Source organism: Bacillus sp. FSL P4-0290 (assembly GCF_037975435.1).
In the GTDB taxonomy this organism is placed as follows: domain Bacteria; phylum Bacillota; class Bacilli; order Bacillales; family Bacillaceae; genus Bacillus; species Bacillus subtilis.
The window spans coordinates 3035449-3093119 of the sequence record NZ_CP150253.1; the positions used below are offsets into that span (position 1 = coordinate 3035449).

Annotated in this window: 60 protein-coding genes, 1 pseudogene, 1 riboswitch and 1 other annotated feature (2 of these 63 only partly in view); of the genes and pseudogenes, 19 read left to right on the plus strand and 42 right to left on the minus strand. The window is 44.2% G+C overall.

Annotated elements, in window-relative coordinates; translation table 11 throughout:
• The 6 genes from bioB to MKY10_RS15955 form a co-directional block, all read right to left on the minus strand.
• A protein-coding gene (gene bioB / locus MKY10_RS15930) for a biotin synthase BioB (protein ID WP_015251417.1) crosses the window boundary here: on the minus strand, positions 1–709 show its 5' portion. The gene continues 299 nt to the left of window position 1, outside the view; only the first 709 of its 1008 coding nucleotides appear in the window; its start codon is at positions 707–709; the stop codon falls past the left edge of the window.
• Positions 710–723: 14 nt separating this feature from the next.
• A complete protein-coding gene (bioD, locus tag MKY10_RS15935; RefSeq protein WP_041351157.1) occupies positions 724–1407 on the minus strand; it encodes a dethiobiotin synthase in 684 nt (227 codons plus the stop codon).
• Entirely contained in the window at positions 1404–2573 is a 1170-nt protein-coding gene (gene bioF / locus MKY10_RS15940) for an 8-amino-7-oxononanoate synthase (protein ID WP_048655242.1), read from the minus strand. The genes bioD and bioF overlap by 4 nt, the downstream gene beginning before the upstream one ends.
• The gene (bioA, locus tag MKY10_RS15945; protein WP_015251414.1) at positions 2563–3909 is read right to left on the minus strand and encodes an adenosylmethionine--8-amino-7-oxononanoate transaminase; all 1347 of its coding nucleotides are present in this window, start codon (positions 3907–3909) and stop codon (positions 2563–2565) included. Before bioA ends, bioF begins: the two co-directional genes overlap by 11 nt.
• Positions 3899–4675 (minus strand): 6-carboxyhexanoate--CoA ligase, encoded by a 777-nt coding sequence (gene bioW, locus MKY10_RS15950; RefSeq protein ID WP_044052475.1) that lies wholly within the window; start codon positions 4673–4675, stop codon positions 3899–3901. The genes bioA and bioW overlap by 11 nt, the downstream gene beginning before the upstream one ends.
• 209 nt (positions 4676–4884) lie before the next feature.
• The gene (locus tag MKY10_RS15955; protein ID WP_048655241.1) at positions 4885–5784 is read right to left on the minus strand and encodes a dienelactone hydrolase family protein; all 900 of its coding nucleotides are present in this window, start codon (positions 5782–5784) and stop codon (positions 4885–4887) included.
• Positions 5785–6001: 217 nt separating this feature from the next.
• On the opposite strand from MKY10_RS15955, the gene MKY10_RS15960 reads away from it, so the two are divergent.
• From MKY10_RS15960 to melA, 5 genes are read left to right on the plus strand one after another with little or no spacing between them, the layout of a single operon-like run.
• Positions 6002–7036, plus strand: a complete 1035-nt coding sequence (locus MKY10_RS15960; protein WP_033884841.1) for a LacI family DNA-binding transcriptional regulator — start codon at positions 6002–6004, stop codon at positions 7034–7036.
• Between the two features lie 33 nt (positions 7037–7069).
• Positions 7070–8350 (plus strand): ABC transporter substrate-binding protein, encoded by a 1281-nt coding sequence (locus MKY10_RS15965; protein WP_048655240.1) that lies wholly within the window; start codon positions 7070–7072, stop codon positions 8348–8350.
• Positions 8343–9254, plus strand: a complete 912-nt coding sequence (locus MKY10_RS15970) for a sugar ABC transporter permease (protein WP_015251409.1) — start codon at positions 8343–8345, stop codon at positions 9252–9254. Before MKY10_RS15965 ends, MKY10_RS15970 begins: the two co-directional genes overlap by 8 nt.
• Positions 9251–10081 (plus strand): carbohydrate ABC transporter permease, encoded by an 831-nt coding sequence (locus MKY10_RS15975; protein WP_014480612.1) that lies wholly within the window; start codon positions 9251–9253, stop codon positions 10079–10081. Before MKY10_RS15970 ends, MKY10_RS15975 begins: the two co-directional genes overlap by 4 nt.
• A 19-nt stretch (positions 10082–10100) precedes the next feature.
• Positions 10101–11399: an alpha-galactosidase MelA gene (melA, locus tag MKY10_RS15980; protein WP_024572927.1), complete on the plus strand. Its 1299-nt coding sequence runs from the start codon at positions 10101–10103 to the stop codon at positions 11397–11399.
• A 21-nt stretch (positions 11400–11420) separates the two neighbouring features.
• On the opposite strand, the gene MKY10_RS15985 is transcribed toward melA, so the two are convergent.
• From MKY10_RS15985 to MKY10_RS15995, 3 genes are all read right to left on the minus strand, one after another.
• Positions 11421–11732, minus strand: a complete 312-nt coding sequence (locus tag MKY10_RS15985) for a rhodanese-like domain-containing protein (protein ID WP_004398993.1) — start codon at positions 11730–11732, stop codon at positions 11421–11423.
• Between the two features lie 115 nt (positions 11733–11847).
• The gene (gene leuS / locus MKY10_RS15990; RefSeq protein WP_015251406.1) at positions 11848–14262 is read right to left on the minus strand and encodes a leucine--tRNA ligase; all 2415 of its coding nucleotides are present in this window, start codon (positions 14260–14262) and stop codon (positions 11848–11850) included.
• Positions 14263–14369: 107 nt separating this feature from the next.
• Positions 14370–14584 (minus strand) — a binding site (T-box leader).
• Between the two features lie 102 nt (positions 14585–14686).
• On the minus strand, positions 14687–15022 hold the full coding sequence (locus MKY10_RS15995) for a DUF4257 domain-containing protein (protein ID WP_003246114.1): 336 nt from the start codon (positions 15020–15022) through the stop codon (positions 14687–14689).
• A gap of 404 nt (positions 15023–15426) precedes the next feature.
• Between MKY10_RS15995 and MKY10_RS16000 the strand changes: the two genes are divergently transcribed.
• Positions 15427–16212: a blue-light photoreceptor gene (locus tag MKY10_RS16000; protein ID WP_015251405.1), complete on the plus strand. Its 786-nt coding sequence runs from the start codon at positions 15427–15429 to the stop codon at positions 16210–16212.
• Positions 16213–16448: 236 nt separating this feature from the next.
• Here MKY10_RS16000 and MKY10_RS16005 read toward each other — a convergent pair whose 3' ends face one another.
• Positions 16449–17642 (minus strand): MFS transporter, encoded by a 1194-nt coding sequence (locus tag MKY10_RS16005; protein ID WP_024572130.1) that lies wholly within the window; start codon positions 17640–17642, stop codon positions 16449–16451.
• A gap of 188 nt (positions 17643–17830) precedes the next feature.
• Between MKY10_RS16005 and MKY10_RS16010 the strand changes: the two are divergent.
• A pseudogene (locus tag MKY10_RS16010) lies at positions 17831–18576 on the plus strand (LMBR1 domain-containing protein).
• A 36-nt stretch (positions 18577–18612) separates the two neighbouring features.
• On the opposite strand, the gene bceB reads toward MKY10_RS16010, so the two are convergent.
• The 12 genes from bceB to MKY10_RS16070 all read right to left on the minus strand — a co-directional run bounded on the left by bceB (position 18613) and on the right by MKY10_RS16070 (position 29053).
• Complete coding sequence (gene bceB, locus MKY10_RS16015) at positions 18613–20553, minus strand: bacitracin ABC transporter permease BceB (RefSeq protein ID WP_015251402.1); 1941 nt, start codon at positions 20551–20553, stop codon at positions 18613–18615.
• Positions 20543–21304 (minus strand): bacitracin ABC transporter ATP-binding protein BceA, encoded by a 762-nt coding sequence (gene bceA / locus MKY10_RS16020; RefSeq protein WP_003229137.1) that lies wholly within the window; start codon positions 21302–21304, stop codon positions 20543–20545. Before bceA ends, bceB begins: the two co-directional genes overlap by 11 nt.
• A gap of 101 nt (positions 21305–21405) precedes the next feature.
• Positions 21406–22410, minus strand: a complete 1005-nt coding sequence (bceS, locus tag MKY10_RS16025; RefSeq protein WP_015251401.1) for a two-component sensor histidine kinase BceS — start codon at positions 22408–22410, stop codon at positions 21406–21408.
• On the minus strand, positions 22403–23098 hold the full coding sequence (bceR, locus tag MKY10_RS16030) for a two-component response regulator BceR (protein ID WP_048655237.1): 696 nt from the start codon (positions 23096–23098) through the stop codon (positions 22403–22405). The genes bceS and bceR overlap by 8 nt, the downstream gene beginning before the upstream one ends.
• Before the next feature lie 96 nt (positions 23099–23194).
• Positions 23195–24505 carry an ABC transporter permease YtrF gene (gene ytrF, locus MKY10_RS16035; protein WP_015251399.1) on the minus strand — a complete coding sequence of 437 codons (1311 nt, stop codon included), beginning with the start codon at positions 24503–24505 and terminating at the stop codon, positions 23195–23197.
• A complete protein-coding gene (gene ytrE, locus MKY10_RS16040) occupies positions 24495–25190 on the minus strand; it encodes an ABC transporter ATP-binding protein YtrE (protein WP_003229129.1) in 696 nt (231 codons plus the stop codon). Before ytrE ends, ytrF begins: the two co-directional genes overlap by 11 nt.
• A gap of 14 nt (positions 25191–25204) precedes the next feature.
• Positions 25205–26182 (minus strand): ABC transporter permease YtrD, encoded by a 978-nt coding sequence (gene ytrD / locus MKY10_RS16045; RefSeq protein WP_048655236.1) that lies wholly within the window; start codon positions 26180–26182, stop codon positions 25205–25207.
• Between the two features lie 29 nt (positions 26183–26211).
• A complete protein-coding gene (gene ytrC / locus MKY10_RS16050; RefSeq protein ID WP_015251397.1) occupies positions 26212–27198 on the minus strand; it encodes an ABC transporter permease YtrC in 987 nt (328 codons plus the stop codon).
• Positions 27192–28070 carry an ABC transporter ATP-binding protein YtrB gene (gene ytrB / locus MKY10_RS16055; RefSeq protein ID WP_003229123.1) on the minus strand — a complete coding sequence of 293 codons (879 nt, stop codon included), beginning with the start codon at positions 28068–28070 and terminating at the stop codon, positions 27192–27194. The genes ytrC and ytrB overlap by 7 nt, the downstream gene beginning before the upstream one ends.
• Complete coding sequence (ytrA, locus tag MKY10_RS16060) at positions 28063–28455, minus strand: GntR family transcriptional regulator YtrA (RefSeq protein ID WP_003229121.1); 393 nt, start codon at positions 28453–28455, stop codon at positions 28063–28065. The genes ytrB and ytrA overlap by 8 nt, the downstream gene beginning before the upstream one ends.
• Before the next feature lie 33 nt (positions 28456–28488).
• Positions 28489–28626, minus strand: a complete 138-nt coding sequence (locus MKY10_RS16065; protein WP_003229119.1) for a hypothetical protein — start codon at positions 28624–28626, stop codon at positions 28489–28491.
• Between the two features lie 154 nt (positions 28627–28780).
• The gene (locus MKY10_RS16070) at positions 28781–29053 is read right to left on the minus strand and encodes a YtzC family protein (protein ID WP_003229117.1); all 273 of its coding nucleotides are present in this window, start codon (positions 29051–29053) and stop codon (positions 28781–28783) included.
• A 161-nt stretch (positions 29054–29214) separates the two neighbouring features.
• Between MKY10_RS16070 and MKY10_RS16075 the strand changes: the two genes are divergently transcribed.
• On the plus strand, positions 29215–30183 hold the full coding sequence (locus tag MKY10_RS16075; RefSeq protein ID WP_024572829.1) for a TIGR01212 family radical SAM protein: 969 nt from the start codon (positions 29215–29217) through the stop codon (positions 30181–30183).
• Positions 30180–30764 (plus strand): class I SAM-dependent methyltransferase, encoded by a 585-nt coding sequence (locus MKY10_RS16080; RefSeq protein WP_015251395.1) that lies wholly within the window; start codon positions 30180–30182, stop codon positions 30762–30764. Before MKY10_RS16075 ends, MKY10_RS16080 begins: the two co-directional genes overlap by 4 nt.
• On the opposite strand, the gene tbcS is transcribed toward MKY10_RS16080, so the two are convergent.
• Together tbcS and ytpA are read right to left on the minus strand one after the other, a co-directional pair.
• The gene (gene tbcS, locus MKY10_RS16085; RefSeq protein WP_015251394.1) at positions 30754–31857 is read right to left on the minus strand and encodes a tetraprenyl-beta-curcumene synthase; all 1104 of its coding nucleotides are present in this window, start codon (positions 31855–31857) and stop codon (positions 30754–30756) included. The genes MKY10_RS16080 and tbcS overlap by 11 nt on opposite strands.
• Positions 31858–31877: 20 nt before the next feature.
• On the minus strand, positions 31878–32657 hold the full coding sequence (gene ytpA / locus MKY10_RS16090) for a phospholipase YtpA (protein WP_004398545.1): 780 nt from the start codon (positions 32655–32657) through the stop codon (positions 31878–31880).
• Positions 32658–32705: 48 nt separating this feature from the next.
• Here ytpA and MKY10_RS16095 point away from each other — a divergent pair, with 48 nt between their 5' ends.
• Entirely contained in the window at positions 32706–33221 is a 516-nt protein-coding gene (locus MKY10_RS16095; protein WP_003229106.1) for a gamma carbonic anhydrase family protein, read from the plus strand.
• 245 nt (positions 33222–33466) lie between these two features.
• On the opposite strand, the gene alaP is transcribed toward MKY10_RS16095, so the two are convergent.
• The 3 genes from alaP to metK all read right to left on the minus strand — a co-directional run bounded on the left by alaP (position 33467) and on the right by metK (position 38244).
• Positions 33467–34858, minus strand: coding sequence for an alanine permease AlaP (alaP, locus tag MKY10_RS16100; RefSeq protein WP_003229105.1), 1392 nt, complete (start codon positions 34856–34858; stop codon positions 33467–33469).
• Positions 34859–34993: 135 nt separating this feature from the next.
• Positions 34994–36892, minus strand: a complete 1899-nt coding sequence (asnB, locus tag MKY10_RS16105; protein ID WP_004398625.1) for an asparagine synthase (glutamine-hydrolyzing) — start codon at positions 36890–36892, stop codon at positions 34994–34996.
• A 149-nt stretch (positions 36893–37041) separates the two neighbouring features.
• Positions 37042–38244: a methionine adenosyltransferase gene (gene metK / locus MKY10_RS16110; protein ID WP_003229102.1), complete on the minus strand. Its 1203-nt coding sequence runs from the start codon at positions 38242–38244 to the stop codon at positions 37042–37044.
• Between the two features lie 167 nt (positions 38245–38411).
• Positions 38412–38550, minus strand: a riboswitch (SAM riboswitch).
• A gap of 196 nt (positions 38551–38746) precedes the next feature.
• Here metK and pckA point away from each other — a divergent pair.
• Positions 38747–40330, plus strand: coding sequence for a phosphoenolpyruvate carboxykinase (ATP) (pckA, locus tag MKY10_RS16115; protein ID WP_014480627.1), 1584 nt, complete (start codon positions 38747–38749; stop codon positions 40328–40330).
• Between the two features lie 38 nt (positions 40331–40368).
• Here the strand turns inward: pckA and MKY10_RS16120 are convergent, their stop codons facing one another.
• Together MKY10_RS16120 and MKY10_RS16125 are read right to left on the minus strand one after the other, a co-directional pair.
• Entirely contained in the window at positions 40369–40611 is a 243-nt protein-coding gene (locus tag MKY10_RS16120) for a DUF2584 domain-containing protein (RefSeq protein WP_015251393.1), read from the minus strand.
• Between the two features lie 51 nt (positions 40612–40662).
• Positions 40663–41436, minus strand: a complete 774-nt coding sequence (locus MKY10_RS16125; protein WP_015251392.1) for a prolyl oligopeptidase family serine peptidase — start codon at positions 41434–41436, stop codon at positions 40663–40665.
• A gap of 152 nt (positions 41437–41588) precedes the next feature.
• Here MKY10_RS16125 and MKY10_RS16130 point away from each other — a divergent pair, with 152 nt between their 5' ends.
• From MKY10_RS16130 to MKY10_RS16140, 3 genes are read left to right on the plus strand one after another with little or no spacing between them, the layout of a single operon-like run.
• Complete coding sequence (locus MKY10_RS16130; RefSeq protein WP_061891030.1) at positions 41589–42593, plus strand: ABC transporter substrate-binding protein; 1005 nt, start codon at positions 41589–41591, stop codon at positions 42591–42593.
• A gap of 12 nt (positions 42594–42605) precedes the next feature.
• Positions 42606–43388 (plus strand): ABC transporter ATP-binding protein, encoded by a 783-nt coding sequence (locus tag MKY10_RS16135; RefSeq protein WP_003229092.1) that lies wholly within the window; start codon positions 42606–42608, stop codon positions 43386–43388.
• Positions 43363–44175 (plus strand): ABC transporter permease, encoded by an 813-nt coding sequence (locus MKY10_RS16140; RefSeq protein ID WP_014477740.1) that lies wholly within the window; start codon positions 43363–43365, stop codon positions 44173–44175. The genes MKY10_RS16135 and MKY10_RS16140 overlap by 26 nt, the downstream gene beginning before the upstream one ends.
• Before the next feature lie 27 nt (positions 44176–44202).
• Here the strand turns inward: MKY10_RS16140 and ytkD are convergent, their stop codons facing one another.
• The 3 genes from ytkD to MKY10_RS16155 all read right to left on the minus strand — a co-directional run bounded on the left by ytkD (position 44203) and on the right by MKY10_RS16155 (position 45893).
• Complete coding sequence (gene ytkD, locus MKY10_RS16145; protein WP_003229087.1) at positions 44203–44679, minus strand: RNA deprotection pyrophosphohydrolase; 477 nt, start codon at positions 44677–44679, stop codon at positions 44203–44205.
• 206 nt (positions 44680–44885) lie between these two features.
• The gene (locus MKY10_RS16150; RefSeq protein WP_003229085.1) at positions 44886–45290 is read right to left on the minus strand and encodes a holin family protein; all 405 of its coding nucleotides are present in this window, start codon (positions 45288–45290) and stop codon (positions 44886–44888) included.
• A gap of 165 nt (positions 45291–45455) precedes the next feature.
• A complete protein-coding gene (locus MKY10_RS16155) occupies positions 45456–45893 on the minus strand; it encodes a Dps family protein (protein WP_003229083.1) in 438 nt (145 codons plus the stop codon).
• Positions 45894–46021: 128 nt separating this feature from the next.
• Here MKY10_RS16155 and ytzI point away from each other — a divergent pair, with 128 nt between their 5' ends.
• Positions 46022–46162 (plus strand): YtzI protein, encoded by a 141-nt coding sequence (ytzI, locus tag MKY10_RS16160; RefSeq protein ID WP_003229081.1) that lies wholly within the window; start codon positions 46022–46024, stop codon positions 46160–46162.
• Here ytzI and MKY10_RS16165 read toward each other — a convergent pair.
• A complete protein-coding gene (locus MKY10_RS16165; protein ID WP_014480629.1) occupies positions 46156–46593 on the minus strand; it encodes a FixH family protein in 438 nt (145 codons plus the stop codon). The genes ytzI and MKY10_RS16165 overlap by 7 nt on opposite strands.
• A gap of 119 nt (positions 46594–46712) precedes the next feature.
• A complete protein-coding gene (locus MKY10_RS16170) occupies positions 46713–47186 on the minus strand; it encodes an S-ribosylhomocysteine lyase (RefSeq protein WP_003219361.1) in 474 nt (157 codons plus the stop codon).
• A gap of 128 nt (positions 47187–47314) precedes the next feature.
• On the opposite strand from MKY10_RS16170, the gene yidD reads away from it, so the two are divergent.
• Positions 47315–47542 carry a membrane protein insertion efficiency factor YidD gene (gene yidD / locus MKY10_RS16175; RefSeq protein ID WP_003229076.1) on the plus strand — a complete coding sequence of 76 codons (228 nt, stop codon included), beginning with the start codon at positions 47315–47317 and terminating at the stop codon, positions 47540–47542.
• Here the strand turns inward: yidD and MKY10_RS16180 are convergent.
• Both MKY10_RS16180 and MKY10_RS16185 read right to left on the minus strand, forming a co-directional pair.
• Complete coding sequence (locus MKY10_RS16180) at positions 47539–48102, minus strand: carbonic anhydrase (RefSeq protein WP_003229074.1); 564 nt, start codon at positions 48100–48102, stop codon at positions 47539–47541. The two genes, yidD and MKY10_RS16180, sit on opposite strands and share 4 nt — an antisense overlap.
• A 93-nt stretch (positions 48103–48195) precedes the next feature.
• The gene (locus MKY10_RS16185) at positions 48196–48444 is read right to left on the minus strand and encodes a type B 50S ribosomal protein L31 (RefSeq protein ID WP_003219346.1); all 249 of its coding nucleotides are present in this window, start codon (positions 48442–48444) and stop codon (positions 48196–48198) included.
• A gap of 205 nt (positions 48445–48649) precedes the next feature.
• Between MKY10_RS16185 and MKY10_RS16190 the strand changes: the two genes are divergently transcribed.
• From MKY10_RS16190 to MKY10_RS16200, 3 genes are read left to right on the plus strand one after another with little or no spacing between them, the layout of a single operon-like run.
• Positions 48650–49981: a cytochrome ubiquinol oxidase subunit I gene (locus MKY10_RS16190; protein WP_029318296.1), complete on the plus strand. Its 1332-nt coding sequence runs from the start codon at positions 48650–48652 to the stop codon at positions 49979–49981.
• Between the two features lie 42 nt (positions 49982–50023).
• Positions 50024–51064 (plus strand): cytochrome d ubiquinol oxidase subunit II, encoded by a 1041-nt coding sequence (locus tag MKY10_RS16195; RefSeq protein ID WP_015251386.1) that lies wholly within the window; start codon positions 50024–50026, stop codon positions 51062–51064.
• A gap of 53 nt (positions 51065–51117) precedes the next feature.
• Positions 51118–51276 (plus strand): DUF1540 domain-containing protein, encoded by a 159-nt coding sequence (locus MKY10_RS16200; protein WP_003229069.1) that lies wholly within the window; start codon positions 51118–51120, stop codon positions 51274–51276.
• Positions 51277–51294: 18 nt separating this feature from the next.
• Here MKY10_RS16200 and mntD read toward each other — a convergent pair whose 3' ends face one another.
• From mntD to MKY10_RS16230, 6 genes are all read right to left on the minus strand, one after another.
• On the minus strand, positions 51295–52182 hold the full coding sequence (gene mntD, locus MKY10_RS16205) for a manganese ABC transporter permease MntD (RefSeq protein WP_003229067.1): 888 nt from the start codon (positions 52180–52182) through the stop codon (positions 51295–51297).
• On the minus strand, positions 52172–53479 hold the full coding sequence (gene mntC / locus MKY10_RS16210) for a manganese ABC transporter permease MntC (RefSeq protein ID WP_015251384.1): 1308 nt from the start codon (positions 53477–53479) through the stop codon (positions 52172–52174). Before mntC ends, mntD begins: the two co-directional genes overlap by 11 nt.
• A gap of 5 nt (positions 53480–53484) precedes the next feature.
• Positions 53485–54237: a manganese ABC transporter ATP-binding protein MntB gene (gene mntB / locus MKY10_RS16215; protein WP_033884535.1), complete on the minus strand. Its 753-nt coding sequence runs from the start codon at positions 54235–54237 to the stop codon at positions 53485–53487.
• Between the two features lie 18 nt (positions 54238–54255).
• Positions 54256–55176: a manganese ABC transporter substrate-binding protein/adhesin MntA gene (gene mntA / locus MKY10_RS16220; protein WP_113712811.1), complete on the minus strand. Its 921-nt coding sequence runs from the start codon at positions 55174–55176 to the stop codon at positions 54256–54258.
• 279 nt (positions 55177–55455) lie between these two features.
• Complete coding sequence (menC, locus tag MKY10_RS16225) at positions 55456–56571, minus strand: o-succinylbenzoate synthase (RefSeq protein WP_003229057.1); 1116 nt, start codon at positions 56569–56571, stop codon at positions 55456–55458.
• A protein-coding gene (locus MKY10_RS16230) for an o-succinylbenzoate--CoA ligase (protein ID WP_015251381.1) crosses the window boundary here: on the minus strand, positions 56568–57671 show its 3' portion. Its footprint extends 357 nt past the window's final position; only the last 1104 of its 1461 coding nucleotides appear in the window; its start codon lies off the right edge, out of view — the gene reads right to left on this strand; the stop codon is at positions 56568–56570. The genes menC and MKY10_RS16230 overlap by 4 nt, the downstream gene beginning before the upstream one ends.

The following is a 57671-nucleotide window of genomic DNA, read 5'->3' on the forward strand; positions in this document are numbered from 1 at the left end:
CATGCAAAAAATTCACAGGAATGGAATCGGCGTCAAGAGCCTTCAAGCTTTTGGCGATGTCAATGACATCCTGTTTCGTCTCCTTCATCCCGATAATGGCGCCTGAACACGGAGACAGCCCCGATTCTTTTGCGATTTCAACCGTATTGACTCTGTCATCGTATGTATGTGAGGTCGTGATGTTTGAATGGTTTCTCTGTGACGTATTCAAATTATGATTATAGCGGTCTACTCCGGCATCTTTGAGACGCTTCGCCTGCTCTGGCTTCAACAGTCCGAGACACGCACAAACCTTCAGTCCATACGTCTCTTTAATTTCCTGAACCGCATCTACGACCTGATCCACTTCTCTGTTAGACGGCCCTCTGCCGCTTGCCACGATACAATATGTGCCGATATTCAGATCGTGCGCCCGCTTCGCGCCTTCAAGCAGCGTTTCCTTATTCACCATCCGGTAAGACTCAATCGGCGCTTTCGAAATCGCAGACTGTGAACAATAGCCGCAGTTTTCCGGGCAGAGCCCGGATTTCGCATTCATTATCATATTGAGCTTTACTTTTTTTCCATAAAAGTGTTTTCTGATATGAAAAGCTCCATGCATTAATAGCAAAATATCTTCATCAGGACAATGTAATATTGAAAGCGCCTCTTCGTCAGTCACTTCTGCTCCAGCCAGCACCCGGTCTGCGAGTTCCATCCATTGATTCATTCTCATACCCCCACTTAATTCATCAGTAATGATAGATTGATATGGTCTTTTACCATATGTAGAACCGTTTCTTTCGTCACGTTGGCAAGCTTTGGCGTAACCCCTAAAATCGGCACACCGCATAAGCGCTCAATCATCTCAGGATTGGTTTTTTCATCTTCATCAGGAGAGTCACTGATTCCATTGATAATAATTCCGGCAATTGGAAGCCCCAAGCTTTCTGCATATTTGACTGTTAAAAAGGTATGATTAATGGTTCCAAGGTGAGGACGTGCCACAATAATCATGGGAAGCTGCAACGCTTTTATGACATGACTGACCAAATAGTCCTCTCCCAATGGCACAGAAATACCACCTGCACCTTCTACGATGAAGCATTCATGTTTTTCTCTAATCCGCCCCCAATGGCTTAAAACCTCTTCCATGGTGACAGTCTTTCCCTCAAGTTTCCCTGCAACGTATGGTGCAAGCGGCGCCTTGAAGGCAAAAGGCGTAATGTCTTCATGAGAAAGACTGGTCTGCGACATATCTTTCAGCAAACTTGTATCACTATCTGGATGATGGCGCGATATCCCGCTTAAAAATGGTTTATACACCCCGACATCTCTATTATGTTCTCGTAATAAAGCTGCGATTCCGCTGGATATAACCGTTTTCCCCACTTCTGTATCTGTTCCTGTCACAAAAAAACCCCTCAAATGATGTTCAGCTCCTTTCCGATTGAATGAAATGTTTGCAGCAAATGATCAATATCACCCATACTGTGGTCAGACGTGATTGTAATTCGAATACGGCTTTCACCCGGCGCAACGGTCGGCGGCCGAATGGCAGGAGCATAAATTCCCTTGCCCTGCAGTTTTTCAGCAAATAGGACCGTTTTATGGGCATCGCCAATGACTACAGGAATAATCGGTGTGTGATCTCCTTTCATCACATAACCCATATTCTTCAGACTGGTTCTGATCATGCTGATATAAGAAAATAAAAGCTGTCGTTTTTCCCTGCTGGCTTCAATGATGTTGAAAGCCTCGTGAGCAGCCGCACAGCTGGCTGGCGGAATAGCGGTTTGAAAGATAAATGTTCTGGCATGGTTCAGCAAAAAGTCGATGAAGACCGCTGATCCAGCCGCAAAACCTCCTTCCGTACCAACAGCTTTGCTTAAGGTGCCGATCACAATGTCAGGATAAACACCAAAGTATTCACTCGTTCCTCGTCCCGAATCACCCAAAACTCCTGTTGCGTGGGCATCATCAACGACCACGAAGGCATGATAGCGTTTCGCAAGTGAGATGATCTGATCAAGAGGGGCGATTGTGCCATCCATGCTGAATACCCCGTCTGTTACGATAAAACGGCGCTGATAACGCTGTGTTTCATTCAGCTTGTTTTCAAGATCATTCATATCAATATGCCGATAAACAACTTTATCAGCCTTAGAAAGTCGGCAGCCGTCGATAATACTTGCATGATTGAGCTGGTCACTTAAAATGACATCTTCCTTTTCTGGCAAGGATGAAAGGACACCGACATTGGCCAAGTAACCGCTCGAAAACAGCAGGGCCGCTTCTGTCCGTTTAAAGCTGGCAATCTTCTTTTCTAGCTCTTCATGCCAGACCGAATTGCCTGTCGTTAAACGTGAACCGCTGCTTCCTGTCCCGAATTGCTGCAATGCTGTTTGGGCTGCATCGATCAAACGTCTATCGCTTGCGAGCCCTAAATAATTGTTTGAGGACCAGACCGTTTGATTTTCGCCATCAATGTTCCTCTCTGGAACCGGTGCCCCATTCATTGACCGCAGATTACGGTGTACGCCGGCTTCCTTTACTATGTCTAACCGCTCGTTTAACCAGGAATCAATCTTCAAGGCTCGTAACCTCGTGGATCGCTTGTTTCATAATGGCAACCATTTCCGAGAGCTCTTCAGCTGTGCTGGCAAGAGGAGGAAGAAATGCAATCACGTCCCCAAGCGGCCTTGTCAGCATTCCTAACTCTCTCATTTTTAAGGAAACTTTGTATCCAATCCGCCGATCAGCCGGGTAAGGTTCTTTAGTTTCCTTTGATCGTACAAGCTCTGCACCGCACATAAAGCCAAGCTGCCGAATATCCCCAACATGAGGAAGAGCGTGCAGATCTTGAAGAAGAAAATGGAGCTTTTTACTTTTTTCCGCTACTTGTTCCACAATGTTTTCAGATTCAAATAATGCCAGATTTTCAAGCGCAACCGCACAGCCAAGCTGATTGCCTGTATAGGAATGGCCATGGAAAAAGGTTTTTAGGTTTTCATAATCATCATAGAATGCCTTATAGATGTCTTCAGTGGCAAACGTAACGGCAATTGGCAAATAGCCTCCTGTAATGCCTTTACCGGCAGCCATCAGATCAGGCTGGACATTCTCGTGCTCGCACGCAAACATTTTTCCTGTACGGCCAAAGCCTGTAGCGACTTCATCAACGATCATTAAGACATCGTATGTTGTACATAGCTCGCGCACCCCTGCCAAATATCCTTCCGGCATCACAATCATACCGGAAGCCCCTTGTACCATTGATTCAATGGAAAGCGCGGCAATTTCCTCGTGATGTTCCTTAAGCAGCTGTTCAAGCTCTCGGAGGCACTGATCACGGCACTCATCAGGATCACCGCTTTCAGAGCGATACACATAAGGAATCGGAGCCTTGTAACTCTCGAACATCAACGGGCCGTATACGTGGTGAAAAAGCTCAATTGAACCGACACTGACGGCGCCAATCGTATCACCGTGATACCCGTTTTTCATTGCGATGAATTTTTGTTTCTCGGGCTTCCCGATGTTCTTCCAATACTGAAACGCCATTTTTAGGGCTATTTCCATCGCTTCTGCGCCGCTGTCTGAATAAAAGACCCGCGTGAGCTTTTTTGGGCTGATGTCGATTAACGTCTCGGCAAGCTGGGTTGCTGGAACATTGGTCATGCCCAATAACGTGGAGTGCGCAATTTTTCCGAGCTGTTTTTTTATGGCGTCATCTAGTTCTTTTTTGCGGTGTCCGTGGACATTAAGCCAAACCGATGAAAAACCGTCATAGTATTCCTTGCCGTTTATGTCTTTGACTTTGATTCCAGTCCCGCTTTCGATGATTAAGGGGTTTTCATCATAATCTTTCATTTGGGTAAATGGCAGCCAGAGGTGCTTTTTACTTTTTTCTATCAAATCATGAGTCATGATCTTCCTCCCACTCTATTAAAATAGGCTGCTTCTCCAGATCATGTATGTACGTGTTTATATCAATTGATCCATCAATAAAAAAGACTCGGCAGCCCTCTTCAGTCCCGTATTCTTTCATTGCTGTAATACGCTGATAGCCCATTTTCTTACCCGCAACATAGCCTGTTATGTAATCCGGATCGTCCGACCAGCATAATTCTGCAATGGCTGCCGGGTGCCGGCTTACCTTTGAAGCGAGCGCAAGGGCCTCTTTTATTCTTGAATGAGCCGGCACGTGACTGTGAAGCGCCCATTTTTCAAAATTAGCGTCCGGCCAATCCATTCTGGAGACCCGCACCCCTTTTTCTTTTGTTTGATCCATTCGCTTTCCTGTATGAATATCAAACAACACCGCACCCCTGACATCTGACCATTCAGGGATTTGTTCATATGCTTTTTCAATCACGTCTCGTGAAACGCCTTCTTTTTCCAATAACAATCGGGCCAGCTTTTGTCCTTCTTCCGGGCAGCTCACTTCATTCGTATGCACAGGCAATGGCTGAATGGTTTTTATCGATTCATATACCTCTTCAAATTGAATTTGCATAAAATCAGGTTTTCCTCTTGAATGGGATAACCCTTTTTCTAATAAAGCATTGACTGTATGCTTCATCTCATGGAAAGGTATAAGCCGTTCTCCGCCGGATATATGCTTTCCGCCGTCTTCATGAGATCCATTCATAGAAGCCCTCATTCTGACACTATAAAAAGTTTCTTCTTGCATCATTTCTCGCCCTTTCACTGATAACTGAAGAACGTGTAGTGCTTCTCACCTTAATTGTTAACCAATTATATTTTAAGGTTAACAATTAGAATATATTATTCTCTCCTGTTTCTGTCAATAGAAGAAAGCATCGATTTATGGCAGTTGGTTAAAAGGAAACAAAAAGACCGTTTTCACATAAAACGGTCTTTTTCGATTTCTTTTAACAGTCACAGCCACTTTTGCAAAAACCGGACAGCTTCATGCCTCATAACTGCTGTTTCGAAATGTCCCGAAGCAGAACGGACCACTCGGTAGCAATCAGAAGCTCCCTGTCCAGCATAGACAGCTGTCAATTCTTTTTCGATTTTGTCCACGCCCTCGGCCGGCGTTAACCGATCGTGTACACCAACAAGACTAAGGTGCGGGCGCGGCGCGATCAGGCCTTGGATCTCCGATGCGGAAAAATGCTTTGCAAGCGATGGGACGTAATAATAAAAGCCGTGCCTGTCAAGATTCTGTGTTTTGATCAGCACGTGATGATCCACCTGGCTGCACAAATCCACACACACCTTAATCCGGTCATCGAGCGCCGCTGTCCACCACGCCATCAAACCTCCCATAGACATGCCGATGGTTCCGATCCTGTCAGGCTGAACATCAGAGCGTAACTGCATATAGTCCAACGCACTTAAACTGTCATAAATCATCATCCCCCACATCACTTTTCCGGTGAGAAGCATTTCTTTAAATATCTCGCTTTCCGCTTTTCCCCGCCGATCTCCAAATCCCCAATGATCAATCGCAAGAACGCCGTATCCGAGTGAAGTAAGCTCATCAAAAAAAGAAGGCGTTTTCAAATAATCCGCTCCCTCAATCAGCTCACTTTTTCCCCTATCATACTGGCCCCCATGCGAATGCTGAAACAATACGGCTGGGCACGGTCCTTCTGTTTTCTTCGGCTTCACAAAATAAGCGGGCACCTTTTCATGTCCATTTAAATCGAGCAGGAGCGTTTCAACAATATTTTCTTCTCTTTCTTCAATACGTAATGTCTCAACACTGATTGGCCTCCGATCAGGCAAATCTCCAAGCAATCGAAACAGTTGCTTTCTTCTTTCGGCTCTCATCCCATCACCCTTCCTTATTCGCTTACTTCACATTTACGAGACAGATCTGGGTTCCCCTTTATTTTTCCAACATAAATCACATCATTTACTAAATATTTAGTAAATATCATGAAATATTTCGAAAACAATTATTGTAACCGCTTACTTTTATATGATAGTATCAATTTATCAAAAACAGATGAGTTAATATTTTACTAAATAGATGAGAGGGATACCCATGGTTCGTATTAAAGATATCGCCTTGAAAGCTAAAGTTTCCAGCGCAACTGTGTCCAGAATTTTAAATGAAGATGAGTCGCTTTCTGTTGCGGGCGAAACGAGACAAAGAGTCATCAACATCGCTGAAGAGCTTGGTTATCAAACCGTTGCCAAACGCCGAAAAGCCCGCGGGCAAAAACAGCGGGCCCAGCCGCTGATCGGTGTGCTGAGCTGTCTGTCCCCTGATCAGGAAAGGCAGGACCCTTATTTTTCTTCCATTCGGAAAGGGATTGAAAAGGAATGCTTTGAACAGGAAATTTTCATTACAAATTCAATTCATCTCGGCTCCTTTCAGGAACATATCTTTCGGGAATTGGATGGTGTCATTGTCATCGGCCGTGTTCATGATGAAGCGGTTAAGCATATCAGCGGAAGGCTGGAGCATGCCGTATTTATCAATCATTCACCAGATCCGCAAGCATACGATTCGATTGGAATCGATTTTGAATCGGCTTCACGCCAGGCGATTGATCACCTTTTCGACTTAGGCTACAAACGGTTAGGCTACATTGGCGGACAAGAAAAAGAGCATACGCTGAAGGACGGCCAAAGCATTCGCAGAACGATTGAAGATAAACGCCTGACCGCTTTTTTGGAGTCAGCCGCCCCCCAGCCTGAGCATGTGCTGATCGGAGAATACAGCATGCGTGAGGGCTATCGCCTGATGAAGAAAGCAATCGATCAAGGCCATCTGCCGGAAGCATTCTTTATTGCCAGCGATTCTATGGCGATCGGCGCATTAAAAGCGCTGCAGGAAGCCGGACTGCAAGTGCCGCGGGATACCGCAATCGTCAGCTTTAACGGCATTGAGGAAGCTGAATTTGCCAGCACGCCTTTAACGACGGTGAAGGTATACACAGAGGAAATGGGCCGGACAGGCGTAAAACTGCTGCTTGACCGTCTCAATGGCCGAACGCTTCCTCACCATGTCACCCTGCCTACAACATTAATCGTAAGACAAAGCTGCGGATGTACAGCAAAGGAGGTGACATAAGCAAAGATTCATCACGATGATAAGGAGGAAAAGATGAAACACACTTTTGTTTTATTTCTCTCTCTTATTCTGCTTGTTCTGCCCGGGTGTTCAGCAGAGAAAAGCTCAGCAGATACCGCAAAAAAGACGTTAACCATTTATTCTACAATGTCAACCGACAGTGAAAGAGATACGTTCAGAAAACTGGCGGCAGCATTCGAAAAGGAACACAGTGACATTCATGTCAGCCTTCATTTCCCAGGCAATGACTATGAAAATATGATGCGTGTCAGAATGGCGGCCAATGATTTGCCAGATCTATTCGATACACATGGCTGGGGGAAAATCAGGTACGGTGAATATACAGCCGATCTCCGGGATATGGAATGGACTCAAGATCTTGATCCCAATTTAAACAGCATCCTCAAAAATAAAAGCGGAAAGGTGTATGCCTATCCGATCAATCAGGCAAAAGACGGTCTGGCGTATAACCGCAATATTTTAGACCGTTACGGCATTGCTCCGCCGGAAACCATGGATGACTTTATCAAAGCACTGAGAACGATTAAAGAAAAGAGCAAGGGAAGCATTGTTCCCTTCTGGTTTGCCGGCTATGACAAAAGCTCATTCGCTCAATATTACGACCAATTCGCTACACCTCTTCTCATCACAGACCCTGCCCATAATGAAAAAAAACAGCTCATCAACGGCACTTTTCAATGGAGTAAATTCACTTATTTATCAGAAATCCTCAAACAAATGCAGAAAGAAAAATTGATCAATATCGACGCCGTCACGGCAAAAAAATCACAGCTCATTGAATTAATGGCCCAAAACAAAATCGCCTTTACAATGCAAGGCGGCACACTCGGCCAAGACGTTGCCCAGATCAACCCGAACGTCAAGGTCGGCATTATCCCGACACCTGCCATCCATCCCGGTGATGACCCGATATGGATCGGCGGTGAACGCTACACCCTTGCAGCATGGAAAGATTCGCCTCAATTAAAAGAGGCAAAAGATTTTATCGCATTTATGGCCCGCCCGGCCAATGCCAAACAAATGGCTGAAGCCACATCGCTTCCTTCAGGGCTGACCAATGTGAAAGCTGATATTTTCTACGCAAACGATTATGAGTATTATCAAGATGTCAAAGTCGAGCCTTACTTCGACCGGTTATACTTGCCAAACGGAATGTGGGATGTCCTGGGCACGGTTGGGCAGGAGCTCGCGGCTGACATTTTGGCGCCTCAAGACATTTCGCAGAAGCTGGGAAGAGAATATAAACGACTCCGGGAGCAATCGGAAACACAGGGAGCTGAAAACAATGAGTGAGATCGCAAGGGACGTTCATGTGAAACAGGTTAAGCCAAAAAAGCAGTCCTCACTTTGGTGGATGTACATTCCTGCTTTGCTCTCCGTTCTGGTCTTTATGATTTACCCGTTTGTGAAAGGCACATTGATTACCTTTACAAACTGGAACGGATTTTCACAAGTCTACCAATGGGTTGGATTCGCGCAATATGAAAGGCTGTTTTCTGATCCTGATACTTGGCATATCTTAAAAAACACTCTGCTTTACGGGCTTGGCAGCACCTTTTTTCAAAATGTGGTCGGGCTTCTGTACGCTCTCCTCTTAAATCAAAGCATTAAAACGAAAGCGGTAACAAGAACAATTGTGTATTTGCCGGTGATGATCAGCCCGCTCATTATGGGCTACATTTGGTACTTTTTCTTCTCCTATGACGGAGGCGCGCTCAACGATTTGCTCGGGGTCTTCGGCATCAGCCCTATTAATGCGCTCGCCAGTCCCTCGCTCAATCCATGGATCATTGTCATGATTAACACCTATCAATATGTCGGGATCGCTATGGTTGTCTACTTAGCCGGTCTGCAAAGCATTCCGAAAGACTACTATGAAGCGGCGCAAATGGATGGCGCGAAACAAGGCCAGCAGTTTTTTACCATCACGCTGCCGCTGTTAATGCCCTCCATTACCATTAATATGGTCATCAACATTATCGGAGGCTTAAAGCTGTTTGACGTCATCATTGCACTCACCGCAGGCGGCCCCGGAAATGCGTCACAATCCATGTCCACGTTTATGTATGATTTGTATTTCAAACGGCAGGATGCCGGCTATGCCGCAACGCAAGGCATATTTATGGCATTTGTCATTTTGATCATCAGCTTTTGCGCGCTTGCGTACTTTAAAAGAAAGGAGACGGAAATGTCATGAGAGCCGCCCGTACAAAAAGCATGCGGATCATTACACTTCTTGCAGCCATTGTGGCCTGTGCGCATTTTATTCCTTTTTATATCCTGCTGACCACTTCATTGAAAGCAAAAGGAGACTACAGTTCGAAATGGATATTTCCAGCCGACATCTCCTTTCATAATTTTTCAGAGGCGTGGGAGCGCGCTTCGCTAGGAAACTCTTTTATAAACACCATGATCATCACAGGTTTTTCTGCCTTGTTATTAATTATATTCGGCTCACTTGCCGCCTACCCGCTTGCCCGGCGGGAAACGAAACTGAATAAAGCTGTTTTTGCCTTGTTGATTTCCATTATGATCATCCCTCCGTTAACGTCCATGGTTCCTTTGTATCGAATGGTCGTGGACGCCGGAATGGTCAATACACACGCAATCGCCATTTTCATCAATACAGCGGCTTACATGCCTTTAACCGTATTCTTATATTCAGGCTTTATCCGATCGACCATTCCAAAAGAGCTTGAAGAAGCCGCAAGAATTGACGGCGCAGGCATGCTGAAAATCTTTTTTACGATTGTGTTTCCTCTGCTGAAGCCGATCACTGCGACCATCTGTATTATTTCTTGTGTCTTTATTTGGAACGACTATCAATTTGCCATTTTCTTTTTACAAGATCAAAAGGTTCAGACATTAACAGTAGCCATGGCAGGTTTTTTCGGAGAAAACGCAAACAACCTTCATTTAGTTGCCGCAGCGGCACTTATGGCAATGCTGCCGATGGTTGTTCTGTTTTTGGCGCTGCAAAAATACTTTATTGCCGGCCTGTCTTCCGGAGCGGTAAAGGGTTAACATTAAAGGAGGAAGCAATATGAAAAAGATTACATTTATCGGTGCAGGGAGCACGATTTTCGCCAAAAATGTTTTGGGAGACTGCCTGTTAACAGAGGCACTGAATGGATTTGAGTTCGCTCTTTACGACATTGATCCCAAACGCCTGCAAGAATCCCAGCTCATGCTCGAAAATCTAAGAGACCGTTATAACCCAAGTGTGGCCATCAACAGCTATGATGACAGAAAACTCGCCTTGCAAAACGCAGGCTATGTCATCAATGCGATTCAGGTTGGAGGATACAAACCGAGCACAGTCATCGATTTCGAGATTCCTAAACGGTATGGGCTGCGCCAGACGATCGCCGATACAGTCGGCATCGGCGGGATATTCAGATCTCTCAGAACAATCCCGGTCTTATTTGATATCGCAAAAGATATGGAGGAAATGTGCCCTGACGCATGGTTCTTAAACTATACAAATCCAATGGCCACTCTTACAGGCGCCATGCTCCGCTATACCAATATCAAAACAATCGGGCTCTGCCACAGTGTTCAAGTGTGCACGAAGGATTTATTTAAAGCTCTCGGAATGGAGCATGACGGAATTGAGGAACGCATTGCGGGCATTAATCATATGGCTTGGCTTTTGGAAGTCAAAAAAGACGGCACAGATTTATATCCAGAAATCAAAAGGAGAGCGAAAGAAAAACAAAAAACAAAGCATCATGATATGGTGCGGTTTGAATTAATGGATAAGTTCGGCTATTATGTCACGGAATCGTCCGAACATAACGCAGAGTATCACCCATACTTTATTAAACGGAATTACCCTGAACTGATCAGCGAGCTGCAAATCCCGCTCGACGAATATCCGAGAAGGTGCGTCAAGCAAATTGAAAATTGGGAGAAAATGCGGGATGATATCGTCAATAATAAACACCTTACGCACGAACGCTCAAAGGAATATGGTTCAAGAATTATAGAAGCAATGGAAACAAACGAATCATTCACCTTCGGAGGAAACGTCTTGAATACAGGGCTGATCACCAACCTTCCTTCAAAAGCGGTTGTGGAAGTGACATGCGTCGCCGACAGAAAAAAAATTACACCGTGCTTCGCCGGAGAACTGCCTGAGCAGCTTGCCGCCTTAAACCGGACGAATATTAATACACAGCTGATGACAATCGAAGCGGCTGTCACACGGAAAAAAGAAGCGGTTTACCAAGCTGCAATGCTTGATCCGCATACAAGCGCGGAGCTTTCCATGAAGGACATCATCTCCATGTGCGACGATTTATTTGCAGCACACGGCGATTGGCTTCCGGAATACAAATAAAAACTAGGGGACTGCTCTCCCCTAGTTTTTTGGTTTTGTTTCGCCTTCCCAGGCCATCATGCCGCCTTCAACATTGACTGTTTTAAAGCCTTGCTCATCCAGGTACTTGCAGACGTTCATGCTGCGCATTCCTGAGCGGCAGATAAATACGTACTCTTTGTCTTTATCAAGGGTTTCCATTTTTTCAGGAATATCCCCCATGCGAATATGAACGGCTTGCGGGATCATGCCTTCCGCTACCTCTTCATCTTCTCTGACATCAATTAAATATAATTCTTCGTCCGCCTCAATTTTTTCTTTCAAAGCGGCTGTGCTGATTTCTTTTATTTCCAAAGAAAACACTCCTATTCACAGTGATCATGTTCAGTATATCAAAGTCAGCTGAACGATTGCTATTCTGAGACTGATGAAAAAAATCCCCTTTTGGCAAAGGGGATTTTTTCTACGCTTAGTTTGCCACAATATTGACAAGCTTCCCAGGCACCGCGATGATTTTCCGAATCGTTTTGCCTTCAAGCTGCTCTTTGACCTTTTCATCTGCTTGAGCAAGCTGTTCCAGCTGTTCTTTCGTTGCATCGGCAGGAACCTGTAATTTCGCTTTTACTTTTCCGTTCAGCTGAACAACGATTTCAACTTCATCATCCACAAGTTTTGTTTCATCATATACAGGCCAAGCTTCGTAGGCAATTGTGCCGGAATGGCCAAGCTTCTCCCAAAGCTCTTCCGCTAAGTGTGGCGCGACAGGAGAAAGAAGCTTCACGAAGCCTTCCATATATTCTTTCGGCAGTTCTGTTGCTTTATAAGCTTCATTAATAAAGACCATCAGCTGGGAAATACCCGTGTTGAAACGAAGGCCTTCATAATGGTCTGTGACTTTCATAACCGTTTCATGATAGACGCGCTCCAATGTTTCACCAGCGCCTTCAACGATTTTGCCATTAAGCTCACCGTTTTCTTCAACAAATAGGCGCCATACACGGTCAAGGAAACGACGCGCACCGTCTAATCCTGATTCAGACCAGGCGATTGAAGCATCAAGAGGCCCCATGAACATTTCGTACAATCTCAGGGTATCAGCACCGTGAGAGGACACGATTTCGTCAGGGTTGACAACGTTCCCTTTAGATTTACTCATTTTTTCGTTATTTTCACCGAGAATCATTCCTTGGTTGTACAGCTTTTGGAACGGTTCTTTCGTCGGCACTACACCGATATCATAAAGGAACTTATGCCAGAAGCGGGCATACAGAAGGTGAAGCACGGCATGCTCTGCACCGCCGATATACATATCGACCGGAAGCCATTTTTCCAATTTTTCTGGTGATGCCAGCTGATCCGGATTGTGCGGATCAATATAGCGCAAGAAATACCAGCAGCTTCCCGCCCATTGCGGCATTGTATTCGTTTCTCTTCTTCCTTTTTTCCCTGTCTCAGGATCTGTGACTTCCACCCACTCTTTAATGTTCGCAAGCGGTGATTCGCCCGTTCCGCTCGGTTTGATTTCATCCGTTTTTGGCAAAATCAGCGGCAGCTCCTCTTCCGGGACAGCTGTTGACGTTCCGTCTTCCCAATGAATGACCGGAATCGGCTCGCCCCAATAACGCTGGCGGCTGAAGAGCCAGTCACGAAGACGGTACGTCACTTTCTTCTCACCGTTTTTCGTTTCTTCCAGCCAAGCGATCACTTTCTCAATCGCTTCCTGTTTGTGAAGGCCGTTCAGGAAATCAGAGTTCACGTGCTCGCCGTCGCCAGTATAAGCTGCTTCCTCGACGTTCCCGCCTTTTACGACTTCCTTCACCGGAAGGCCGAATGTTTTGGCGAATTCAAAATCACGCTCATCGTGGCCTGGAACTGCCATGACAGCACCTGTTCCGTATGATGCAAGAACATAATCTGCAATCCAAATCGGCAGTTTTTCTCCGTTTACAGGATTAATCGCATACGCTCCTGTGAATACGCCTGTCTTTGTTTTCGCAAGATCTGTGCGTTCAAGGTCACTCTTTGATTGAATTTCTTTGATATAAGCTTCAACAGCTTCTTTTTGCTCTGCCGTTGTGATGTTTTCCACTAATGCGTGTTCCGGGGCAAGGACAGTGTATGTAGCGCCAAACAGCGTATCTGGTCTTGTTGTAAACACCGTAAAGGAATCATCATGTCCATCTATTGCAAAATGAACGTGAGCGCCTTCCGAACGGCCGATCCAGTTGCGCTGCATATCTTTAATGCTTTCCGGCCAATCAAGCTCTTCCAAATCCTCAAGGAGCCTGTCCGCATAAGCGGTGATTTTCAGCATCCACTGCTTCATTGGGCGTCTCTCTACCGGATGGCCGCCGCGTTCGCTCTTGCCGTCAATGACTTCTTCGTTGGCAAGAACAGTACCGAGCGCAGGGCACCAGTTTACAGGCACTTCGTCAACGTAAGCAAGGCCTTTTTCGTATAGCTTTAAGAAAATCCATTGCGTCCATTTATAGTATTCAGGGTCAGTCGTATTGATTTCGCGATCCCAGTCATATGAGAAGCCAAGCGCTTGAATTTGGCGGCGGAAGTTATCAATATTCTGCTTCGTAAACACAGCGGGGTCGTTCCCTGTGTCAAGCGCGTATTGTTCAGCTGGCAGGCCGAATGCGTCCCAGCCCATTGGATGAAGGACATCATAGCCCTGCATGCGCTTCATGCGGGACAGAATATCCGTAGCTGTGTATCCTTCAGGATGGCCGACGTGCAACCCAGCTCCAGACGGGTAAGGAAACATGTCCAGCGCGTAGAATTTTTGTTTTTCATTATTATCAAGAGTGGCAAATGTTTTGTTTTCAAGCCAATATGTTTGCCATTTCTTTTCTATCTCTTTGTGCTGAAAACTCAAAGTAAAAACCTCCTTCTGATTGAATACGGCGTGTATGGTTCAAGTATTGACGGGAAGGAGAGGATTATTCAGAATATTCCCAAACTAAAAAAAACTCCCTCATCCCTAAAAGGGACGAGAGACTTTCGTTTTCCCGCGGTACCACCCTCGTTAGCGCGGCATACGCCGCACTCACTTGATACTTTTAACGCAGTTATGCGTCAGCGGCTTTTCACCGCTGCAACTCTGAGGTGAGTTCGGAAACAAACTTGATTGACTTTCACCAGCCGTCAACTCTCTGCAACAATATCTGTTTCTTACTGCTCCTCTTCATTGTTCTTATCGCAACCGTAATCTAACTGTATTTTATAGAATTCTGTTCATAAGTGCAAGCAGGTTTGTATACAATGGGAATGTACCCTGAACGGGCGGAGATTGAGGACAATTATTCGGGTGGAGTTTTGGTTTGACGTTTGGACTCGGCCGGTTCGCCGCCGCTGTTCAGTTCTCTCACAAAGTCAAAACTTCTGAGAACAGCTTCACCGCCGTAGCCTGAGATAATGGATAAGATGACAAGTTGAATTCCTGAATCGGGGTCAGCGGATAATACAAGTAAAATGGAAGCCGTCATGCCGATAAACCAATCTTCCAAAAATCCAAGGTAGATAAACCGCTTCGTCATTCTGGGCTTCTCCAGCCTGCCTCTCTTTTTCACATGACCGAGAATCCCCATGATTCCTCCAATTACACAAGCAATGAGTACCTGATGCAGCATCTTCATCATCACCTTCCTAAAGCCCTTATTTCGTAAAGCGACTTCAGGCCATCCAGCCCCCTTAAACGATTCCGATGATTTTCGATATCTACATACCGGCAAATCTGTAAAAAGCTTGTTTCTTCCATTATATGTGAACACATGATCGGTAAGCTTGATGCATTGGATTCATTTTTCACCCAGTGACATTGACCTAGTCACCTATTTAGCATGTAGAAAACCTTTCCGTTCATATGTTCAAATTCTGTTCTTATTTTTAGTGTATACGAGGACAAGCCCTAATGACAAACAACAAACTGCACTTGCTTGAATCAGAACATGTGTTGTGCTACGGTTACTGTAGAATTCATTTTAAAAAAGGGGAATATCAGGCTTTCGCATAGCAAGCTGACGGCCTAAGGGGGATTTATATGGCTAGTTTTCAATCATTTGGGATACCAGGACAGCTGGAAGTCATCAAAAAAGCGCTTGATCACGCGCGAGTCGGTGTGGTAATTACAGATCCTGCACTTGAAGATAATCCTATTGTCTACGTAAACCAAGGTTTTGTTCAAATGACCGGCTACGAGGCCGAGGAAATTTTAGGAAAGAACTGCCGCTTCTTACAGGGGAAACACACAGATCCTGCAGAAGTGGACAACATCAGAACCGCTTTACAAAATAAAGAACCGGTCACCATTCAGATCCAAAACTACAAAAAAGACGGAACGATGTTCTGGAATGAATTAAATATTGATCCAATGGAAATAGAGGATAAAACGTATTTTGTCGGAATTCAGAATGATATCACCAAGCAAAAAGAATATGAAAAGCTTCTCGAGGATTCCCTCACGGAAATTACTGCACTTTCAACTCCTATTGTCCCGATTCGCAATGGCATTTCGGCTCTTCCGCTAGTCGGAAACCTGACAGAGGAGCGATTTAATTCCATCGTTTGCACATTGACGAATATCTTATCAACATCCAAAGATGATTATTTGATCATTGATTTATCCGGATTGGCCCAAGTGAACGAACAAACGGCCGACCAAATTTTCAAGCTGAGCCATTTGCTGAAATTGACCGGAACTGAGTTAATCATTACCGGCATTAAACCTGAATTGGCTATGAAAATGAATAAACTGGATGCCAATTTTTCGTCGCTGAAAACATATTCAAATGTAAAGGATGCCGTCAAAGTGCTTCCGATTATGTAAAAAGATCCCGCTCACCCGGCGGGATCTTTCAGATTGTTGACAAAATCCTAAAATGGTTTTCATTTTAGGATTTTGTCATCTTTTCAGCGTGATTGAAAACCCTTGAAGTCTAGGAAGGACGAGCATAGGAGCGGAGCGAATGTTCTAATTCGTGAGCACCGAAGCGCAGGCCTGACAACGAATGCGAGGGTTTGTCGACACGCTGAAAGATCCCGCTCATCCGGCGGGATCTTTTATTATGAAGAGATTGATGCCTGCTTATTTGTTTCTTTAGCTGATTTTAGCCGTTTGTCATATAGAAGCGTTGTGGCAATACTGATCAGCAGCAATACCAACAGAGATAAAACAAGAGCCCTAATGCCGTAATGATCGACAAGCACTCCTCCGAACAGGGGACCAATCATTCTGCCGCCTGTCGCCGCACTGTTGACAAAGCCTTGATAAAAGCCTTCTTTCCCTTTAGGGGCAAGCTGATTGGCAATAGTCGGCACAGCAGGCCAAACAAGCATTTCTCCGATAGTCAGGATCACCATCGCAGCGAGAAACATCGGAAATTGCTTTGCAGTCAGCAGCATGCTGAAAGACACAATAAAAATGATAAAGCCGATGACCATTTGCGCTTTTAACGACTCGGCCCATTTTTTCACCACAAAACTGACGAGCGGCTGGCCGAGCACAATGAGAATTCCGTTAACCGTCCACAGCACACTGTATAAGGAAAGAGATATTCCAATGCTTTGTGTGTACGAAGCAATTGTGGTTGACCATTGAGAATAAGCCAGCCATCCCAGTACATAGCCTCCGCTTAAAATGATCAGTGCGGCAAATTTTGCTTTGCTGTTCACAGCATCGTAATCAAGCACAGACGTTTGGGACGCATCTCCCGTCTGAATATTTCGAAATCCGAAATATACAATAAAGAAAAAGACCAGATACAGCGCGGCATTCGCCAAAAATACATATGAAAACGAGAAAGACGCCACGACACCGCCAAGCGCTGAACCGACAGCCACACCTGCGTTTTGCGCGACATATATCGCATTAAATGCCTTCCTTCCCCCTTCAGGCCATACCGATCCTGCCATTGCGTAGCTGGCCGGAAAAACAACACCGGAGCCAAAGCCCACAATCGTCAGCAGCACAATATAGGCTGGCCAATCATGAAAAAAGACAAGGCCCATCAGGCTTGCTAACGTAATGGCTATCCCAAGCATAATCGATTTAAAACCGCCGATTTTATCAAACAAAAAACCTCCGCATAAATTACCAGCCACACTGGCGCCGGAATTCAGCATCAGGACAAGTCCGGCTACTGTTAACGACTTTCCTAAATGATTATGGATATAAATCGTATTCAGCGGCCATAAAAAAGAAGCACCCGTCACATTGATAAACATTCCAATGACTAAAATTTTAAGAGCACGCGGCATACTCATCCCCCTTTCTTACCTAAAAAAGCTCATGAAAAAAACGAAACCTAAAACGGCTCCGTACGAATCCAGTTATCATAGCACATTCATTCTATCTGTCTCTCTCACATTTTTCAACTGATGAACGTGAAAAAATCTAACAAATATTATTTGAAAAATGTAAAATAAATAGAAAAAGGGGTCATATTATGGAAATGGTAATAGCATTCTTAGGTTTTCTGGCATGTCTCATTTCACTGGGCTATGGATTATATCACCTTGTCAAATATGTACTGAAAAAGGAAAACGTTTCTCCAAGAGACTTTTTTGGCCGCTTTTCATTGGAGGCCTTGTCCTGCTCTTTACCGGGGCAGCATTGGCAGAACCTGACACTTCCGCAGCAAATGCCGAGAAAAAATATTCAGCGCTAAACGCCGAATATAAAAACCTCACAAAAGAGCATGAAGAACTTGAGAAAGAATATAAATCTGTCAGCTCCGAAGCAAAGAAATTAAAAGACAACAAAGAAGATCAAGACAAGCTTGAGAAGCTCAAAAACGAAAATAGCGATTTAAAAAAGACTCAGAAATCATTAAAAGCTGAGATTAAAGAGCTTCAAGAAAATCAAAAGCAGCTCAAAGAAGATGCAAAAACGGCAAAGGCTGAAAACGAAACACTTCGACAAGATAAAACAAAGCTTGAAAATCAATTAAAAGAGACGGAAAGCCAAACCGCCAGTTCTCATGAAGACACTGGAAGTTCTTCAAACAATACGAGTAAAAGTGATGAAACCAAAACAGCTGACAAAGCAGAAGGCTGTAATATCAAAGGAAGCAAAAACGGCATCTACCACACGCCAGGCAGTACATACTACGACCGGACAACCGATCCGGCTGAAATGTTTTGCTCAGTTGAAGAAGCTGAAGCCGCCGGTTATCGGGCGCCAAAACGATAAACAAAAAGCTCCAGAATGTCTGGAGCTTTTTCTGTTTCACAACGACGATTTAATAACCTTCTTATAATAAAGAACTGACAGAAAACCAAAAATGGAGTAGAGCGCAGTATATAACACCATCACCATAATCATAGGCGCCCATACCTCCGATCCGAATAAGAACCAGCCGGATTGGACGGCAAAGTAACTGTGGAAGAGGCCGACAACGAGCGGAATGCCGAAGTTGTACATTTGTTTAATGCGTATCCCCTTTATCAGGTCGCTCTGCGTAAAACCGAGTTTTCTTAAAATCGTATAGCTCGGTTTTTCATCTTCACTTTCACCCATTTGTTTAAAATAAAGGATACAACCTGATGTAATCAGGAACGTTAACCCTAAGAAGCCGACGATGAACATCACCATACCAAACAGTGATTTTTGCGCAGCGCTTGTATCTAGTCTTGATAAATGCTCGTTTTTCTTGTTCACCTGTTGAAAAAGCTCATTTGCTTTTTCCATTTGATCGTCATGTTTCACATTGACGCCGATAAATGTAGATTGCGCCAGCTGAATGCGGGGGTCTTTATCCTTGTCCAGCTGTTTAAACAGGCTGTCATCCACAATGACAGCGGGCATGCCCCCGCTTGTAAACGTGTAGGATACAAGAAACTCTTCTCTTAATCCTTTATATTTTAATGGCTGCGTCTCGTGCTTGCTTTTTACTTTAATAACACCAGAGTCCTTGAAAACCATTATTTTTTGCAGCAAGTCGGTGTATCCTGAGAAAACGGCTTCTCCAGCCGCCACATCGACTCCTTTTACATCTTTGTCGCTAACAACAGCAAGCTGCATATTGCCGGGATCGCCCTGCATCTCTTTCGGAGTTCCATCCATAATATTTGCAATGTCAACATTTGCTTGCAGGACAGGTGTTGCCTTTTTTACAAACGAGATGTTGCTTTCCCTCAATTTGTTTTCAAATAACTTGGCATCTTTCTCATTCATGAATGAAAAATCAGCCGCTACATTTTGTTCAGCGGTCTTTTCCGACGAGTAATACGAGATGTAAGCAAGAGATAACAGCCCGATGGCGAGCGCTGAAACGGTTGTAATAATCGTCAGCAGCAGCGCATTCGATTTCATTCTGAACATGATCGATGACAGTGACAGAACCTCAGAAATATTTAAGTAGCCGCCCTTGCTTTTTCGAATGATATTCGAGATAAACGTAACTGATCCTTTATAAAACAAAAACGTCCCGATAATGACGCTCCCCAGAATGAAGCTCATCGCAACAAACAGTTCATTAATGGTCTTAAATTTTCCGCCAAACAGCTCAGAAGACACATAGTATCCTGTCAAAATCAACACGATGCCTAAAGCGCCGATCAGCATTTGGAAAAATGATATTTTCTTCACTTTGTCTTCAGTGGAGGACGTTACTTTAAACAAAGATAAAATACTCTGTTTTTTGATAAACGTATAATTCATGATCATGATCAAAAGGTAAATGCCGCAGAACACAATGACCGTTTGGACCAAGGCCTGCTCAGAAAAATGCAGTTTCGCATCCGCTTTGACATCGACAATTTTGAACAGAATCATCAAGACAAGCTTCGATATCGAAAACCCGGCCGCTACCCCGATCGCTAATGAACCGAAATACAGCATGACATTTTCTGCACTTAAGATGTGAAAAATTTTATGCTTCGTCATTCCAATTAATTGAAACAGCCCGATTTCTTTGCTCCGTCTCTTAATAAAAATCGTATTGGCATATAAAATGAAGATCGCCACTACAGCCACAAGCAAAATCGAAGCGGTTTTAATAGCAGCGGCTCCCTTGATTGAAGCCTTCACTTCGTTAATTGCTGGATCATACTGCAGCGTGACAAAGGCGAAATAAAGCGCCACGCTAAAGATGAGCGCAAACACATACAAATAGTAATTCCGGAGATTCTTTTTCAAATTTCGCAGGATGAGCTGATTAATGTTCATGCTGCACCCCGCCTAACACGCCTTGCGTTTTCATAATATCCTGGAAAAACGTCTGCCTGTCCTGGCCCCCTTTATTCAGCTGTGTATACATTTGCCCGTCCTTAATAAAAATGACTCTGCCGCAGTAGCTGGCAGCGACGGGATCATGGGTAACCATAATAATCGTCGCGTTGCGTTTTTGATTGAGCTGGCTCAGCTTATTTAATAGATCGGAGGCCGATTTCGAATCGAGCGCGCCGGTCGGTTCATCAGCGAAAATAATGCTCGGGTCATGAATAAACGCTCTTCCAGCGGATGTTCTCTGCTTCTGGCCGCCGGAAATTTCATTCGGGTATTTATCCCGCAATTCATATATTCCCAGTTCCTTTGCAACTTCCTCAAACTTGCGATTGGCTTCCTTTTTTGATAGTTTCGTGATCGATAAAGGCAGAAGGATATTCTCTTTCACTGTCAATGTGTCTAACAAATTGTAATCCTGAAAGATAAAGCCTAAATGCTGTTTTCTAAATTCAGCCAGCTGCTTTTCCTTCATAGCCGTCATGTCATTTCCATTAATATGAATGGTTCCGTGACTGACCTGATCGATTGAGGACAGAACGTTGAGCAAAGTGGTTTTTCCCGACCCGGAAGCACCCATAATACTGACGAATTCGCCCTTTTCAATGTGAATATCGATGCCCTTCAGCACTTCCTGTTTATTCAGCTTGTTTCCATAACTTTTTCGAATTTTATTCGCTTCTAAAATCACCATTTACGCAGTCTCCTTTATATTGGATAATCTCATTATAAAAAGGAATGCCGGGCTTTTCCTTCGATACGGCGAACAAAAAAGAAAAGCATGTGACATTTTCGTCACACGCTTATGACATGTTCAAATTGATTCCGTATTGGAAAGGTTAATGTAAAAACTGTTCCCGCACCAAACTCCGACTCAACATCAATATGGATCAATAACGGCGCCGCTGCTTTTTTTGCCAAGTACAGCCCCATGCCAGTTGACGCTTGATCATGGTGATCCGTTGTGGATGTAAACCCTTTATCAAAAATACGCGGTACATCTTTTGGATCAATGCCCCTGCCACAGTCCTTCACTTGGAGCTGCGTCTGTTCCCCTTTTTGAAAGCTTTTGATCTCGATTTCAGAGGCTTCGCTGTATTTCACCGCGTTTGTCAGCAGCTGCCTGATGATAAACGCCAGCCATTTTGCATCGCTCAGCACTTCTTTGGCCTCGAGCTTTATGTCAAAACCGATCCCTTTTTGGATACACCACGATTGTAAATCTTTGATTTCTTTAAAGATCAAAGGTTGAAGCTGAATGAATTCTACTGACAGATCGTTTTCAATAAATGATATGCGTTTTTGATGAAGCTGCTGATCAAGAAGCAGGTGAATACGCAGCCATTCATATGACAGCTGGGATTTCAGTGCTTTTTCTTCCATTCTATCAATGATTAAATGCATCGCTGTTAATGGGGTTTTGACCTCATGTATCCATGCCATCAGCTCATCTTTTTCATTTTCCAATGCTAAGCGATGCCGTGCTGCGGTCTGCTTCAAGTGTTCTGTTTGCCCGGCAATGCTTCTTTCAACCATTGCTTCAAACGGCGTTTCCGGTTCATTTATGGCTGTCACATCGAGATTGTTCTCCCATGTTTTCAAGCTTTTATAAAACGCTGTTTCTTTCCGATAGCGGAACCAAAGGAATATGATAAAAAACAAGATGCACAAATACACCATATAAAGTACATTCCCGAATGATATGGAAGGATCGACAAAAGCAATGAACAGCATCAAAGCCTGCTGAAACAAAAACGCGGCAAACCAGCTCCGCCTTTCGATAAGGAATGCTTTAATCATAGAACTTGTCCTCTTCCTTCGCGATGTAGCCCTGGCCCACCTTTGTCTCGATATATGCACCAAGCTGCAGGACGTCCAGTTTTTTTCGCAGGCGATTGACATTGACGGTCAGCGTATTATCACTAACAAAACGCTCATCGTTCCACAAGCTTCTGATCAGCTCTTCCCGGCTGACGATCTTGTTTTTTTGCTCTATTAATTGTTTTAGAATGAACATTTCATTTTTTGTCAGTTCAACAGATCCTTTGTCATTGCTGACGAGGTTCTGCTCCGCGTCTACAGCAGCGCCGCACCACGTTTTAATCGTACTCGGCTCCGTATTATAATGGTGCACACGCCGGAACATCGCTTGGATTTTCGCGATCAGCACATCAAAATGAAATGGCTTTTGAATAAAGTCATCTGCCCCGAGCTGCATAGACATCACCATATCAGCAGGATGATCCCGGGAGGATAAAAAGAGAATCGGAACATTTGACCGGGAGCGGATCAGCCGGCACCAATGAAAGCCGTCAAATTTAGGCAGCTGTACATCAATAATGACACAATCAGGATTAACCGCCGCAAATTCCTGCAGCACCTGACTGAAATCCTGAATGCCGTATACATCATAGGACCATCCCGTTAAACGATCCTTGATTTCATGAAACAGCGATTCATCATCTTCAATCAGCAAAAGTTTAAACAATCAACTCACCGCACTTTTTCCTTTTTTATCAAGTGTATAGCAAAACGCTATCATGCGCTATAGAAAAAGCCGGCTGTCTCAGCCGGCTCGTTCGCATTATAGTTCTCTTCTCAACGCTGTCAGCACGTTGGTTTTTGTTGCTTTTCTCGCCGGGTTCATTCCGGAAATGACTGCGACCCCTCCGCAAATCACAACGGCAATGATCACAAGACTCGCCGGGATGTAGGAGAATGTGTAATTCAAGTCGCCCGCATCGCTTCCGCTTGTGGCCGCAAGAATCATCGGAACGGCCAGGTTGACAAGGTAGCTCACGCCGTAAGAAATGATAATCCCAATCACACAGCCTAAAATTCCGATATACGCGCTTTCCATCAAGAACATTCGGCGAATGATTGACGGGCTCGCCCCAATCGCTTTCATAATGCCGATCTCTTGCGTTCTCTCTGTCACCGCCATCGTCATCGTGTTAAAAATGCCGATCGCTGAAATGATAACTGCGATACATCCGACAAAGATCAGTCCGATTTTGAAGACCATGAAGAAGGTATTGGCTCCCTCAAGTTCAGTAGTCACTGATGTGACATAGTACCCGTCATCTGTTAGATCATTTGTCAGCTGTTCCACATTCTCAAACTTATCAGCAAAAACACCAATGTTCGTTTCAACATTTCCGCCTTTGAAATCTAAGAATTCCGAAAAATCTTTTTTGAATTGATCACTGATAAAAATGTTTGAGTCCTCCATCCAGTCTTGAGATGGTTTTTTTGTAATACCGACAATTTTAAAGTCATATGTTTTTGTTTTTGTAACATCCCCTGTTTTAGGATCTGTCTTCGATACACTTAGTTCTATTGTTTTGTTCAGAATATCTTTCGTATAGCCCTTTGGTTCTTTTATATCTTCTGGATTTCCTTTTGCTTCTTCGATTTTTTTGTTATATTCTTCCGATTCTTTTTTCGTCAATAATCTCTTTGCGAAGTCGTATCCTACTACGATTTCATTTTCCGACTTTGCGACTCTTCCCTTTTCCAATTCCATATTGGCCTTTAATTCATCATTCATATTAGTAAAAATGAGATTTGAGCTTTCATTTGTACGATTGCCTAAAGTAGCTTTGTTTGGTTCATACACTTGCGTTCTTTCTACAACTGACCTTACGTGATCATACTTCTCTAAATCAGCTTTTTTAATAGGCTTGTCTCCTTCCTTGCCCATTACACTGACTTTCGTTACAATCTGCTGGCTCATTGTCATATCTGTAATTGTCTTTTGAATCCCAAATCCAACGGACGACAGCACAACCAAAAACGCACACGCCATTGTTGTCGCAAGAATCGTCATAAAGACGCGAAGTCTGTTTTTCTTCATATTTCTTCTGATAAAATGAACCTGATCCTTAAACCTCAACGGTAATTCCTCCTTTTAGCACACCATCATGAAGCTGAAATTTTGAATGTCCGATAGAAGCGACTTCATCATCGTGAGTAATGATCACAAATGTAATGCCACGCTCACGATTCAGCTGCTGGATCAATTCCAGCACTTCATGTTCCGTTTCTGAATCAAGGCTTCCCGTCGGCTCATCCGCTAAGATAATCGAAGGATTTAAAATCAATGCTCGAGCAATACTGACACGCTGCTGCTGGCCGCCTGACAGTTCATTCGGATAATGAGCGGCGTGGTTTTCCAGACCGACGCGTTTCAGCATGTCCTGCACCTTTTGCTTCCGCTCAGAGGGCTTGATCCCTTTTAACGCCAGCGGCATTTCCACATTCTCATACGTTGTTAAGCCCGGAATGAGCTGAAAGCTTTGAAAAATAAACCCGAAATGGTCAAGCCGAAATTGCGCCCATTCCTTTTCATTAAACCCCGTAACATCAGTGCCATTAATGACAATCCGCCCTTTTGTCGGCGATATGTAGCCGGAAATCAAATTCAAAAGCGTTGATTTCCCTGAGCCGCTTCGCCCGACAATACAGGCGATCTCACCTTTCGCCACGCTCAATGAAACATCCTTCAATACTGGAACTTCATTCTCACGGCCCTTTTTTCCGATCGTGAAAGAATGGTCGATATGCTGAACATCAATCATATGTTCTCTCTCCCTTACAAAAGTTTCATTTTTTTATAAATCGCAAAATAACTGATCAAGAACCCGATTACCGCACCTGTACCCATGCCAATGAGATAACCTGCAAAGCTCTCGCTTGCCGTAAATCCAAAATAGCCGAAGCCCATGATTCCTATGATAATAACGATGATCTGCACCGGGCGGTTAAGCGGCTTCCATAAGAAGAAATATCCGTTTCTTTCATTAGACAGTTTGACAAAGCTAATATAGCCGATAATGTAAAAAATGATAGTCATGATAGCCGGAATGACTAAATAATATGGTGAATTCTCAGCCCATTTCGAGTCTACATAAATTATCGGAATGAAATACTGCACCCATTTAGGTACTGGACCATGGATAAAATCTATTGATCCGCCAAAAAGGATCTCGAGGTTGATCGCAGGCAGGCTGATGAGCAAAAATGGCGAAATGGCCACGGTAAATGAGACTAGAAGCTGTGCGAAACTATTGCCTGTCAAAGCTCCTCCGGCCATAACAAGCGAATAAGCCAGCATGCTGACAATGATCATTCCAAGGCTGTAATTGTGAAAATAAACGGCCTGATCTGTCTTCAAAAGCATGATCAGCAAAACAGACAAAACATAACCTATGAGCTGCGGCACCACAATCACCATTCCGCCGGTAAAGAACTTCGCGTTAAATATCTGCCCTCTTGTATACGGAAGGCTTAATGTAAAATCAAAAAAGCCCTTGCTTCGTTCAATCCCTAGCTGGCTGACCGCCAAAACGACTCCCCAAATCCAAAACAATGAGATAAATGAGCTGTTTAAATAATCAACGCTGAATACGCAGGGGCCGACCCAATTTTCTTTTCCAGTGACACAGCCTTGATAGATGAGATACATATTTAAAATTGATAATGGATTACCCAATATAAAAACCAAAATGGTGATAACTAAGGCGACTTTATTCTGCCGCCACTCTTTGTAAAGCAGTCCGGAATCCGGCAACTCACTTCCCTCCAAACCTATGGCATTTCTTACACTTTTGTTTTCTTATAAATAGAGAAGTAGCTCACAAAGAATCCAGCCACTGCCTCAATGATCATACCCAAAATATAACCAATAATGGAATGTCCGGTATAGTATCCAAATAAACCAAATCCAAGGATGCCGAAAGCCATAACCAGAATTTGCACCGGACGGTCTAATCTGTTCCATAAGAAAAAGTGTCCGTTTCGTTCACTGGGATGCTTTTTGAAGCTTATCAAACCAATCAAGTAAAACAGAATGCTCATGGCAGCTGGAATCATTAAAATATATTTACTATCGATAAGCCAGTCACTTGCAACATAACCAATGGGCACAAGATATAATAAATTGCTCGTCAGAGAGAAATACACCTCCGGGGAAGGGAACATTTCCCATATATTCACACCAAAAACAACTTCAAAGTTTCCAACCGGCAATGCAACAATTAAATACGGCAATACCGCAGCAGCAAATGCCGTTAATAACTGGGCAAAAACACTCCCCGTTAATGCACCAGCAGCCATCAACATACAATAAGCCATAAAACTAATCACAATTACTCCAACGCTGCTGTGCTCAAAAAAGTAGACGTGTTCAGGGCTATAAACAAGAATTAGCAGCCACGCAAGTAAAAAGCCAATCAATTGTGACATCACAATCACAATGCCCCCTAACCAAAATTTCGTCTGGAAAATTTGGCTTCTGTTATACGGGAGGCTTAATATAAAATCCATCGTGCCTTTCGAACGCTCCATTCCGAGGAAGCAGACCGCCAAAATGACCCCCGGCACCCAGTTGATATCTATTAGATTGCTCCTATGATAATTCACAATAAATTCACAATATTGCGGGTCTTGATGAGCCAGACACCCTTGATAAGACAAATACGTATTAATGATAGAAAGCGGATTTGCCAGCACTAAAAACGCAATACTTAGCAAAATCACCACTTGATTCTGTTTCCACTCTCGATAGAGGAGACCTCGGTCTACCATCTCCGCTTCCCTCCAAACTTCGCAATGAACACTTCTTCCAGGTTGACAGGAAGCTCATTCCATACTTTTGGCTTCAGCTCTCTCAAAAAGCTCTTTTTCTCCTCATCGCTTTTCGGTATCAGCACTGTGTAAAACACGCCGGCCTGATCGAGCATCGGAATGTTTTGCTCTCTGATGGCCAGATTGACATCTGTGTCAAACGCCATTTGTATTTTGATGTATTCTTCTTTTAATTCATCAAGATCCATGACGTTGGTCAGCCTGTTATCTTCAAGAAAGCCAATTCGGTTGCACATCCGCTCTATGTCTTCAAGCCGGTGGGACGTAATCAGGATACTCGTATCACGCTCTGCCACTTCATCGACCATCAGCTGCAGCACATCATGTCTAGTTACCGCATCAATACCATCCGTCGGCTCATCAAGGAGGATCAGCGCCGGTCTCGCCGCAAACGACAGAACGAGCGACAGCTGTTTTTTCAAGCCTGTCGACAGCTCACGGTATTTTTTCGTTTCTGGAATTTCGTATCTGTTCATCAGTTCATTCGCGTACGTGACATCAAATTTCGGATATATTCTTCTCAGGATATCAACAAGCTGCTTGTATGTATACTTGTCGTAAAAAGGATTTTGAACAGGCATGTAGATGATATTTTGTTTGACCTTCGGGTGCTTTTTGATTTCTACGCCGTCAAATAAAATCGTTCCGCTGTCAGCGAAAATGATTTGCTGGATTAAGCGAAGCATCGTCGTTTTCCCTGATCCGTTGCGTCCAAGCAATCCAAAGATTTCTCCTTTTTCGATTGTTAATGAAACATCTTTTAATACTTGATTGCCGTCAATCGCTTTTGACAGCTGCCGCAGTTCAATCATTTTTTTTGCCTCCCTTCACATCAGCGCTGATTTCCTTTATCCATTCGTGCAGTTTTTCCAGCTCAACCCCTGCATAGTGTGCATCGATGATGAGCTGTTTGAGTTGCTCTTTAATCATCGTCATCTTCCCTTCAACCAGTGTCGTTTTTGCATTCTCCGATATATAGGTTCCTCTGCCCCGCAGCGTTTCAATAATCCCCTCTCGCTCAAGCTCTTTGTACGCTTTGCTGACAGTGTTCGGATTCGCAATGATGATCGTCGCCAATTCTCTGACAGAAGGAAGCTTATCACCAGGCTTCATGATCCCTTTCAAACAAAGCTCTTTCATTTGCTGAATAATTTGTTCGTAAATGGGTGTTGAGCTTCTTGGATCGATTTGAATCATTTACTTCCCTACTTTCTATACGATCTGAACCTTTTATAGATAAAAATGATCAATTATACTTTTTTGCCATTCAAAACCGATCATCACAAGAACAAGAAAAAAAGAACAAGCGATCACAGATGCCGCAATCAGCATTGGCACGTTACGTTTGTTTCGTTTTTTATGTTTCATAACTGCCTCCCTTAATGTCAATATATAAATGATTTTATATTAGTGTCTATAGCGTATTACTTCAATTAGTACACTTAATACAATAAATACTTTGACTCACAAAGTCAATCCTTTTTTTACAAAAAAACGGACCCTTTTAAAAGGGTCCGTTTTCCTACACATCAAGAGGGTGCTGCAGGATCATATTATTTTGCAAAGATTGAAGCTGAAGCCTCATTCTGTACAGCTGTTCTCTCTGCTGATCATTTGACGACAGCCATAGTTTATTCAAGGCATTTACCGCATCTTCTAGCTGCATTTGTGCATCACTATATTCTTGATCGTTATAATGCTCTTGTTTAGAAGCGATTTTCAGCTGTTCTTCAGCATAATCATAGGCCTGCATACATTGCTGGAGATGTTCATCTACTGATTGTCTTGTTGCCACAGTAACCCCTCCTCTTGGTAATGGAAATCATCCATCATTCATATTGTAGCCTCATCTGACTTTATTCAATAAAGTAATTTATGGTCGATATTCATTTGTTCTCTTGTGAAATGCGTGCTACAATTTTAGGATGCAATCGTACGCAAGGAGGCACATGAATTGTGATGCAGAACAATCCTTTTCCTTATTCAAATACGGAAAAACGCTATCATACATTGAATTATCATCTCAGAGAACATTTCGGCCATAAGGTGTTTAAAGTAGCGCTTGACGGCGGTTTTGACTGTCCGAATCGGGACGGCACCGTAGCCCACGGAGGCTGTACTTTTTGCAGCGCAGCAGGCTCCGGCGATTTTGCCGGGAACCGGGCCGATGATTTAATTACGCAATTCCATGACATCAAAAACCGCATGCACGAAAAATGGAAGGACGGTAAGTACATCGCTTATTTCCAGGCTTTCACAAACACTCACGCCCCGGTTGAGGTGCTTCGTGAGAAATTCGAATCCGTCCTCGCCTTAGATGATGTGGTCGGCATTTCGATCGCCACACGCCCGGACTGTCTGCCTGATGATGTCGTTGATTACTTGGCAGAGCTGAATGAACGTACGTATTTGTGGGTGGAGCTTGGGCTTCAAACAGTTCATGAACGGACTGCACTTCTGATCAACCGCGCACATGATTTTAACTGCTATGTGGAAGGCGTCAATAAATTAAGAAAACACGGCATACGTGTCTGCTCGCATATTATCAACGGGCTGCCTTTGGAAGACCGGGACATGATGATGGAAACGGCAAAGGCCGTCGCAGATTTGGACGTCCAGGGCATTAAAATCCATCTGCTTCACCTACTGAAAGGCACGCCAATGGTCAAGCAATATGAAAAGGGGAAGCTGGAATTTCTTTCTCAAGATGATTATGTGCAGCTCGTCTGCGATCAGCTTGAGATCATTCCGCCTGAAATGATCGTCCACCGCATTACAGGTGACGGACCGATTGAGTTGATGATCGGGCCAATGTGGAGCGTCAACAAATGGGAAGTGCTTGGCGCCATTAATAAAGAGCTAGAAAATCGAGGCAGCTATCAAGGAAAGTTCTTTCAGCGGCTTGAGGAGGAATCAGCGCTATGATTTTGAAGAAAATTCTTCCCTACAGCAAAGAACTGCTGAAAATGGCCGCGGGAGAAGGAGATATTGTCGTAGATGCGACAATGGGCAACGGACATGATACACAGTTTTTAGCGGAGCTTGTTGGTGAAAACGGTCATGTGTACGCATTCGACATCCAAGAATCAGCCGTGGACAATACAAAGGAACGGCTCGGTGACATGTATCAAGCGCGAACAACGTTATTTCACAAAAGCCATGATAAAATCGCTGAATCCCTCCCGCCTGAAACACATGGCAAAGTGGCGGCCGCGGTATTTAACCTCGGCTATTTGCCGGGCGGGGACAAATCAATTACGACAAACGGCAGTTCTACGATCAAAGCAATTGAACAGCTTCTCAGCATCATGAAAGACGAAGGTCTGATTGTTCTCGTCGTCTATCATGGCCACCCGGAAGGCAAAGCTGAAAAAAACGACGTGCTCGAGTTTTGCCGGGACTTGGACCAGCAATCAGCCCGTGTATTAACTTACGGGTTTATCAATCAGCAAAATGACCCGCCATTTATTGTCGCCATCGAAAAAAAAGCTCAGATCAGCAAATGATTTGAGCTTTTTTCTTTGAGTTTTTCATCCAGGATATTTTTTGAAATTTCCGGTAGGCTCTGCCGTTGATATAAAAGAAAAAGGAAGTTTTTCCGCTGGCTTTGATCAGCTTCCTTGCGAGCCGGCCCATTTCCTTTTGGCCCGCCACTTTATCATCCGACAAATAAACGCCAAGCAAGCCGCGATTGATTAAACGATGGAAGTTTTCATGCGGAATGCCTTGTAAATGCTCGTCGGCTTTATGGATAAAGTGTTCAAGCCGGTCCATCATCTCTTCATGAGACTGATAATACGAGCAGAAATTCAAGTCTCCTTCCAGCAAGTCCTCCTCTTGATCAATCAAATAATCAAGCAGGATATGAAGACCCTGTATGTAAGGAAAATAACTGTCGCGGATTTTTTTAGCGGTGCTTTCTGTGAAATCAGGCTGGAACGAATACGCAACCAGACAGAAAATGCCTAACGTTGAGCCTGCACAGGCTGAAAATTCATACCATTCCATCTCAGGCAGCTCTGATTCATATTGAGTAAACCACTTTTCAAGCCGCGGAACACGCTCATGCTCAATAACGTGCTTATGCACCTGCAAATCGCAATAATAGCCGCACAGTTCAAGCAGATAAGGTTTAATCATGTCATAGTGCTCAATGGAACCAAGGACACGCTGGCACGTTTTGACCAGTTCGTGCAGATATCCGCTGTCATCCTGTTCTTCCCTGAATTGATAATAGTTTTGCAGTTCCGCCCCAACTGTCAGTGCATCCTGCATTGAGGCATGGAGCATCCGAAAATCCTGCGGGTCCAGCGAGGTGCTGCGGTCACACAGATTGTCCAAATAATCACTAATCGTTTGATACGCGATGATAAACTCGACACATTTCTGTTTTTGGCTGCCTGACAATAAGGCCAGTATGCCGCCGCCTTCACAGTGAAACGTTTTGTCCCGAATACTTGCGGTTGCCTGTGCTTTCAATTCACTGTTATGAATCGATTCTGATTTTTGCTTCCATATGTCCAGCTCTTGATGAACGAGCGGAAAAATATCTCGATATACCTTTGCCATCAATCCAAAAGGATGTTCCGGTACTGTCAACACATGCACCCCCTACTAGTTCAAATATATTGATCAGTAAACGCTCTTGCTGCTTTAAAGACATCTTCTCTCTCGGGTTCATTGAAGATCTCATGGTAAAGCCCTTCCCACTCTCTGTATGCTTTATTATGAGAAGCAACACCATTAAACCACTTGATGACCATCGTTTTGTCAACAAGCTTGTCATCACCGGCTTGCATCACAAGAAGCGGAACTTTCAAAAATGCCTCTGTCGGCACCATTGCCGATTCAATTGTCTTTAAAAGCTCTCTGTACCATCTGACAGAAACTTTCCTGACGTATAACGAATCATTTTGGTCAGCCTCGATGACGTCCTCATTGCGCGTCGCCATATCAATTGATAATCCCGAATCAACCTTAAGTGACGGAGCGATGACATTCAGGCCTTTTGATGCAAGATCAAGCGCTTTATTGACTTTAATTTGCAGTCCGAGACACGGTGATGATAAAATAATTCCCGTAATCCGGGGATTTCTTTGCTGTTTAACCCATTCAATCGCGACCAGACCGCCCATGCTGTGACCTAGAAGAAAAACCGGCAGATCAAAGGTTCGCGCTTTATCTATCCAAGCATCTACTTCATCAATGTATTCTTGAAACGAGCGAATATGCCCTCTCGCTCTTGTCGTTGTTCCCTGTCCAGGCAAATCGCCCATGACAACGTGATAACCCGAAGACCGCCACATTTCAATCAGCCATTTATATCGTCCGTGATATTCACTTGCCCCGTGAATGATTACAATCACTGCAACAGGTCTGTCTGCTTTCCAGGTCCACATGCTCTTCACCTCATACGAAATTTAAATAGAGAAAGAAGGATGAATCTTATGATCTACCCTTATAAGGAACACAAGCCAGATATCCACCCAACAGCCTTTATAGCTGATAATGCAACAATTACCGGTGATGTCGTGATCGGAGAACAGTCCAGCATTTGGTTTTCTGTTGTCATAAGGGGAGATGTTGCACCGACCAGAATCGGAAACAGAGTCAATATCCAAGATTTAAGCTGCCTTCATCAAAGCCCGAACAAGACGCTGCTCATTGAAGATGACGCCACGATAGGCCATCAGGTTACACTTCATAGCGCTGTTATCCGCAAGAACGCCCTAATCGGCATGGGCTCAATCATTTTAGACGGAGCCGAAATTGGCGAAGGCGCTTTTATTGGTGCCGGCAGTCTTGTCCCGCCCGGAAAAATCATTCCGCCTGACCATCTCGCCTTTGGCCGCCCTGCAAAAGTCATCCGCCCTTTGACGGAAGAAGACCGAAAAGATATGCAAAGAATACGGTCAGAATATGTAGAAAAGGGCCAATATTATAAATTTCTTCAACAAACATAAGACCTGCTTCGTCTTACTTTACCATTTTTCAAATTATATTTGAAAGCAATAACCATCGTTAACCCGGACGTCATAACAGTTCGGGTTTCGATTTTTCCATAAAACGTTCACATATAGCATGAAACGTATGACTTTTATCTTATCACAAAACTATAAACAGCCTCTGCAAAAACACATACCTATTCTTTCCTGTTCTCTATTTTCTATGAGCACACACAAAAAGAGCCCACTGGGAGCTCTTTTTGTCAGCTGATATTTCGTTCGCTGGCAGCAGCTGCATTTTTTTTATGAAACCCTTTTCCATAGTACACAGCCAGCAAGATGAGAAACCATATCGGCCCGATAATCACGGCTACTCTTGTATCAGGGCTGTAAGCCATAAGAATGACGACGAATGCTAGAAATGCCAATGACACATAAGACGTAAACGGAAATAAAGGCATTTTGTACTTTAATTGTTTCTTTTCTTCCGGCTTCAAACTTTTCCTGTATTTTATTTGAGAAAGCAAAATGATTGCCCACGTCCAAATCGCTCCGAACGTCGCAATACTTGTAACCCAAGTAAATACCTTCGCAGGGACAACATAGTTTAACAGCACTCCGACTAATAAAGCGCCCGCTGAAGCCAGAACAGCTTTACCCGGGATGCCGCCTTTCGTCAGCTGACCATATGCTTGTGGCGCCTCTTTCTGTTCCGCCAAGTTAAACAGCATCCGCCCTGTGCTGAAAATACCGCTGTTGCATGAAGACAGCGCGGCTGTCAACACGACAAAGTTAATGATACCTGCGGCCGATGGAATGCCCACTTTTTGAAATGTGAGAACAAATGGACTTCCTTGAGAGCCAATTTCCTGCCACGGATAAATAGACATAATGACAAATAAAGCGCCTACATAAAAAATCAAAATCCGCCAAAATACTGTATCGATTGCTTTGGCTAACGATTTTTGCGGGTTTTTTACTTCGCCAGCCGTCACCCCGATCATTTCAATCCCTAAATAGGCGAACATGACCATTTGAAGAGACAATAGAACCCCTTTTAAACCATGAGGGAAAAATCCTCCGTTGTTCCACAAATTGCTGATTCCAGTTGCAATGCCCCCATTGCCGACTCCTGCAATAATCATCAATAAACCGACAGCAATCATGGATAAGATCGCAACAATTTTAATCAATGCGAACCAAAATTCCAGCTCACCGTAAGCTTTGACAGCCAGGAAATTAACACCCGTCATAATGACCAGTGCCGATAATGCCCAAATCCAGTTTGGCACGTCAGGAAACCAGAACCCCATATAGATGCCGACAGCAGTAATTTCGGCCATACAGGTGACAACCCATAAAAACCAGTAGTTCCACCCTGTTAAATAGCCTGCAAGCGGCCCCAAATAATCACGCGCATACCTGCTGAAGGAGCCTGCGACCGGTTTTTGAATGGCCATTTCCCCAAGCGCTCTCATAATAAAAAACATGACCAGGCCGCTTGCGGCATACGCTACCAAAATACCAGGCCCTGCTAATTGAATAGCTGATGCGGAGCCGAGGAACAACCCTACTCCTATTGCAGCTCCTAAAGACATTAAAGAAATATGCCTTTCTTCGAGTCCGCGGTGCAGCTCTTGTTTTTGTTTTTGCATGCTTTCTTCTCCCCTAGAAAAAAATTCATTAAATCATTTTTCTGAATATTTCGTATGAATTGGGTAAACCAATGATGATGGAGAAATAAAAGGATAACAACAAGGCTTTCGACTACTCGAAAGCCTTGTTGTCTGTTACACAAAGATGACTTCTTTAGGCTGATGGCTCAGCTCTTCAGGCATATACCGTTTTTCAATATTGATGCTGTGCCAGATCATAAAGATTAGCACAGTCCAGATTTTACGGCTGTTATCAGCCTTGTCCGCACAATGGTCTTCAAGAAGCTGAAGGACATAATCCTTATGGATATAAGCATCCGTTTGGCTTTCCTGAATAATATTCCGCACCCATTCGTTCATTTCGTTTTTCAGCCAATGACGGATCGGTACAGGGAAACCAAGCTTTTTGCGGTTTAATACGTGCTCAGGCACAATTCCTTCAGCGGCTTTGCGAAGAAGATACTTCGTCGTGCCGTTCTTCGTTTTCAGCTCATCAGGAATTTTTGAAGCGACGTCGAATACGACTTTATCCAAGAACGGCACACGCAGTTCCAAAGAATTCGCCATCGTCATTTTATCCGCCTTTAACAAAATGTCGCCGCGCATCCAAGTGTGGATATCGACATACTGCATTTTGTTGATATCGCTGTACGAGCTGCTTTCTGTAAAGTAAGTCTTCGTCACATCGCGATATGAAAGGTTCGGATTATAATGCTTCAACAGCTGCTTTTTGACAGACTCTTCAAAGATTTTAGCGTTACCGATATAACGATCCTGAAGCGGAGTGCAGCCGCGCTCAAGCAGGCTCTTCCCTCTCATACCTTCAGGCATAACGGCAGCAACGTGCAGAAGCATCTTTTTCAAGCCGGACGGAATCCGTTCAAACGGTTTAAGCGAAAGCGGTTCACGGTAAATGTTATATCCGCCGAAGAGCTCATCCGCTCCTTCACCTGATAAAGCAACCGTTACATGTTTTTTCGCTTCTTTTGCAACAAAGTACAACGGAATCGCTGCCGGATCAGCAAGCGGGTCATCAAAATGCCATACGATCTTCGGAAGCTCATTCATGTATTCCTCAGGCGAAATGACTTTGCTGATATTTTCAATGCCCAGCGCCGCTGCCGTTTCTTTCGCTACATCAACCTCACTGAAGCCCTGCTGTTCAAAGCCGACAGAGAATGTTTTTAAGCTTGGATGAAATTCCTTCGCAACAGACACAATAAAGGAAGAATCAATCCCGCCAGACAGGAACGAACCGACAGGAACGTCACTTCTCATATGAACGTTTACAGAGTCATAGATCGCGTCTCGGACTTCTTTCACAAGCTTGTCTTCTTCAGTCTGAACCGGCTTGAAGTTCGCTTTGAAATACGTTTTGAATGTGATATCGCCGTCCGGGCGGATTGTGAACTGTGAACCCGGCTCTACTTTTTTCACATGGGCATCAAGCGTGCTTGGTTCAGGAACAAATTGGAAAGACATGTACTGCTGCAATGCCTCTTTATCTATTTCAATATCATTCTGAGCAACCATTAAACTTTTTCTCTCTGAGGCAAAATAAACCTGATCATTGATCGTTGTGTAGTACAACGGTTTAATGCCGAATGGATCTCTTGCCCCATAAAGCACATGATCGTTTTTATTCCAAATCAGAAAGGCAAACATACCGCGCAGTTTGGACGCCGCTTCTTCTTTATAGTGACGGTAAGTCGCAAGAAGAACCTCTGTGTCCGAATCCGTGTTGAATGTGTACCCCTTTGCTTCAAGCTCTTCTCTCAGTTCAATATAGTTATAGATTTCTCCGTTAAAGATAATCCAATATGTTTCATCTTCATATGATAAAGGCTGTCCGCCATTTTCTACATCAATAATGCTGAGCCGTCTGAATCCGAAGCCGACGTGCTCATCATGGAAATATCCATCACTGTCAGGACCGCGGTGAACGATCATTTGGTTCATTTGTTTGATTAGTTCTTCTTGATCAGCGGTTTGAGCTAACGGATGCTTGTTAAAAACCCCGACAAATCCACACATAGTATTGCCTCCATAATTAAAATTGTCATCATTGAACCCCTATTTATAGACGCTGTGAATAATATTTGGTTTCACAGTTATGTAAAAAAATAAACATGAATACAACGATAAAAAAGGGAAAGCCGCTTAACCAGTAAGCGGCTATAAAATTATTCTCCTAACGCTTCTTTACGCAGCTGCTCCGCTTTGTCTGTACGCTCCCAAGGAAGGTCAACATCGTGACGTCCAAAGTGGCCGTACGCAGCAGTTTGTTTGTAGATCGGACGGCGCAAATCAAGCATTTTGATAATGCCGGCAGGTCGTAAATCAAAGTTATTGCGAACAACTTCAATCAGTTTTTCCTCAGAAGCTTTTCCTGAACCGAATGTGTTGATTGAGATTGACACAGGCTGTGCAACACCGATCGCGTAAGCAAGCTGTACTTCGCAAGAATCAGCAAGCTCAGCCGCAACGATGTTTTTCGCAACGTATCTTGCCGCATAAGCTGCAGAACGGTCTACCTTCGTCGCGTCCTTACCTGAGAACGCGCCTCCGCCGTGGCGTGCATAGCCGCCGTACGTATCAACGATGATTTTGCGTCCTGTAAGTCCCGCATCCCCTTGAGGGCCTCCGATTACGAAACGTCCTGTAGGGTTAATGAAATATTTTGTTTCTTCATCAATCAGCTCTTCAGGAACAACCGGATTGATTACATGTTCTTTAATGTTGCGCTGAATTTGCTCAAGTGTAATTTCAGGGTGATGCTGAGTTGAAATCACAATCGCGTCAATGCGGACTGGTTTGTTATTTTCATCGTACTCAACCGTTACCTGTGTTTTGCCGTCAGGGCGAAGGTACGGAAGAATATCTTCTTTACGGACTTCACTTAGGCGGCGGGCTAATTTATGGGCAAGTGAAATTGGAAGAGGCATAAGCTCTTTCGTTTCGTTGCACGCATAACCGAACATTAATCCTTGGTCACCCGCACCAATCGCTTCAATTTCTTCGTCGCTCATTGTGCCTTCACGGGCTTCAAGCGCTTGGTCTACGCCCATCGCGATATCAGCAGACTGCTCATCAATTGATGTTAAAACCGCACAAGTTTCCGCATCAAATCCGTATTTTGCACGTGTGTATCCGATTTCTTTAATGGTTTGGCGAACCGTTTTCGGAATGTCAACATACGTAGAAGTTGTGATCTCTCCGCTTACAAGAACCAAACCTGTTGTCACAGATGTTTCACAAGCAACACGCGCGTTAGGGTCTTTCTTTAAAATTTCATCTAAAATGCTGTCAGAAATCTGGTCACAGATTTTATCCGGATGCCCCTCCGTAACAGATTCTGATGTAAATAAACGACGATTTTTACTCATGATTTGCTTCCTCCTGCACAAGGCCTCCCGAAAGACCTTGTATATATGATACGGAACTCGCTCCCTCTTATACAATGTACAGTTATATTAGAGAATGTTAATTGGCATATTTATGAAATAAAAAAACCTTTTCCATCGAGGAAAGGGTTTGGTCTTTGTGCCTTTCACTCTTATCGCTCAAGGAATCATACAACCTTGCAACAGGTTAGCACCTTGGTTGTCTCACTCAGTTGAACATAATAAATAACAGAGAAACCGGTTGCTGGGCTTCATAGGGCCTGTCCCTCCGCCAGCTCGGGATAAGAGTATCCGCTCAATGAAATATCTTATCGTAAAAGGGTTTGCAATGTCAATATGATTCAGAAGAAATAGGCACCTATATTGAGGGAAAACAATGGAAATGCACACACAAAAAATAATAAATAGTATAGACTATTTGAAAATATATGTTATACTAATTCACAATTAGCAAAACACAAAAAACGATAAAGGAAGGTTTCATATGAACTCAGTTGATTTGACCGCTGATTTACAAGCCTTATTAACATGTCCAAATGTGCGTCATAATTTATCAGCAGCACAGCTAACAGAAAAAGTCCTCTCCCGAAACGAAGGCATTTTAACATCCACAGGTGCTGTTCGCGCGACTACAGGCGCTTACACAGGACGCTCACCTAAAGATAAATTCATCGTGGAGGAAGAAAGCACGAAAAATAAGATCGATTGGGGCCCGGTGAATCAGCCGATTTCAGAAGAAGCGTTTGAGCGGCTGTACACGAAAGTTGTCAGCTATTTAAAGGAGCGAGATGAGCTGTTTGTTTTCGAAGGATTTGCCGGAGCAGACGAGAAATACAGGCTGCCGATCACTGTCGTAAATGAGTTCGCATGGCACAATTTATTTGCGCGGCAGCTGTTTATCCGTCCGGAAGGAAATGATAAGAAAACAGTTGAGCAGCCGTTCACCATTCTTTCTGCTCCGCATTTCAAAGCAGATCCAAAAACAGACGGCACTCATTCCGAAACGTTTATTATTGTCTCTTTCGAAAAGCGGACAATTTTAATCGGCGGAACTGAGTATGCCGGTGAAATGAAGAAGTCCATTTTCTCCATTATGAATTTCCTGCTGCCTGAAAGAGATATTTTATCTATGCACTGCTCCGCCAATGTCGGTGAAAAAGGCGATGTCGCCCTTTTCTTCGGACTGTCAGGAACAGGCAAGACCACCCTGTCGGCAGATGCTGACCGCAAGCTGATCGGTGACGATGAACATGGCTGGTCTGATACAGGCGTCTTTAATATTGAAGGCGGGTGCTACGCTAAGTGCATTCATTTAAGCGAGGAAAAGGAGCCGCAAATCTTTAACGCGATCCGCTTCGGGTCTGTTCTCGAAAATGTCGTTGTGGATGAAGATACACGCGAAGCCAATTATGATGATTCCTTCTATACTGAAAACACGCGGGCAGCTTACCCGATTCATATGATTGACAACATCGTGACTCCAAGCATGGCCGGCCATCCGTCAGCAATTGTATTTTTGACGGCTGATGCCTTCGGAGTCCTGCCGCCGATCAGCAAACTGACGAAGGAGCAGGCGATGTACCATTTCTTGAGCGGTTACACGAGTAAGCTTGCCGGAACCGAACGTGGTGTCACGTCTCCTGAAACGACGTTTTCTACATGCTTCGGCTCACCGTTCCTGCCGCTTCCTGCTCACGTCTATGCTGAAATGCTCGGCAAAAAGATCGATGAACACGGCGCAGACGTTTTCTTAGTCAATACCGGATGGACCGGGGGCGGCTACGGCACAGGCGAACGAATGAAGCTTTCTTACACTAGAGCAATGGTCAAAGCAGCGATTGAAGGCAAATTAGAGGATGCTGAAATGATAACTGACGATATTTTCGGCCTGCACATTCCGGCCCATGTTCCTGGCGTTCCTGATCATATCCTTCAGCCTGAAAACACGTGGACCAACAAGGAAGAATACAAAGAAAAAGCAGTCTACCTTGCAAATGAATTCAAAGAGAACTTTAAAAAGTTCGCACATACCGATGCCATCGCCCAGGCAGGCGGCCCTCTCGTATAAAAAACAAAAGCCAAGAGCAATTATGCTCTTGGCTTGTTTTAATTGACGGAATGCAAAGAAGTCAGCTTGTATGTAATGATGGTCCGGCCTTCTTCCCATTGAAGCTTCTGCACTTCAGCTGTGCCTGACTTTTCGCCAAACTTTGTTTTGCGTACATCCATTGGAATCTCCATCGGATATACTCGGTATCCGTCCTTCTCTAACGTGAATATATTTTCATCTATGCGAACTTCTTTTCCTTTTGTCACAATCAGTGTATTAAATTCAATAGGCATTCCCAAAGTGAAATCCCCTTTCGTTCTCTTTTTTCTTTATCATAACATATTTCACTGTCAGCGGTTTTTCATCCATTGTGTGAGCTGCCGCACGATACGCCGGTTTTCTTTTGACGGGAAATAATGTGTGAATGTACTGTAGTACCATGTCTCCACCGGCTTATGCAGTTGTTTTAGCTTTTCTTCAAATAAATAGGAATGCTGAATCGAAACATTTTGGTCTTTTTCTCCATGGATTAACAGCACGGGAGCCTGAATTTTGTTTACTTGGTCAAACGGTGTCCTCCATTGATATTCCTCAGGCACCTTTTTCGGTGTTCCGCCGATGACTCTTTTCATCATTCGCCGCAAATCCTGCCGCTCCTCGTATGTAAGAATCATATCACTGACGCCTCCCCAGGAAACAAATGAAGCTGCCTGCCTGCCCATTTCGATAGCAGTAAGCATTCCCATAATTCCGCCGCGAGAAAAGCCGAAGATGTGGACTCTATCCTTCTTGACATTTGGGTGCTGCTGAAGCAGGCGAAAAGCAGAAAATGCATCCTCCCTGTCTTCTCCGGCAAAATCCTCATTGCCTTCTCCTCCTTGATTTCCTCTGTAAAAAGGAGCAAACACCACAAACCCTTGGGATGCAAACTGGATAATCCGGCCCGGCCGAACCATGCCCACGCTTTTAATCCCGCCGCGCAAATATAAAAATCCGTCATATTGTCCCGGTTCCGCCGGCTCAGCCAGAAGCCCCTTAACCCGTAATCCATTTGACAGATAGCAGATCGTATACAAACGCACATGCTGGCTTGGCGACGGAAATCTTCTTTTCTCTACAATCAAAACAGCCGCCTCCTTTTTTTTCTATATGCTTTCCTTACTCCAAAATTACATCCGGAGAACCTGGTTAGGCATTCACACATTTTTATACCCATCATACGATATGTAAAGCAAAAAAGGATATTAACTTGATGCGAAATAAGGAGGTTGTCTATGTGAACAGATGGTTAAGGCTGGGCTTCGCCTGTGTCGGCAGTATCTTTCTGATGTTCGCCCTGGCGGCTTGCAAGCAGGAAGAAACGCTCACCAAAGTCAAAGTAGCTGAAGTGACCCATTCAATTTTTTACGCACCTTTATATGTTGCTGAGTCTAAAGGTTTTTTTAAGGAAGAAGGGCTTGATGTCGATGTGAATACGACCTGGGGCGGAGACAAAACGATGACATCGCTTCTTTCCAACGGCTCCGACATCGCGCTTGTCGGGTCAGAAACATCTATTTATGTCGAAGCGCAAGGGGCTAAAGATCCCGTCATTAATTTCGCCCAGCTGACTCAGACAGACGGAACGTTTCTTGTCGCGAGAGAAGATGTTGAACACTTCGACTGGGATCAGCTGAAAGGAAAAACGTTTCTCGGCCAGCGAAAAGGCGGCATGCCGCAAATGGTCGGCGAGTATGTGCTGAACAAACATAAGATTGACCCGCATAAGGATATAGACCTCATCCAGAACATAGACTTCGCCAATATTGCCAATGCGTTTGCTTCTGGAACCGGTGAGTATGTACAGCTCTTTGAACCGCAGGCTTCTCTCTTTGAGAAAAAAGGCATCGGCCATATCGTTGCTTCATTCGGAGAAGAATCAGGAGAGGTTCCTTATACGACTTTTATGGCGAAACAAAGCTATTTGAAGAAAAATGAAAGCACAGCCGTAAAGTTTACAAAAGCCATTTATAAGGCGCAGCAGTGGGTTGAAAATCATTCTGCGAAGGACATCACAGATGCCATTAAAGATGAATTTGATGATACCGACCCAGACGTCATCGAAACATCCATTGAACGCTATAAAAAACAGCATTCATATTCGCCAGACCCTCTGCTTAACGAAAAAGAATGGGAGCTTCTCCAAACCATTATGGATCAATCGGGAGAACTGCCGAAGCACATTCCATACAATCAGCTTGTAAATAAAGAAATTGCTGAAAAAGTCACCTCGGAGAAATAGGAGGCGCCATCTATGTCTTTCTTACATGTCGACCATGTAACCCATACTTATTTTTCTATTAAAGAAAAAACAACGGCTGTGCGGGATATTCATTTCGATGCCGAAAAAGGTGATTTCATCTCATTTCTCGGCCCAAGCGGCTGCGGAAAAACAACACTGCTTTCCATTATTGCCGGTTTGATTGAGCCATCAGAAGGCAGAGTTCTGATTGAAGGCCGTGAGCCGAATCAAAAAGAACATAATATTGGCTATATGCTTCAGCAGGATTACTTATTTCCCTGGAAATCTATCGAGGAAAATGTGCTTCTCGGTTTAAAAATCGCCGACACGCTGACAGAAGAAAGCAAAGCCGCTGCACTCGGTCTATTGCCGGAGTTCGGCCTCATAGATGTGGAGAAAAAATATCCGAAAGAGCTGTCAGGCGGGATGCGCCAGCGGGCTGCGCTTGCAAGAACACTTGCGCCTAACCCTAGTCTGCTTTTGCTGGATGAGCCATTTTCCGCGCTTGATTTTCAGACAAAGCTGTCTTTGGAAAACCTGGTATTCCGCACATTAAAGGAATATCAAAAAACAGCAGTGCTTGTCACTCATGATATAGGGGAAGCGATAGCGATGAGCGATACGATCTTTTTATTTTCAAATCAGCCGGGCACCATCCATCAGATTTTTACCATTCCTAAGGAATTGGCCGCGATGTTGCCTTTTGACGCCCGTCAGGAACCTTCCTTCCAGACACTGTTTCAAACGATATGGAAGGAGCTGAATTCTCTTGAGAAACAGCAAAGAAACCATTGATCTGCTTCACGAGCAGTATCAATTCAAACAGAAAAAGGAAAAGTGGAAGGTCCATTCCTTTCAGCTTGCCATATTTATTCTCTTTTTCTCGGGCTGGGAAACCTCCAGCAGGCAGGGCTGGATCGATCCGCTGATCTTCAGCTCTCCCTCAGCTGTGTGGCGATTATTGCTGGAGAAACTTGGTGACGGTTCTTTACTGTCACACATCGGCGTCACTTTATTTGAAACGGTGCTTGGCTTTTTGCTTGGGACGTTTATGGGCACGTGCCTCGCCGCTTTGTTATGGTGGTCTAACCGACTTGCCAGAATTTTAGATCCGTATCTTGTGATTTTGAATGCAATGCCGAAAGTGGCCCTAGGCCCGATCCTGATTGTCGCGCTCGGTCCCAGTTTTATCAGCATCATTGCGATGGGAGCCATCATCAGCGTCATTATCACAACGATCGTTGTCTACACCGCCTTCCAAGAGGTCGACGAAAACTATACGAAAGTCATGAAAACATTCGGCGCAAAAAAGTGGGTTATTTTTAAAGAAGTCATACTGCCTGCATCCTCCCCCGCGATTATTTCAACACTAAAAGTGAACGTCGGTTTATCATGGGTTGGCGTCATTGTAGGGGAATTCCTCGTTTCGAAGGTCGGATTAGGATATATGATTATTTACGGATTCCAAGTCTTCAATTTTACACTCGTCTTCTTAAGCCTGCTGATCATCGCCATCTTCGCCACTCTGATGTATCAGGGCGTCGAGCTGCTGGAAAAGAAATGGACGAAGGGGAGGACATAAAAAACCCGGCATATATGCCGGGTTTTTTTATTCAATCCATCCAGATTCTTTCAGTTTTTTCAAGCTGATCGGAAGTACGGAATCCTTCATAATAAAGCTGAATTTTTTATTGCGGGAAAGGTTCTCCGGAAGCTCGTGAAACAAAACCGGGCCTTTCGTTTCAAAGTAATCAGCCTGCTTTTCAAGCTTTTCTATATCTGCAAAATATATATTTTTTACAATCACTTTTTCTTTTCCGAGAACTTTATACTGTCCGAGATACTTGAGGCTTTTGACTCTCGCGCCCGTCTCTTCCTTTACTTCCCGGAGCGCAGCCTCTTCTGCGCACTCCATCGGCTCTACTTTCCCGCCTGGAAACTCATAGCCTCTGTCCTCATGTTCTGTTAAAAGCCATTTACCGCCAAAACGGCAAATCACCCAGACATGCTTCGGGCTGTCCGAGAAAGGCTGATCGTCAAAGGAAAGCTGAACAGTATTCTGATAATAATCTTTAAACTCGTACATGTTTATCCCTCAAATCCGTTCCTAGCTATCTTCCATACATCATACCACAGTTACGTTTCTTCGGAAGCCTTTTATCAAAAAATAAGGGACCCAGCACGCCGTCAGGTTCTGCATGCAGACTAGCTCGTACAGTTTTTTTGCGATACTTTTGCCGGAAAGTGCGACCGACGCTCTGGGCTTTATTATGACCCGCGAACAGGGAAAAGTTACGGTTTGCGCTTAAATTTATTTTTTAACGTCTCTAAAAGATCGACAAGCATCTGAGGAACCGGTATGCCAAGAGAGCTGGCTGTCACAACAATTTGCACAGATTCATAAAGAATATAAAACATAATAGCCAAGTCACGAATTGATCCCTGTGTATTCAGCAGCTGATCAAAAAAGTGGCATACAGAGATCAGAGCCAGCGTGACTAATTTTTTGACAAGCCGGGCAAATACCTTTTTAAATGACAGTTTGTGAATAATGGTTTCCTTCAAAGTCGTACTGATAAATTCAATTGCCATAAGAGAGAGCAAAATCAGAAATGAATACTGAAAACCTCCAAAGAAAAAACCCGCTGCTGAAACGCTGACTGCTAAAAACGAAAAGATGCCAAAGTCTCTATCCATTTATCCCAACATCCTTTCACAGAAACGGCCTTACGATATTCTATGGTAAACAAGCCGAACGGATTGGATTTTTCAGAAAAATGGACTGGTTGTCGCCTATTTTTAAGATACAAAAAGAAAAGCCGGACGTCTTTTTTAAGACATCCGGCCGTTCTATTTTTGAACTTAACCTAGGTAAGCTTTTAGCATCCAGTTATGTTTTTCAATATTTTGATGGATCGCAAGAAGCATGTCCCCTGTTGTTTCGTCACCGACTTCATCAGCTAAATCCATGCCGTTTTTCAGCTCTTCCGCGATGACTGTGAAATCATCATATACGCTTTGAACCATTTGTTCAGCTGTTTCATTTCCAGCAGCTTCTTTGACAGAAGCCGTTTCTAAGGATTCCTTCATTGTTGCAATCGGTTTTCCGTTCAGCGCCAAAAGACGTTCTGCTAAGTCATCAATATAAGTTGCTGTTTCGTTGTACAGCTCCTCAAACTTTTCATGAAGAGTGAAGAAATCTTTCCCTTTCACATACCAGTGATAATTATGTAGTTTCACATACATGACCGTCCAGTTGGCTACTTGTTTGTTCACTGCTTGAATCAATTGTTCTGACATGGTATCTCCTCCTTGTTATATGACTATGTATACCCTTAATATCGTACGCTAAAACCTCTTTTTTACCCTTATCTGTCACGATTTCTTCTATTATGCTACAATTGTTAAAAAACGGGAGGTGGAATGTCATGACGCTTCTCATTACGATAAGTATTTTGATTGTGCTGGCTGTTTTGCTTGTAACCATTTGGACGACTGTAAAAGCCTATAATGTAAAGCATACCATTGATCCACCACAAGAAAATCACTCTGATTCACACAATCAATGATGATGTGAATGCTCCTCTTCTGACTGATTGCTGGCAGCATCGGCGTCTCCGACTTGGACTTTTAAGGTCGGCATGCTATGCTGTTTTTTTGCTGTGACATGAGATTGGACAGTGTATACACCATCTTCCTTAAACGTCGTTTCCAATCGGTATACGCCTTTTTCTTGTTTCGCCTTAAACATTTGGCTTGCGTCTTTTTCCCCTTCTTTCCATACTTCAAACTCTACTTCATCGGCATCCGTCACAGCTTCATCACCATATGATACAGCTGCTTCATAAGCAGCGCTTTCTCCGGGATTTACTTTTTCAGGCCCGGTCAGCTTGACATCCAAAACCTCGGGCGTCTCAGCTGTATTTGCTTTGCTTTCACCAGATCCGCATCCATTAAGCAAAAAAGCAGAAAAAAGCAGAACAACCAACATCTTTTTCATGCCATCACCCTTTCATCGTTTACTTAAATAGTAGCAAACGCTTACAGCAAATGGTACACAAAATATGAGACGTCACAAAAAAGACCTTTTTGCTTAAGCGCAAAAAGGTCCTTTCTATTTTAGCCAAATACTTTTAGCAATTCTTCTTTATCCTGTGAAAGCCAGAAACGCATTAAACGTTTAGCGCCTTCCAGATCATGAAGCTTCGCTTGGCCGCACTGCTTTTCATTCGCAGCAGGTATTTCTGTAATCTCTACCGCTTCCTTCATTGTGTCTTCAAGCAGATCAACGATTTCCGCTGATGTCGGCTCTCCGCTCACAACTAGATAATAGCCTGTCTGGCAGCCCATTGGAGAAATATCAATGATATCAAAATGATCGTATTTCTCAGCGTGAGAACGAATCGTAAACGCGAGCAAATGCTCGAGTGTGTGGATGGTGTCAGGCTTCATCGCCTGTTTATTTGGCTGGCAAAAACGAATGTCAAATTTATTGACAACGCCGTCTGTTCCCACTTTATGCACGCCGCAATGTCTTACATATGGAGCAACAACCGCATTATGATCAAGCTCAAAACTTTCTACTGAAGGCATAATGGCACTCTCCCCTTTTTTAAAAATGTAATTTCATTATAACATACTTTTCCGATAAGAATTATTGATTAACTTTTCAATCTGTGTTTTTTTTCTTATACTTGCATCAGAAAGGTTGCTGAAGAAACATGAAAACCCTATTCATCGCTCTGATCAGAGGATATCAAAAATTCATCTCGCCCCTGACACCGCCAACGTGCCGCTTTTATCCGACCTGTTCCCAATATGGAATCGAAGCGATTAAAACACATGGCGCTTTAAAAGGCGGATGGCTGACAATCAAACGGATTTTGAAATGCCACCCGTTCCATCCAGGAGGAGTCGATCCCGTTCCTGAAAAGAAACAAAAACATTAATTGTTATAACCGTTTACGATAAGATCCAGTTTTCCGGTTTTAGGATCAATGACTAAGCCATGGACCGGAACGTTTTCAGGGAACAGCGGGTGATGTTTAATAACATCTACGCTGTCTTTCACACTCGCTTCCACTGAATCAAAGCTTTTAAACCATTGATCAAAGTCTACACCGGAGTACTTTATTGTTTCGATGCGTTCTTCCGGAATCCCTCTTGCTTTGATTTTTTCAAGCATGCTTTTGCTGCTGATTTTGCTCATGCCGCAATCGTGATGCCCGATCACACACACCTCATCTGCATTCAGCTCGTACACTGCGACGAGTATACTTCTCATGATGCTTCCGAATGGGTGTGTCACAAGCGCACCGGCACTTTTAATGATTTTCACATCACCGTTTCGCAAATTCATCGCATGCGGCAGCAGTTCAACCAGACGAGTATCCATGCAAGAAAGAATCGCCATTTTTTTATCTGGAAATTTTGATGTTTGATACTTTTCATACTCTCTTTGTTCAGTAAATGTCTTGTTAAATTCGAGAATATCATTTAGAAGACTCATGTTCGTTGTCCCTTTCTATTCTTTTTACTCTTCAATATATCACAACCCTTGTTTATTCGTCATAATAAAAAAAGACAAACCCTCAGGCCTGCCTTATTTCCCCATGTTATAGCGTTTTTTGAACTGCTCAACTCGTCCGCCTTTTTCATTGAATTTCTGGCGGCCTGTATAAAACGGATGCGTGTCAGAGCTTACCTCTACTTTAATGACAGGATATGTGTTTCCGTCTTCCCACTCTGCTGTTTCATTAGATGTTTTCGTAGAGGTGCTGAGAAAACGGTAGCCGCTGTTGACATCCTGAAATATCACTTTGTGGTTCTTCGGATGAATTCCTTCTTTCATGTGAATCTCCTTTCAATAAATCGTAATAATTACGTTTTATTTTATAACCTTACAAACGTTTTGTCAATCTTCTTATATCCTTCCCTCTGTTTTCACATCGTAAACCTCATGGCATTTAAGAATAGGAAGAATAATCTAACCGAGGAAGCAAATAATAAACCCAAAATACATACAGAACGTCTTTTTAGAAAGGTGGTTTACGATTGTGGATGATTTAGTTTTGGCCAGAAGCCTCTTTGGCACGACAATGGGCTTTCATATTATTTTCGCAACGCTTGGAGTCGGTCTCCCGCTCATGATTTTAGTGGCGGAATTGATCTATCAAAAAACGAAAGATGACCATTATGCGATCATGGCGAAAAGATGGACGAAAGCACAAGCCGTTTTGCTGGGGGTCGCCATACCGACCGGAACGATCGCGGGCACTCAGCTCGCGCTTTTATGGCCGGGATTTATGGAAGTCATCGGCCGGGTGATGTCCCTGCCATTTCAAATTGAAATCTATGCTTTTTTTGTTGAAGCCCTATTCATGTCGATTTATGTATACGCTGCAGACCGTTTGTCACCTGCAATGAGGATTGTTGCTGTTTTCTTTGTGTTAGTCGGGGCAGCAGCATCCGCTGTTCTGATCACGAATGTTCACGCTTTTGAAGGTACGCCCGCCGGTTTTAAAATTTTAAACGGAAAAATTACAGATGTTGACCCGTGGGCTGCGTTTTTTAATCCTAGCTTTTTTATCACTGCCGGCCATGTCGTGCTGTCCGCGTTTATGACCGGTGCGTTTATCGTGGCTTCTGTTGCGGCGTATAAAATGATCCGAACGAGGAAAAAGGAAAAGGTCTATCGCTTTCACCGGAAAGCCCTTTTGCTCGCACTGACGATCGGCGGTATTTTTTCATTGCTGACCGCTTTGAACGGACACGAATCTGCACAGATGCTGTACGAATACCAGCCCGAAAAATTAGCCGGTGCGGAAGGCCTATTTGAAACAAGATCCCACGCCCCGCTCGCTATCGGCGGTTTTACCGACCCGAATGAAGAAAAAGTAAAATGGGCTATCGAGATTCCATGGGCTTTAAGCTTTTTGGCAGCGAACCGTTTTGACACTGTTGTAAAGGGATTGAATGCATTTCCTAGAGATGAATGGCCGCCGCTTTTCATTCACACGCTGTTTAATGCGATGGTGGGTGTAGGCATGCTGCTAATTCTTTATTCCATCATCGGTGTGGTCTGGAGAAAGGTGCTCAAGAAAGACCGTTTCCCAACGTGGCTTTTGATCATTTTCATGACAGCAGGCCCTTTTAGTCTCATCGGCATTGAATTCGGCTGGATTTTCGCATGTACGGGGAGACAGCCTTGGGTCATCTATCATCTGCTGAAAACGTCAGATGTCGTAACTACGACTGGTTCGATCGGGGTGCTGTTCTTATTTTTCACATTTGTTTATGCCGTGTTAGGCGCAGCTGTCGTCTACGTGCTGCTGTATTATTTCCGCAAGCACCCGGTTGACGAAGATTTAAATACAGCGGAGTCGTAATGGCTCCGCAAACAGGAAACCAAATGGAAGGAAGATCGACAAATGGAGATTTCAACTGACGCTCTGATCGCCATCTCAATTATCTGGGGCTTTGTGTTTATTTACGCCGTCATGGCGACAATGGATTTTGGAGCGGGATTTTGGTCTATGATCTATTTAAACAAGGAGCATATGAAGGCCACCGATATTGCGAATCGCTTTTTGTCCCCGACTTGGGAGGTCACAAATGTCTTTATTGTGGCCATCGTCGTGGCGCTTTTCAGTTTTTTCCCCGGCGCGACATTTGTGCTCGGCACCGTTTTATTAATTCCCGGAAGCATGATTTTACTGCTTTTAGCGATTCGAAGCGGATTTCTCGTGTTTTCAAATACAGCAAAGGAGCGGAAAACGCTAAGATATATTTCCGGCATCTCCGGCTTTATCATTCCTGCTATTTTAATTTTGGTGCTTCCTGTGACACACGGAGGGTTTATAGAAAAAACGGATGGAATCTATAACTTAAATATGTCTAAAATCTTTTCAAGCCCCAACGCCTATTCATTTATCGGGTTTGCGATTTTAAGCACCTTATTTTTGTCCTCGCTGCTGCTTGCAGATGTTTCAAATGTGGCAGAGGAACAGGATGCGTACCGAGCCTACAGAAAAAGCGCCCTGATTACCGGCCCGATTTCACTGTTGTTTGCAGTATGCATTATGGTGACAATGCGGAATGAAGCAAACTGGCTGTACAGCGGAATGATGAATGATTTTACTTGGATTATTGCATCGTTCATTACATTTGTCATTGCTGGAATCGCCCTTTTTCTGCCTAATAAGAGCTTTGGGCAAAACATCGGAAAACCGCGGCTTGCACTTGTCGCGATTGGGATACAGTATTTTCTCGCAAGCTACGCGTACGGGCGGGCGCATCTTCCGTATATGATTTATCCCGATGTGACAGTCATGTCAGGCTTCACAGAGCCAGCAACGTTCAGAGCGCTGTTTGCAACGTATATCGTTGCATTTATCATTCTATTTCCGGGCTTTTATTTCTTCTGGAAAATGTTTATGCGAGATAAACGCTATATCCGCCAGGAGGAATAGAGGGCAAGCCAGCCGGCTATACTAATCCAGAACCTTTATAAGGAGGGGATGGCATGGAGCAGAAAATTCTATGTGAGGTCAACAACTGTTCTTATTGGGGCAAAGGTAACAAATGCACCGCTGATGCCATTTATGTTGTCAGCCATACTGGTGAAACGGCTGAAAACAGCCGGGAAACAGACTGCAAAACGTTTAAGCCGCATGATTTGTAATTAAAAGAAAGAGCTGCATCAGCCAGCTCTTTCTTTTTGCATGTTGAGTGTTCTCAGCTTTTTAGTTATGACCCCGTTTGCAGGTGAAAACAAAAAGGCGCTTGCATAACATACACCTGTCATGGCCGCCATCGCTCCTGAAATCGAAACATTAAGCCACGTTGCGAAGAAATAGCCCATGACCGCCGACAGCCCGCCAATCAACGCGCTGAGAATCAGCATATAAAGAAGCCGGTCTGTCAGCAAATGTGCCGCAGCCGGCGGAACAATCAGCATGGCCACAACCAATACGGCACCCACCGAATCAAAGGAAGCAACAGTCGTCAAGGACAGCATGCCCATTTGCACGTAATGAATGAGCAAAACCGGTATTCCCAAGGCTAAAGCCATTTGAGGATCAAACGAAGCGATTTTAAACTCCTTATAGCACACACTGATCAACACTACGTTTAAAACCAGAACAGATGCCAGCATCCAAAACGCTTTCGGCCCAATATCAACCCCGAATACCGTCACCGTATTCCACGGCACAAAAGCGATTTCTCCCATTAACGAGTGCTCAATATCGAGATGGACATTCGCTCCATACACAGAAAGCAAAATAACCCCGATTGCAAATAAGGATGTAAACACAACTCCTATGGCAGCATCTGATTGAACCCCCTTGCTATGAAGAAGCTGAACCAAGAAAGCCGTTAACAGACCGGTTGCGGCTGCGCCAATAAACATATAAATCCCATCGAGACTTCCCGTCACTAGAAAAGCGCCGACAATTCCAAGCAACACTGTATGACTGATTGCGTCGGCCAGCATCGCCATGCTTCTCAGTACAAGAAATGTGCCGATCAATCCGCAGCTTACACCGACTAATACACCGGTAGCTATAATCCATGCTTCAAAACTCATTCGCGATCTGTCCCTTCTCGGCATCATGAGACACTTTTCGACGCTCAGGCATCCGTCCATACAGCTTTAAGAGTGAATAAAGCCGCTCTCTCGTTTCTCTCGGTAAACGGTCCGGGTCAAAGTAGTCCTGATCGGATTCTATATTGGCAAGTTCCATTTCATGCATGAGATACACTTCATACATCCGCTGCTTCAAAGCTGTGTGATAGCCTTTTTCAATCCCTTTGCTTGTGATTTGCCAAATCCCATTTTCGATACGCTCAATGCACCTCTCTTGTTCCAAGTCATTTAATGCCTTAAGGCATAATGAAGGGGATAGGCGTCTTTTCTTTCTTACACTTTCAACAGTTACACAAAGATTTTTCTTTTCATACTGTTCATAAATCGCCAAAAGCACTTGCTCCCTGCTTGTTCTGCGCCGCAGCCTCATCAGCCTTATGGCTTTAGCAGCCAATCCCCGCTTAGGCGCGCAAATCATTGAAACAAGAAAGAGCAGCGTTGCAGATAAGATCATTAATGGCCCTGTCGCCATTCCCTTCATCGTGGTGCTAAGCAGGGTTCCGGCCGCGCCGCTGACCCCGCCTGTAATCCCGGCAATGACGATCATCCCGGTTAACCGTTCGGTCCAATATCTCGCGGTTATGGCAGGTGTAATCAGCATAGCCGCCATTAATATCACACCAACAGTCTGAAGCCCAATGACGACAGCACAGACAATCAGACAAGCCAAAAGCCCGTTTAAAAAACGCACCGGGATTCCTAATCCCTTTGCAAACGCGAGATCAAAAGTAATCAATGTAAATTCCTTAAAGAAAACAATACATAGGAGCAGTAGAACAGCGGATATCCCTGCAATAAGGATGATATCCTGCCTGACCAATGAAGCAGCCTGGCCGAATAAAAAAGAATCAAGCCCGCTTTGGCTTCCCGCCCCCTGTTGCTGAATATATGTCAGCAGAATGATCCCGACGCCAAAAAACACAGAAAGAACAATCCCGATCGCCGAGTCCTCCTTTGTTTTTGAAAGCCGAGGAATCAGCTGAATACAAAACGTTCCGAGCAGTCCGGCGAGCGCTGCCCCCAGCAAAAAGAAAGGCAGTGATTTTTGCCCGGTGAACAGAAAAGCGAGACACACTCCCGGCAGAGCTGAATGGGCCATCGCATCGCCGATTAAACTTTGCTTTCTCAGCAGCACAAAGCTGCCCAAAACACCGCTTGCCGTCCCGAGCAAAAGCGTACCGGCCAGCACCCACTGTGTATTCGGATGCTGAAGCTGCAGCCACAAACTTTCAAACATTGCGCTCACTCCTTATGTCCTTCTGCCAGCACTTTATCTTTTAAAAACGTAAGCCTTCCTCCATATGTTTTTTGCAGGTTTTCGATCGTAAAAACGTTTTCCGCTGGTCCGAAAGCGATTTTTCTTAAATGAAGCAGTAAGATCCAATCGAAATAATCCTCGGCGGTCTGCAGATCATGATGGACGACAAGCACGGTTTTTCCTTTTTCTTTGAGTTCTGCCAACAGCGTCATAATCGCGCGCTCCGTCGCTGCATCGACACCTGCAAACGGTTCATCCATAAAATAAATGTCAGCGTTCTGGCAGAGTGCCCGGGCAAGAAACACCCGCTGCTGCTGTCCGCCTGACAGCTGGCTGATTTGCCTCTTTGCATAATCAAGCATCCCGACTTTTGTTAATGCGGCCTTCGCCATCTCCACATCCGCTTTCTTTGGCCTCTTTAATAAACCGATTCTCCCGTATCTTCCCATTAGGACGACATCGAGCGCGCTTGTGGGGAAATCCCAGTCAACCGAGCCGCGCTGCGGAACATATCCGATTCTGGTCCGCTGATCCTTATAGTCTTTGCCGTAAATAGAGATGTCTCCGGAAGTACGGGGCACAAGACCGAGAATCGTTTTGATCAAGGTTGATTTTCCCGCGCCGTTTGGGCCGATAATGCCAATAAGTTTTCCTTCCGGTACCTGCAGCGAAATGTCCTGCAGTACAGGCTTTTTATGATAAGCAACCGTCACATTATCAAGCTCAACAGGGAACATATCCTCCACCTCTTTTCTTTATTTAAGCGCTTTAGTAATCGTGTTGATATTGTGGCGGAACATTCCTTCGTATGTGCCTTCTTTTGTGCCCTTTTCACCCATGGCATCCGAATAAAGCTGACCGCCGATTGTGACTGTATGGCCTTTTTCTTTAGCGCCTTCCACCACTGCATTGATTGATTTTTCAGATACACTGCTTTCTACGAACACAGCTTTTATTTGTTTTTCTGTCAGAAGATCAACCAGCTCCTGAACATCCCTTAATCCATAGTCCGAATCTGTGCTGAGTCCCTGCAGGCCTTTTACCTTAAATCCATACTCATTCCCAAAGTACGCAAACGCATCATGAGCAGTCACAAGCACACGGCTTTTCTCCGGAATATGTGCGATCTCTTTACGCGACCACTTATCTAAATATTGCAAATCTTCTTTGTACTCTTTGGCATTTTTCCGAAAGGCATCTGCGTGCTGAGGCATTGCTTTGCTGAATTGCGCTTCAATTTCATCCACCGCATAGATCCATAACGGAATGCTGAACCAGACGTGGGGATCAAACGTCTTGCCTTCCCCCGCGGGAATAAGCTTATTTTTCGGAATGGCCTCAGCTACTGCCGTCGCTTGTTTTTGTTCGCCGATTTTTTGGAGGACATCCTCCATTTTCCCTTCCAAATGCAACCCGCTGTACAGAACAACATCGGCAGACATTAATTTTTTCGTATCACCTTGGGAAGCTTTGTAGAGGTGCGGATCAACCCCCGGTCCCATTAAAGAGGTGACTTTTACATGCTTACCTCCGATGTTTTCTGCTGCATCGGCAATTTGAGATGTTGTCGCTGTCACTTGTAATTGCTGATCAGCGCTTTTTCCGGCTGAATCCGTTCCGCATCCCGTTAACGCAAAGGTCGCAAAAAGCACTGCTGCCATCAGCCCTCGTCTCATATTTCTCCTCCTCTTTGCCATCAATGTCCGATTGTTTTATCTTATGTTGTCAGTTCTTAGACATGTGACATTAAATTAGCCAAAAGCATGTTTTATTTACACAGGACAAAAAGTTTCCCTTATGCAAAATTATCGCGTTTGGCCATTTTTGTCAAGCTGATTTACATAAAAAAACCGGCTGGGTCAGCAGCCGGTCCAAACGAGAAGGGATGTATTCAACGAACACTTTTACTGTAACAGCACAGTGTCATTTATTCAAAATAGCAAAATGCTTTTTTCTTAACCATGCTGTGTGAAAACATCCATTTTGGTCACATATTTTCGCATAATATCTTGGTTTACCTCAACCCCTAAACCAGGCTGTTTTGACACAGAAATAAATCCATTATCAATACGAATATCAGGAGTTACAATATCTTCATCCCAATAGCGTGAGGATGAAGATATATCGCCAGGTATTGTGAATTGAGGCAGTGAAGCAAGCGCCACGTTCTGCGCTCTTGATATGCCTGTTTCCAGCATTCCTCCGCACCAAACCTGCATATGATGCTCTTTGCATAAATCATGAATTTTTAAGGCTTCTGTTAAGCCGCCGACACGAGAAGGTTTTATATTAATAATTTTGCAGCTTCCTAGCTCAATCGCCCGTCTCGCATCATCAACTGAACAAATGCTCTCATCAAGGCAAATGGCCGTTTTCAAATGTTTCTGCAGGTGGCGGTGGTCAACGATATCGTCAGCTTGGAGCGGCTGCTCAATCATCATTAAATGATAGTCATCAAGCTCCTTTAAACGGCTGATATCCTTCAGTTCGTAAGAGGAATTGGCATCGGCCATAAGCGGGATGTTTGGGAATCGGCTGCGGATGGCCTTGACCAATTCCACATCCTGCCCAGGCTGAATTTTAATTTTTATTCTTTGATAACCTTCTTTTTGATAGCTCTCAATTTCCTTCAGCATATCGTCAAGAGGCGCCAGGCCGACTACCACCCCGGCAGGGACTTTATCTCTTGTTCCGCCCAATGCCTCAGCAAGGGATACGCCCTTCTTTTTGGCATAAATATCCCATACAGCCGATTCAAGTCCCGCTTTTGCCATCCGGTTTCCTTTATACCGCGCCAGGCTGTCCGGCACTTCTGAAGGGTGATTGAATTCACGGCCGACGACATTTGGGATAAAAAAATCTTTTAGCATATGCAAACATGTTCCAATGGTTTCCTCGGTGTACCAAGGCGAAGAGAAAGCGGAAACTTCTCCCCAGCCTGTGACACCTGATGTATCAATGGCTTCCACGATCAGAAATTTACGCTCTTGAAGCGTTTCGATACTGTTTTTAAACGGTTTCTTTAAGTTCATGCTCAAATGGTAAAGCGTGATTTTTTCTATTTCGATCATAGCAGTTCTCCTTTACGCGCATCCTTCAGCTGATTTCGCAAGAGCTTATTAGACGCATTGCGCGGCAGGCGGTCAAGCACAAAGAATTTTGCCGGAATTTTATACTTCGCCAAGCGTTCTTTGCAGTAGTCAGTCAATTCTCCTGCGCTCACAGGCTTGTGAAGGACAAGATAGGCGTGAGGCACTTTCCCCCATTTTTTGTCCTCAGCCCCTGAAACCCCGGCTTCGGCCACAGCGGGGTGTGAAAGCAGTACTGACTCCACTTCGGCCGGATAAATGTTTTCTCCGCCGGATATGATCAGATCTGAACGTCTGTCTAATACATATAAAAAGCCTTCATTGTCCAAATAACCAAGATCACCTGTTTTCAGCCAGCCATTTTGAAAGGAGGCTTCGTTTGCGCTCTCCCGGTTAAAATAGCTTTTCATGACATTCGGGCCTTTGACCATGATTTCACCGTGTTCATACGGTTCACATACCTGTCCGTCCCGCTCTATTTTGATTTCACATAAAAACAGCGGTTTCCCCGCAGATCCGAGCTTTTCCATACTGAATTCCGGCGACAGGGTAACAATTTGTGAGCATGTTTCTGTCATTCCATATGACTGAAAGACAGGGAATCCTTTCTCACGGCATTCCTCAAGCAATGGCAGAGGTGCAGGGCCGCCGCCGAGAAGAATGCATCTGATGGATTCAGGGCAGCGGCTTGTTTCTTCCAAAAGACTGGCCAGCATAGTCTGCACCGCAGATATCATTGTCACTTCATGCCTGTTGATAGAATTCAGCACATCGCTTACGGAAAAACGCTGGTGAAGCACGACAGTCATTCCATAGATCACAGATTTAAATAATGCGGACAATCCGCTGATATGAAAGAGCGGCAATGCGATAAGCCAGCGGTCTTGTTCTGTTATACCCAAATTAAGAGCGGACGACACCGCACTGAAATAATGGTTTCCGAACGTTTGCTGAACTCCCTTGGGCTTTCCTGTCGTACCCGACGTATACATCAGCGTTGCCGTTGCATCCATTTGCATATAAGCCTGGATCTCAATTTCCTCTGCTGCTTCTTTCATCAGTTCATCCACATCAATCGTTTG

Bases quoted from the DNA above. Each gene is read 5' to 3' on its own strand.
- MKY10_RS16005 (WP_024572130.1), bottom strand. From the start codon at position 17,642: ATGCCGCGTGCTCTTAAAATTTTAGTCATTGGAATGTTTATCAATGTG.
- mntC (WP_015251384.1), bottom strand. From the start codon at position 53,479: ATGTTTGAAAGTTTGTGGCTGCAGCTTCAGCATCCGAATACACAGTGG.
- MKY10_RS15995 (WP_003246114.1), bottom strand. From the start codon at position 15,022: ATGAAGATGCTGCATCAGGTACTCATTGCTTGTGTAATTGGAGGAATC.
- mntB (WP_033884535.1), bottom strand. From the start codon at position 54,237: ATGTTCCCTGTTGAGCTTGATAATGTGACGGTTGCTTATCATAAAAAG.
- ytrB (WP_003229123.1), bottom strand. From the start codon at position 28,070: ATGATTGAACTGCGGCAGCTGTCAAAAGCGATTGACGGCAATCAAGTA.
- bceA (WP_003229137.1), bottom strand. From the start codon at position 21,304: ATGGTGATTTTAGAAGCGAATAAAATTCGAAAAAGTTATGGAAACAAG.
- alaP (WP_003229105.1), bottom strand. From the start codon at position 34,858: ATGCAAAAACAAAAACAAGAGCTGCACCGCGGACTCGAAGAAAGGCAT.
- metK (WP_003229102.1), bottom strand. From the start codon at position 38,244: ATGAGTAAAAATCGTCGTTTATTTACATCAGAATCTGTTACGGAGGGG.
- MKY10_RS16150 (WP_003229085.1), bottom strand. From the start codon at position 45,290: ATGGATAGAGACTTTGGCATCTTTTCGTTTTTAGCAGTCAGCGTTTCA.
- melA (WP_024572927.1), top strand. From the start codon at position 10,101: ATGAAAAAGATTACATTTATCGGTGCAGGGAGCACGATTTTCGCCAAA.
- menC (WP_003229057.1), bottom strand. From the start codon at position 56,571: ATGATCGAAATAGAAAAAATCACGCTTTACCATTTGAGCATGAACTTA.
- bioA (WP_015251414.1), bottom strand. From the start codon at position 3,909: ATGACTCATGATTTGATAGAAAAAAGTAAAAAGCACCTCTGGCTGCCA.
- MKY10_RS15955 (WP_048655241.1), bottom strand. From the start codon at position 5,784: ATGAGAGCCGAAAGAAGAAAGCAACTGTTTCGATTGCTTGGAGATTTG.
- MKY10_RS16135 (WP_003229092.1), top strand. From the start codon at position 42,606: ATGTCTTTCTTACATGTCGACCATGTAACCCATACTTATTTTTCTATT.
- bceS (WP_015251401.1), bottom strand. From the start codon at position 22,410: ATGATTAAAGCATTCCTTATCGAAAGGCGGAGCTGGTTTGCCGCGTTT.
- asnB (WP_004398625.1), bottom strand. From the start codon at position 36,892: ATGTGTGGATTTGTCGGGGTTTTTAACAAGCATCCGTTAGCTCAAACC.
- MKY10_RS15970 (WP_015251409.1), top strand. From the start codon at position 8,343: ATGAGTGAGATCGCAAGGGACGTTCATGTGAAACAGGTTAAGCCAAAA.
- MKY10_RS16095 (WP_003229106.1), top strand. From the start codon at position 32,706: ATGATCTACCCTTATAAGGAACACAAGCCAGATATCCACCCAACAGCC.
- MKY10_RS15960 (WP_033884841.1), top strand. From the start codon at position 6,002: ATGGTTCGTATTAAAGATATCGCCTTGAAAGCTAAAGTTTCCAGCGCA.
- MKY10_RS16080 (WP_015251395.1), top strand. From the start codon at position 30,180: ATGATTTTGAAGAAAATTCTTCCCTACAGCAAAGAACTGCTGAAAATG.
- MKY10_RS15965 (WP_048655240.1), top strand. From the start codon at position 7,070: ATGAAACACACTTTTGTTTTATTTCTCTCTCTTATTCTGCTTGTTCTG.
- ytkD (WP_003229087.1), bottom strand. From the start codon at position 44,679: ATGTACGAGTTTAAAGATTATTATCAGAATACTGTTCAGCTTTCCTTT.
- mntD (WP_003229067.1), bottom strand. From the start codon at position 52,182: ATGAGTTTTGAAGCATGGATTATAGCTACCGGTGTATTAGTCGGTGTA.
- MKY10_RS16165 (WP_014480629.1), bottom strand. From the start codon at position 46,593: ATGAAAAAGATGTTGGTTGTTCTGCTTTTTTCTGCTTTTTTGCTTAAT.
- mntA (WP_113712811.1), bottom strand. From the start codon at position 55,176: ATGAGACGAGGGCTGATGGCAGCAGTGCTTTTTGCGACCTTTGCGTTA.
- MKY10_RS16065 (WP_003229119.1), bottom strand. From the start codon at position 28,626: ATGAAACATAAAAAACGAAACAAACGTAACGTGCCAATGCTGATTGCG.
- yidD (WP_003229076.1), top strand. From the start codon at position 47,315: ATGAAAACCCTATTCATCGCTCTGATCAGAGGATATCAAAAATTCATC.
- MKY10_RS16180 (WP_003229074.1), bottom strand. From the start codon at position 48,102: ATGAGTCTTCTAAATGATATTCTCGAATTTAACAAGACATTTACTGAA.
- ytrA (WP_003229121.1), bottom strand. From the start codon at position 28,455: ATGATTCAAATCGATCCAAGAAGCTCAACACCCATTTACGAACAAATT.
- MKY10_RS16195 (WP_015251386.1), top strand. From the start codon at position 50,024: ATGGAGATTTCAACTGACGCTCTGATCGCCATCTCAATTATCTGGGGC.
- bceB (WP_015251402.1), bottom strand. From the start codon at position 20,553: ATGAACATTAATCAGCTCATCCTGCGAAATTTGAAAAAGAATCTCCGG.
- pckA (WP_014480627.1), top strand. From the start codon at position 38,747: ATGAACTCAGTTGATTTGACCGCTGATTTACAAGCCTTATTAACATGT.
- ytzI (WP_003229081.1), top strand. From the start codon at position 46,022: ATGACGCTTCTCATTACGATAAGTATTTTGATTGTGCTGGCTGTTTTG.
- ytpA (WP_004398545.1), bottom strand. From the start codon at position 32,657: ATGTGGACCTGGAAAGCAGACAGACCTGTTGCAGTGATTGTAATCATT.
- ytrC (WP_015251397.1), bottom strand. From the start codon at position 27,198: ATGGTAGACCGAGGTCTCCTCTATCGAGAGTGGAAACAGAATCAAGTG.
- MKY10_RS16000 (WP_015251405.1), top strand. From the start codon at position 15,427: ATGGCTAGTTTTCAATCATTTGGGATACCAGGACAGCTGGAAGTCATC.
- MKY10_RS16170 (WP_003219361.1), bottom strand. From the start codon at position 47,186: ATGCCTTCAGTAGAAAGTTTTGAGCTTGATCATAATGCGGTTGTTGCT.
- bioW (WP_044052475.1), bottom strand. From the start codon at position 4,675: ATGCAAGAAGAAACTTTTTATAGTGTCAGAATGAGGGCTTCTATGAAT.
- MKY10_RS16155 (WP_003229083.1), bottom strand. From the start codon at position 45,893: ATGTCAGAACAATTGATTCAAGCAGTGAACAAACAAGTAGCCAACTGG.
- MKY10_RS15975 (WP_014480612.1), top strand. From the start codon at position 9,251: ATGAGAGCCGCCCGTACAAAAAGCATGCGGATCATTACACTTCTTGCA.
- MKY10_RS16200 (WP_003229069.1), top strand. From the start codon at position 51,118: ATGGAGCAGAAAATTCTATGTGAGGTCAACAACTGTTCTTATTGGGGC.
- MKY10_RS16185 (WP_003219346.1), bottom strand. From the start codon at position 48,444: ATGAAAGAAGGAATTCATCCGAAGAACCACAAAGTGATATTTCAGGAT.
- ytrE (WP_003229129.1), bottom strand. From the start codon at position 25,190: ATGATTGATGTTCAGCATATCGACCATTCTTTCACGATCGGAAAAAAG.